The organism is Allopontixanthobacter sp. (genome assembly GCF_034376665.1).
Classification (GTDB): Bacteria; Pseudomonadota; Alphaproteobacteria; order Sphingomonadales; family Sphingomonadaceae; genus Allopontixanthobacter.
The window spans coordinates 1-57,671 of the sequence record NZ_JAXMJI010000001.1 but is presented as its reverse complement, the minus strand read 5'-3'; the positions used below and the strand labels follow the sequence as shown (position 1 = coordinate 57,671).

General features: G+C 61.4%; 46 protein-coding genes and 1 tRNA gene (1 of these 47 running past the window's edge). 21 read left to right on the top strand and 26 right to left on the bottom strand.

Annotation, left to right across the window (positions count from 1 at the left end; genetic code table 11):
- Nucleotides 1-332 carry the 3' portion of a DUF2165 family protein gene (locus U0988_RS00235; protein ID WP_322290646.1) on the top strand. It extends 163 nt beyond the left edge of the window, so 332 of the gene's 495 nt are visible here — the last part of the coding sequence; its start codon lies beyond the left edge, outside the window; its stop codon occupies nt 330-332.
- Between the two features lie 84 nt (nt 333-416).
- Here U0988_RS00235 and U0988_RS00230 read toward each other — a convergent pair whose 3' ends face one another.
- Nucleotides 417-2,606, bottom strand: coding sequence for a M3 family metallopeptidase (locus U0988_RS00230; protein ID WP_322290645.1), 2,190 nt, complete (start codon nt 2,604-2,606; stop codon nt 417-419).
- 198 nt (nt 2,607-2,804) lie between these two features.
- Entirely contained in the window at nt 2,805-3,419 is a 615-nt protein-coding gene (locus tag U0988_RS00225; RefSeq protein ID WP_322290644.1) for an Hsp20/alpha crystallin family protein, read from the bottom strand.
- Between the two features lie 321 nt (nt 3,420-3,740).
- On the opposite strand from U0988_RS00225, the gene uvrA reads away from it, so the two are divergent.
- Nucleotides 3,741-6,797: an excinuclease ABC subunit UvrA gene (uvrA, locus tag U0988_RS00220; RefSeq protein WP_322290643.1), complete on the top strand. Its 3,057-nt coding sequence runs from the start codon at nt 3,741-3,743 to the stop codon at nt 6,795-6,797.
- Nucleotides 6,798-6,855: 58 nt separating this feature from the next.
- Complete coding sequence (locus U0988_RS00215; RefSeq protein WP_322290642.1) at nt 6,856-7,683, top strand: hypothetical protein; 828 nt, start codon at nt 6,856-6,858, stop codon at nt 7,681-7,683.
- 427 nt (nt 7,684-8,110) lie between these two features.
- Here the strand turns inward: U0988_RS00215 and U0988_RS00210 are convergent, their stop codons facing one another.
- A complete protein-coding gene (locus U0988_RS00210) occupies nt 8,111-9,523 on the bottom strand; it encodes a hypothetical protein (protein ID WP_322290641.1) in 1,413 nt (470 codons plus the stop codon).
- Between the two features lie 355 nt (nt 9,524-9,878).
- On the opposite strand from U0988_RS00210, the gene U0988_RS00205 reads away from it, so the two are divergent.
- A complete protein-coding gene (locus U0988_RS00205) occupies nt 9,879-10,676 on the top strand; it encodes a hypothetical protein (RefSeq protein WP_322290640.1) in 798 nt (265 codons plus the stop codon).
- 259 nt (nt 10,677-10,935) lie between these two features.
- On the top strand, nt 10,936-11,424 hold the full coding sequence (locus U0988_RS00200) for a CHRD domain-containing protein (RefSeq protein WP_322290639.1): 489 nt from the start codon (nt 10,936-10,938) through the stop codon (nt 11,422-11,424).
- Between the two features lie 43 nt (nt 11,425-11,467).
- Here U0988_RS00200 and U0988_RS00195 read toward each other — a convergent pair whose 3' ends face one another.
- From U0988_RS00195 to rlmN, 8 genes are all read right to left on the bottom strand, one after another.
- On the bottom strand, nt 11,468-12,016 hold the full coding sequence (locus U0988_RS00195) for a septal ring lytic transglycosylase RlpA family protein (protein WP_322290638.1): 549 nt from the start codon (nt 12,014-12,016) through the stop codon (nt 11,468-11,470).
- 865 nt (nt 12,017-12,881) lie between these two features.
- Nucleotides 12,882-14,096, bottom strand: coding sequence for an argininosuccinate synthase (locus U0988_RS00190; RefSeq protein ID WP_322290637.1), 1,215 nt, complete (start codon nt 14,094-14,096; stop codon nt 12,882-12,884).
- A 72-nt stretch (nt 14,097-14,168) separates the two neighbouring features.
- On the bottom strand, nt 14,169-15,434 hold the full coding sequence (locus U0988_RS00185) for a class I SAM-dependent methyltransferase (RefSeq protein WP_322290636.1): 1,266 nt from the start codon (nt 15,432-15,434) through the stop codon (nt 14,169-14,171).
- Nucleotides 15,435-15,618: 184 nt separating this feature from the next.
- Nucleotides 15,619-16,359: a molybdopterin-dependent oxidoreductase gene (locus U0988_RS00180; protein ID WP_322290635.1), complete on the bottom strand. Its 741-nt coding sequence runs from the start codon at nt 16,357-16,359 to the stop codon at nt 15,619-15,621.
- Nucleotides 16,356-17,018 (bottom strand): cytochrome b/b6 domain-containing protein, encoded by a 663-nt coding sequence (locus tag U0988_RS00175; protein ID WP_322290634.1) that lies wholly within the window; start codon nt 17,016-17,018, stop codon nt 16,356-16,358. The genes U0988_RS00180 and U0988_RS00175 overlap by 4 nt, the downstream gene beginning before the upstream one ends.
- Nucleotides 17,015-17,779 carry an SDR family oxidoreductase gene (locus U0988_RS00170; RefSeq protein WP_322290633.1) on the bottom strand — a complete coding sequence of 255 codons (765 nt, stop codon included), beginning with the start codon at nt 17,777-17,779 and terminating at the stop codon, nt 17,015-17,017. The genes U0988_RS00175 and U0988_RS00170 overlap by 4 nt, the downstream gene beginning before the upstream one ends.
- A 151-nt stretch (nt 17,780-17,930) precedes the next feature.
- Entirely contained in the window at nt 17,931-18,308 is a 378-nt protein-coding gene (locus tag U0988_RS00165; RefSeq protein WP_322290632.1) for a glycine zipper 2TM domain-containing protein, read from the bottom strand.
- 139 nt (nt 18,309-18,447) lie between these two features.
- Nucleotides 18,448-19,683, bottom strand: coding sequence for a 23S rRNA (adenine(2503)-C(2))-methyltransferase RlmN (gene rlmN / locus U0988_RS00160; RefSeq protein WP_322290631.1), 1,236 nt, complete (start codon nt 19,681-19,683; stop codon nt 18,448-18,450).
- Between the two features lie 257 nt (nt 19,684-19,940).
- Here rlmN and U0988_RS00155 point away from each other — a divergent pair, with 257 nt between their 5' ends.
- A complete protein-coding gene (locus U0988_RS00155; RefSeq protein ID WP_322290630.1) occupies nt 19,941-20,606 on the top strand; it encodes an outer membrane protein in 666 nt (221 codons plus the stop codon).
- Nucleotides 20,607-20,677: 71 nt separating this feature from the next.
- On the opposite strand, the gene U0988_RS00150 is transcribed toward U0988_RS00155, so the two are convergent.
- Together U0988_RS00150 and U0988_RS00145 are read right to left on the bottom strand one after the other, a co-directional pair.
- The gene (locus tag U0988_RS00150) at nt 20,678-21,169 is read right to left on the bottom strand and encodes a hypothetical protein (RefSeq protein WP_322290629.1); all 492 of its coding nucleotides are present in this window, start codon (nt 21,167-21,169) and stop codon (nt 20,678-20,680) included.
- Between the two features lie 110 nt (nt 21,170-21,279).
- A complete protein-coding gene (locus tag U0988_RS00145; protein ID WP_322290628.1) occupies nt 21,280-23,241 on the bottom strand; it encodes a lytic transglycosylase domain-containing protein in 1,962 nt (653 codons plus the stop codon).
- 92 nt (nt 23,242-23,333) lie between these two features.
- Between U0988_RS00145 and dapA the strand changes: the two genes are divergently transcribed.
- From dapA to alaS, 9 genes are all read left to right on the top strand, one after another.
- The gene (gene dapA, locus U0988_RS00140) at nt 23,334-24,215 is read left to right on the top strand and encodes a 4-hydroxy-tetrahydrodipicolinate synthase (RefSeq protein WP_322290627.1); all 882 of its coding nucleotides are present in this window, start codon (nt 23,334-23,336) and stop codon (nt 24,213-24,215) included.
- 54 nt (nt 24,216-24,269) lie between these two features.
- Nucleotides 24,270-24,752: an SsrA-binding protein SmpB gene (gene smpB, locus U0988_RS00135; protein ID WP_322290626.1), complete on the top strand. Its 483-nt coding sequence runs from the start codon at nt 24,270-24,272 to the stop codon at nt 24,750-24,752.
- Between the two features lie 209 nt (nt 24,753-24,961).
- The gene (locus tag U0988_RS00130) at nt 24,962-25,672 is read left to right on the top strand and encodes a DUF2062 domain-containing protein (RefSeq protein WP_322290625.1); all 711 of its coding nucleotides are present in this window, start codon (nt 24,962-24,964) and stop codon (nt 25,670-25,672) included.
- Nucleotides 25,669-28,185: a response regulator gene (locus U0988_RS00125; protein ID WP_322290624.1), complete on the top strand. Its 2,517-nt coding sequence runs from the start codon at nt 25,669-25,671 to the stop codon at nt 28,183-28,185. Before U0988_RS00130 ends, U0988_RS00125 begins: the two co-directional genes overlap by 4 nt.
- 94 nt (nt 28,186-28,279) lie before the next feature.
- A complete protein-coding gene (locus U0988_RS00120) occupies nt 28,280-29,794 on the top strand; it encodes a DUF4139 domain-containing protein (protein WP_322290623.1) in 1,515 nt (504 codons plus the stop codon).
- Between the two features lie 8 nt (nt 29,795-29,802).
- Nucleotides 29,803-31,410, top strand: a complete 1,608-nt coding sequence (locus U0988_RS00115) for a hypothetical protein (RefSeq protein WP_322290622.1) — start codon at nt 29,803-29,805, stop codon at nt 31,408-31,410.
- 157 nt (nt 31,411-31,567) lie between these two features.
- A complete protein-coding gene (gene recA, locus U0988_RS00110; protein ID WP_322290621.1) occupies nt 31,568-32,641 on the top strand; it encodes a recombinase RecA in 1,074 nt (357 codons plus the stop codon).
- 271 nt (nt 32,642-32,912) lie between these two features.
- Nucleotides 32,913-33,743, top strand: a complete 831-nt coding sequence (locus U0988_RS00105) for a class I SAM-dependent methyltransferase (protein ID WP_322290620.1) — start codon at nt 32,913-32,915, stop codon at nt 33,741-33,743.
- A gap of 109 nt (nt 33,744-33,852) precedes the next feature.
- Nucleotides 33,853-36,507 carry an alanine--tRNA ligase gene (alaS, locus tag U0988_RS00100; RefSeq protein ID WP_322290619.1) on the top strand — a complete coding sequence of 885 codons (2,655 nt, stop codon included), beginning with the start codon at nt 33,853-33,855 and terminating at the stop codon, nt 36,505-36,507.
- 5 nt (nt 36,508-36,512) lie between these two features.
- Here alaS and U0988_RS00095 read toward each other — a convergent pair whose 3' ends face one another.
- The 3 genes from U0988_RS00095 to U0988_RS00085 all read right to left on the bottom strand — a co-directional run bounded on the left by U0988_RS00095 (nt 36,513) and on the right by U0988_RS00085 (nt 41,325).
- Entirely contained in the window at nt 36,513-38,276 is a 1,764-nt protein-coding gene (locus tag U0988_RS00095; protein ID WP_322290618.1) for a cation:proton antiporter, read from the bottom strand.
- Nucleotides 38,277-38,341: 65 nt separating this feature from the next.
- Nucleotides 38,342-40,027 carry a GNAT family N-acetyltransferase gene (locus U0988_RS00090; protein ID WP_322290617.1) on the bottom strand — a complete coding sequence of 562 codons (1,686 nt, stop codon included), beginning with the start codon at nt 40,025-40,027 and terminating at the stop codon, nt 38,342-38,344.
- A 77-nt stretch (nt 40,028-40,104) separates the two neighbouring features.
- Nucleotides 40,105-41,325, bottom strand: a complete 1,221-nt coding sequence (locus U0988_RS00085; protein WP_322290616.1) for an NADP-dependent isocitrate dehydrogenase — start codon at nt 41,323-41,325, stop codon at nt 40,105-40,107.
- A gap of 254 nt (nt 41,326-41,579) precedes the next feature.
- Here U0988_RS00085 and U0988_RS00080 point away from each other — a divergent pair, with 254 nt between their 5' ends.
- Complete coding sequence (locus U0988_RS00080; RefSeq protein WP_322290615.1) at nt 41,580-41,912, top strand: DUF2282 domain-containing protein; 333 nt, start codon at nt 41,580-41,582, stop codon at nt 41,910-41,912.
- 249 nt (nt 41,913-42,161) lie between these two features.
- Here the strand turns inward: U0988_RS00080 and U0988_RS00075 are convergent.
- Both U0988_RS00075 and cpdR read right to left on the bottom strand, forming a co-directional pair.
- A tRNA-Val gene (locus tag U0988_RS00075) sits at nt 42,162-42,236 on the bottom strand.
- A 117-nt stretch (nt 42,237-42,353) separates the two neighbouring features.
- Nucleotides 42,354-42,743: a cell cycle two-component system response regulator CpdR gene (gene cpdR, locus U0988_RS00070; protein WP_322290614.1), complete on the bottom strand. Its 390-nt coding sequence runs from the start codon at nt 42,741-42,743 to the stop codon at nt 42,354-42,356.
- Nucleotides 42,744-42,837: 94 nt separating this feature from the next.
- Between cpdR and U0988_RS00065 the strand changes: the two genes are divergently transcribed.
- Nucleotides 42,838-43,794: an N-formylglutamate amidohydrolase gene (locus tag U0988_RS00065; RefSeq protein WP_322290613.1), complete on the top strand. Its 957-nt coding sequence runs from the start codon at nt 42,838-42,840 to the stop codon at nt 43,792-43,794.
- 217 nt (nt 43,795-44,011) lie between these two features.
- Here the strand turns inward: U0988_RS00065 and U0988_RS00060 are convergent, their stop codons facing one another.
- Together U0988_RS00060 and U0988_RS00055 are read right to left on the bottom strand one after the other, a co-directional pair.
- Nucleotides 44,012-44,788: a SapC family protein gene (locus U0988_RS00060; protein ID WP_322290612.1), complete on the bottom strand. Its 777-nt coding sequence runs from the start codon at nt 44,786-44,788 to the stop codon at nt 44,012-44,014.
- A 150-nt stretch (nt 44,789-44,938) separates the two neighbouring features.
- Nucleotides 44,939-46,387 carry an FAD-binding oxidoreductase gene (locus U0988_RS00055; RefSeq protein ID WP_322290611.1) on the bottom strand — a complete coding sequence of 483 codons (1,449 nt, stop codon included), beginning with the start codon at nt 46,385-46,387 and terminating at the stop codon, nt 44,939-44,941.
- 196 nt (nt 46,388-46,583) lie between these two features.
- Between U0988_RS00055 and U0988_RS00050 the strand changes: the two genes are divergently transcribed.
- Together U0988_RS00050 and U0988_RS00045 are read left to right on the top strand one after the other, a co-directional pair.
- Complete coding sequence (locus U0988_RS00050) at nt 46,584-47,141, top strand: hypothetical protein (protein ID WP_322290610.1); 558 nt, start codon at nt 46,584-46,586, stop codon at nt 47,139-47,141.
- Nucleotides 47,142-47,271: 130 nt separating this feature from the next.
- Nucleotides 47,272-48,702 carry a DEAD/DEAH box helicase gene (locus tag U0988_RS00045; protein WP_322290609.1) on the top strand — a complete coding sequence of 477 codons (1,431 nt, stop codon included), beginning with the start codon at nt 47,272-47,274 and terminating at the stop codon, nt 48,700-48,702.
- On the opposite strand, the gene U0988_RS00040 is transcribed toward U0988_RS00045, so the two are convergent.
- Nucleotides 48,699-51,017, bottom strand: coding sequence for an ATP-dependent helicase (locus U0988_RS00040; protein WP_322290608.1), 2,319 nt, complete (start codon nt 51,015-51,017; stop codon nt 48,699-48,701). The genes U0988_RS00045 and U0988_RS00040 overlap by 4 nt on opposite strands.
- 224 nt (nt 51,018-51,241) lie before the next feature.
- Between U0988_RS00040 and U0988_RS00035 the strand changes: the two genes are divergently transcribed.
- Nucleotides 51,242-51,673, top strand: coding sequence for a hypothetical protein (locus U0988_RS00035; RefSeq protein ID WP_322290607.1), 432 nt, complete (start codon nt 51,242-51,244; stop codon nt 51,671-51,673).
- A 24-nt stretch (nt 51,674-51,697) separates the two neighbouring features.
- Here U0988_RS00035 and rsmD read toward each other — a convergent pair whose 3' ends face one another.
- From rsmD to U0988_RS00020, 3 genes are all read right to left on the bottom strand, one after another.
- Complete coding sequence (gene rsmD, locus U0988_RS00030; RefSeq protein ID WP_322290606.1) at nt 51,698-52,255, bottom strand: 16S rRNA (guanine(966)-N(2))-methyltransferase RsmD; 558 nt, start codon at nt 52,253-52,255, stop codon at nt 51,698-51,700.
- Nucleotides 52,252-53,109, bottom strand: coding sequence for a pseudouridine synthase (locus U0988_RS00025; RefSeq protein WP_322290605.1), 858 nt, complete (start codon nt 53,107-53,109; stop codon nt 52,252-52,254). Before U0988_RS00025 ends, rsmD begins: the two co-directional genes overlap by 4 nt.
- Before the next feature lie 62 nt (nt 53,110-53,171).
- Entirely contained in the window at nt 53,172-54,332 is a 1,161-nt protein-coding gene (locus U0988_RS00020) for an aromatic ring-hydroxylating dioxygenase subunit alpha (protein WP_322290604.1), read from the bottom strand.
- A gap of 102 nt (nt 54,333-54,434) precedes the next feature.
- Here U0988_RS00020 and U0988_RS00015 point away from each other — a divergent pair, with 102 nt between their 5' ends.
- Entirely contained in the window at nt 54,435-55,847 is a 1,413-nt protein-coding gene (locus U0988_RS00015; protein ID WP_322290603.1) for an AmpG family muropeptide MFS transporter, read from the top strand.
- Here the strand turns inward: U0988_RS00015 and U0988_RS00010 are convergent, their stop codons facing one another.
- Both U0988_RS00010 and U0988_RS00005 read right to left on the bottom strand, forming a co-directional pair.
- Complete coding sequence (locus U0988_RS00010; RefSeq protein ID WP_322290602.1) at nt 55,848-57,140, bottom strand: folylpolyglutamate synthase/dihydrofolate synthase family protein; 1,293 nt, start codon at nt 57,138-57,140, stop codon at nt 55,848-55,850.
- A gap of 145 nt (nt 57,141-57,285) precedes the next feature.
- On the bottom strand, nt 57,286-57,671 hold a 386-nt coding region (locus tag U0988_RS00005; protein WP_322290601.1), incomplete at its 5' end, for a carboxyl transferase domain-containing protein.

Below are 57,671 nucleotides of genomic sequence, written 5' to 3'. Positions count from 1 at the left end.
ACAACTCCGCGATAATTACCGCAGGCGCGCTGTATATTGTGGTTCTGAAAGGGCTTTTTGCGCTTCTTTGTTTTGCCGGCACCTGGAAGATGTGGGGCGCGTACGACAACGATTCCGCGTCTTTCGCGAAAGCGAAGGCCTACGCGCTGGCTGGCTGCGGTGTTGCGATGTTCATGCTTTTTACAGGCTGGATCGTGATTGCCGAAACATGGTTCGAATTATGGAGATCGGAAGCATTGCGTGAAGCAGCACTTGGTGCAGCGTTCAGATATTTCGCAATGATCGGGCTAATCGCATTATTCGTGACTATGCCAGACGGAGACGTCGCCTGACGAAAACCAAGCCTGACGAATAAGCCCAACGACCGGCTCAAGTGCAATTGCGCCTTGAGCCGGTCATTGATTTGCGGGTCTGCCTTATTTGACTGGTTCGACCAGTCCGCGGGCTTCCAGCATCGGGGTGACATCCGGTTCGCGCCCGGCGAAATTGCGGAACATTTCGAAGTAATCCATCGTCCCGCCGCGGCTGAGCACGGTGGCGCGGTAATGGTCGCCATTCGCGCGGGTCAGACCGCCATTTTCGCGGAACCATTTGCGGCTGTCGCGGTCCAGCATCTCGGTCCACAGATAGGAATAATACCCGGCCGAATAGCCGGTCGGGTCGGAGAAGATGTGGCTGAAATAGCTGCTGCGGTAACGCGGCGGCACCAATTCGACTTCGAGGCCGAGTTCGGTAAGCGACTTGCGTTCGAAGGCGTCGACCTTCTCCGGCGTATCGATTGCCGCAGCTTCCTGCGGGCTCAGCGAATGCCACTTCATGTCGAGCAGCGCGGCTTCCATCGTTTCGCCCAGCGCATAGCCCTGGTTGAATTTCGACGCCGCTTCGATCTTGGCGATAAGCTCGCCCGGAATCACCTCGCCGGTTTCGTGATGCCTGGCGTAATTGGCCAGCACTGCAGGATCGGAGGCCCACATTTCATGGACCTGGCTGGGATATTCGACGAAATCGCGCGCCGTGGCGGTGCCCGAGAGGCTGGCGTATTTCTGGTCCGCGAAGAACCCGTGCAGCGCATGGCCGAATTCGTGGAACATCGTTTCGACATTGTCGAAGCTGACCAGTTGCGGCTCGCCCTCAGGTGCTTTGGGGATGTTGAGCACATTGTAGATCACCGGCTTGGTGCCATACAGATGCGACTGTTCGACGAAGTTCGACATCCACGCTCCGCCGCGCTTGTTATCGCGCTGGAACGGATCGAAATAGAATATGCCGAGCAGGCTCTTGTCCTTGTCGAACACGGTATAGGTCGTCACGTCGGGATGATAGACCGGCAGATCGGTGCGCTTTTCGAAGGTCACGCCGTACAGCTTTTCCGCCATGAAGAACACGCCGTCTTCCAGCGTGCGGGTAACCTCGAAATACGGTTTCACCGCGCTTTCATCGAGGTCGTATTTCGCCATGCGAACTTTCTCCGCATAACGATCCCAATCCCACGGCTTGACGGTGAAATCGCCGCCCGATGCCTTGATTTCGGCGTTGAGCGCGGCCGCTTCGGCGCGCTGCGTGGCGGCGAGGGCGGGGACCATTGCATTCATGAAATCGATCGCGGTTTTCGGGTTCTGCGCCATCCGGTCGTACATCGCGTAGGTTGCCCAGTCAGGCTGGCCGAACAGCGCGGCTTTCTCGGCCCGGAGTTTCGCCACTTCGGCAATCAGCGCGCGGGTATCGTTCGCACCGCCCTGGTCCGCCCGGTGGATACTCTGCTTGAACAGTTTTTCCCGCAGGGCGCGGTTTTCCATGCTCGGCAGGATCGGCTGCTGCGTCGTGTTCTGCAAGGCGATGACATATTTGCCCGGCATTCCGCGGTCGGCGGCCGTCTTGGCGGCGGCGGCAATTTCGGCTTCCGACAGGCCGGCCAGCATCGCCTTGTCATCGACCACCAGCGCGTTTTCCTTGTTCGCTTCGATCAGGCGCTGCGAGAATTCGGTGGTCAGCGTGGACAGGCGGCTGTTGATTGCCTTGACGCGTTCCTTCTGGTCCGGCGTCAGCATCGCGCCAGCGTGGACCATTTCCTTGTAGGTTTCTTCCAGCAGCTTGGCGTCTTCGGGCGTCATGCTCATGGCAGCGCGGTTGTCATAGACCGCCTTGACCCGGGCAAACAGTTCCGGGTTGAGGGTGATCGCATCGCTATGCGCCGACAGCTTCGGGCTGACCTCGGTATCGATCGCCTGCAGCGTATCGTTGGTGTTGGCGCCGGTGAGCGCGTAGAATACGGTGGCGACGCGGTTCAGCATCTTGCCCGATGTTTCCAGCGCGACAATCGTGTTGTCGAAAGTCGGCGCTTCGGGATTGTTCACGATCGCGGCGATTTCGGCGTTGTGAATTTCCATCGCCTGATCGAACGCCGGGGCGTAATCGGTGTCGGAAATCTTCGAAAAATCGGGTGCGTGCAGCGGCAGGTCGCTGGCCTTCGCAAAATAGCCTGTGCCGGAGGGGATCGCGGTTTCAGCGACATTATCGGTCATCGGCATATCAGCGACCTGGTTGGTGGTGGCGCAGCCTGCAAGCAGCGCGCTCGCCGCGACGGCGGCCAGAAGGTGGGATTTCATGGTCTCTCCAAAACTTGCGAGTCCGGCAGGCAAGTGTACGCATACCGGTGAATGTTACATCTGTAACGAACCCCGCTTGAACCGCAGATTGATGGATAATGCAAGGGGCCCACGGGTATGCCAGCCCGCGGGCGGCGCTCTGCCGCACGAAAAAGAGGGACCGCGGCGGGTCCCTCTCCTGTCGGGCGCAAATGAAGGCTACCCGCTCTGGGCTTCGCGTTCGCTGCTCTTCTTGCCGGAACTTTGCCCGCCAGAACTTTGTGCTCCGGAGGTCTGCTTTTCCGAGCGTTGCGAATTCCCTTCGATCAGCTCACTTTCCGCATTGTTCCGGTTCTGCGATTTGCCGGAACCAAGTTGGATCTTGCGGCCACGGCTGCGTTCCTCGGTCAGCGGAAGCGTGATGGTCAGCAGGCCGTCCTCCATGTCCGCCTGGATGTTTTCTTCATCCACGTTGGCCGGAAGCGATACCCGCCGTTCGAAGCGGCCATAGGTCCGTTCGGAATAGCCGTTATCGTCTTCACGGCTGCTTTTCTTCTCGCCCGAGATCGTCAGCATGCCTTCGTCGACATCGATCGAAATGTCATCGCGATTGACGCCCGCAAGTTCGGCGCAGACTTCAATTTCGTTTTCGGTCTGGCAAATATCCAGCGATGGCCAGCCGGTAATGCTGCCGCTGCTGCCGTTTTCGGAACCCGTCAGCAGGTCGTCGAACATCCGGTTCATCTGACGGTGCAGATCGAAGATCGATCCGCCGCCGCGCATCCCGGTCGAAAGGCCACCACTGCGATAGGGAGTGAGATATGTATATGCCACGATTGGAACTCCTTTCTCCTTGGAGCCGCAGGCCCGGGGCGGAGCATGAAAGACTGCGCTCGCCCTGAAGGACGGCTCTGGTTTCAATATCGAATCTACGCAAGCCGGGGTCCGTGGTTCCGGGTTTTTCAAGCCGATCGCCAAAAAAGTTTGGGCGGTGTCAGACACCGGAATCTGTGCGGCAGCAGGTTGCGAAGAAGCGGTTTGCTCCCCATAGATGTCTGGCGAAACCCTTCCTGGCACATGCAGCCTCCGGCCATCCCGCCACGATCTACTCCGCTTGCTTGACAGGCTGGAACATTTACGGAACATATACGCCCCATGGCATTGACGAAAATCTCCGTCCGCGGCGCGCGGGAACATAATCTCAAGGGCATCGACATCGATCTGCCGCGGGACAGCCTGATCGTGATTACCGGCCTTTCCGGTTCGGGCAAATCCAGCCTGGCATTCGATACGATCTATGCCGAAGGCCAGCGGCGCTATGTCGAGAGCCTGTCCGCCTATGCGCGCCAGTTTCTGGAGATGATGCAGAAGCCCGATGTCGAACATATCGACGGGCTGTCGCCGGCGATCTCGATCGAACAGAAAACCACCAGCCGCAATCCGCGATCGACCGTGGCGACGGTGACCGAGATCTATGATTATATGCGGCTGCTGTGGGCGCGGGTGGGCATCCCCTATTCCCCCGCCACCGGCAAGCCGATCGAAGCGCAGATCGTGTCCACCATGGTTGACCGGGTGATGACCCTGCCCGAAGGGACGCGGCTGTATCTGCTCGCCCCCGTGGTGCGCGGCCGCAAGGGTGAATACCGGCGCGAGCTGGCCGAATGGCAGAAGGCGGGCTTCACCCGGGTCCGGATCGACGGCGAACTCTATCCGATCGAGGAAGCGCCCGCGCTCGACAAGAAACTGAAGCACGACATCGAAGTGGTGGTGGACCGGCTGGCGGTGAAGCCGGGCCTCGAAACACGGCTGGCCGACAGTTTCGAAACCGCGCTGAAACTGGCCGAGGGGCTGGCCTATGTCGATCTGGCGAATGGGACTGTTGCTGACCTGGTATCTCCCCTCCCCGTGGGGGAGGGGCCGGGGGTGGGGGGTGCCACGCCCGCGACCTCGAACACCCATCCCCAACCCCTTCCCTCAAGGGAAGGGGCTCAGAAGATGAAAGGCACCGGTATCCCCGCCAACCGCATCGTGTTCTCCGAAAAATTCGCCTGCCCTGTCAGCGGGTTCACCATCGAGGAAATCGAACCGCGCCTGTTCAGTTTCAACGCGCCCCAAGGTGCCTGCCCGACGTGCGACGGCTTGGGCGAGAAGCAATTGTTCGACCCGCAGCTGGTGGTGCCGAACGAGGCGCTGACCCTGAAACAGGGTGCAGTGGTGCCGTGGGCCAAGTCCAACCCGCCATCGCCCTATTACATGCAGGTGCTGGGATCGCTGGCGAAGGCCTATGATTTCGACCTGACCACCCCGTGGAACGCGCTGGAGGAAGACCAGCGCATGATTATTCTCCACGGTACGGGCGGGATGCCGGTGCCGCTGACGTTCAAGGACGGGCGCAAGACCTACACCGTCAACAAGGCGTTCGAAGGGGTGATCGGCAACCTCAATCGCCGGCTGCTGCAGACCGAGAGCAATTGGATGCGGGAGGAACTGAGCAAATACCAGACCAGCCAGCCGTGCGAGACGTGCCATGGCGCGCGGCTCAATCCCAAGGCGCTGGCGGTGAAGATCATCGGCTGCGATATCGCCGCGCCGACCCGGATGTCGGTTGCCGACGCGAAGCAGTGGTTCCTCGCGCTCGACGAGAAACTGACCCCGCAGCAGAGCCAGATTGCCGCCGCGATCCTGAAAGAGATCAACGAACGGCTGGGCTTCCTCGACAATGTCGGGCTGGATTACCTCAACCTCAACCGCACGTCCGGCACGCTGTCGGGCGGGGAAAGCCAGCGCATCCGCCTCGCCAGCCAGATTGGCAGCGGGCTGTCGGGCGTGCTCTATGTGCTGGACGAACCCAGCATCGGGCTGCACCAGAAAGATAACGACCGGTTGCTGGAAACGCTGAAGCGGCTGCGCGATCTGGGTAACACGGTGATCGTGGTGGAACATGACGAGGACGCGATCCGCCAGGCGGACCATGTCGTCGATCTTGGCCCCGGCGCGGGCATCCACGGCGGCGAAGTGGTGGCGGAAGGCACGCTGAAACAGGTGCTCAAGGTCAAGAGATCGCTCACCGCGCAATATCTCAACGGCACCCGCCGGATCGAAATCCCCGCGAAACGCCGCAAGGGCAACGGTCACAAGCTGACGGTCCACGGCGCGCGGGCGAACAATCTGCGCAATGTGACCGCCAGCATCCCGCTCGGCACCTTCACCTGCATCACCGGCGTTTCGGGCAGCGGCAAGTCCAGCTTCACCGTCGATACGCTGCACGCGGGCGCGGCGCGGGCGCTGAACGGGGCGCGGGTGATCGCCGGGCCGCATGACAAGATCACCGGCCTCGAATATTGCGACAAGGTGATCGAGATCGACCAGTCGCCCATCGGCCGCACCCCGCGCAGCAACCCGGCCACCTATACCGGCGCCTTCACCCAGATCCGCGACTGGTTCGCGGGCCTGCCGGAAAGCCAGGCGCGCGGCTACAAACCCGGGCGGTTCAGCTTCAACGTCAAGGGCGGCCGGTGCGAGGCGTGCCAGGGCGACGGGCTGATCAAGATCGAAATGCACTTCCTGCCCGATGTCTATGTCACTTGCGAACAATGCCACGGCAAACGCTACAACCGCGAAACGCTGGAGGTGAAATTCAAGGGCCTCAGCATCGCCGACGTGCTCGACATGACGATCGAGGAGGCGGAGGGGTTCTTCAAGGCAGTCCCCGGCATCCGTGACAAGATGCATATGCTGAACGAGGTCGGGCTCGGCTATATCAAGGTCGGCCAGCAGGCGACCACGCTGAGCGGGGGGGAGGCGCAGCGGGTCAAGCTGGCGAAGGAGCTCAGCAAGCGGTCCACCGGGCAGACGCTGTATATCCTGGATGAGCCGACCACCGGCCTCCATTTCGAAGACGTCCGCAAGCTGCTGGAGGTGCTTCAGCGGCTGGTCGATCAGGGCAATTCGGTGGTGGTGATCGAACATAATCTGGACGTGATCAAGGTGGCCGACTGGATCATCGATCTCGGCCCCGGCGGCGGGGTGCGCGGCGGCGAGGTGGTGGCGGCGGGCACGCCGGAACAGGTCGCAGCCGAACCGCGCAGCTTCACCGGCGGCTATCTGAAGGACATGCTGGCGAAACAGCCCGCGTCCCCAAGGCCTGCTCCCGCTGGAAAGGCCCCCGCTGCAAAAGCCCCCGCAAGGAAGGCAACCACAACCGCTTGATCGGACCCGCGAAATAGCATAAATCCCGCCCCGCGGTCGCGCTTGGGGAGGGAAACCCATGCCGTACAGACACGCCCATTACTTCGTCGGTTTCGTCCTGCTGGTCACCGTGACCGGTTTCTGGGCGAGTTATTTCACCCGCATCGGCGGGGTTCCGCTGGCGTTCCATGTCCACGCCTTTTCCGCGACGAGCTGGCTGCTGCTGCTGATCGCGCAGAGCCTGACGATCCAGAACCGCCGCCCTGCCGTCCACCGCCTGATGGGCCGCGCCAGCTTCGCGCTGTTCCCGCTGCTGATCGCGGGCTTCGTGATGATCATCAACGTATCTGCCCAGCGCTATGCCACGGCGGAAAGCCCGTTCATCATGCAGCTCGGCCCGGCGTTCGCGATCGGGATGGTGGTGGCCATCGCCGCCTATCTGGTGCTGTTCTACGGCGCGCTGCGGTATCGCGCGAATATCCGGCTGCACAGCGGCTATATGCTGGCGACCCCGCTGATCCTGTTCGAAAGTCCGTTCAGCCGGATGATGGACCAGTTCTTCCCATGGATGAATTTCATCGGCAGCGAAGGCCCGCGCGGACTGCTCGACACCATCGTGATCAGCGACGGGATGGTGGCGGTGTTCGCGCTGGCGATGTACTTCCGCGACCGCCGCCACGGCACCCCATGGCTGATTGCCGCGGGCTTCGTGACGTTCCAGGCCCTCGCGATGTTCACCGCGCAAAGCTGGCCGGGGCTGGAGCAAGCCTTCACCGCCTACGCCGCCGTCCCGCCCGCCGTGACGATCCTGGCCGGAGTGCTCCTCGCCGCCGCGACCGGCTGGGCCGGATGGCAGAGGGGGAAGAAGGTCCGGACACCGCAAAAGACACCCGCTGCGGCAGGGTGAGAGGGCAGGGCGGCAACCCCCCGATCCTCCCCGAACCGGGGAGGGGAACCATGCCCCGCATGGTGGAGGGGCAGGTGCCGCTTAAGGCGAGTTGGCTGTTTGCGCCCTCGGGGGTGGAATGGGGTGATCACGCGGAGGCGCGGAGGCGCGGAGATTTGTGCGGAGTGATGAGCGGAGCTGTGCGGGAATTAAGTATACTGTCCCCGGAATTCTACTCCTCGCCGCCGCGACCGGCTGGGCCGGATGGCAAAGGGGGAAGAAGGTCCGGACGCCGCAAAAGGCACCCGCTGCGGCGGGCTGAAGGGCGAGGCGGCAAGCCCCCGATCCTCCCCGAACCGGGGAGGGGAACCATGCCCCGCATGGTGGAGGGGAGAGGTTGGCGATTAACTGAGGTGTCGCTGCAACTTACGTAACTAAGCCAAGACCCCTAGACTGCACCATCCGTGTCGCGTTCCACGCGCTTTCGTAAATGATCTAGTAAAATTTGCATCACAGGGTTCGGCAAATTTTCCGAATTTTCTTTAGATTTTCCAAGCTTGTCAGCTGGATTGAAAGCTAATTGCTCGAAGACAAGAGCTGCTATTAAGTCTTCATGCCCGGGGGCTTGTTTTTTGAAACCATCCACAGCCATCGCCATGGAATATTTGTAGGCATAGTGCTCGCGCAGTTTGAAAAGGGAGTTGTAGCGTGCAGTTGTGAATGTCACGAACCAAATGGCAGGCAGGAGAATTATAAATCGAGCCAATACTTGGCCTACATACTGCCATCCACTTCGCTCGGTGCCCATCGCTGCAATAGTAGTCGTTACGTTGGCGTCATCGCTGAGTAGGGGAGCGATAAACGGTGCAAAAATGAAAACGATTAAAGGTATCGCGCTGGCAAACAAAAATGCTATCGAGAAACCGAAGGCTGTGTAGGCCTTATCAAGCTGTGTGGTTAGGTCTTCCTTGATCGTTTTAAATTCAGACGACAAACCTGCAACTGTTGCTCCAGACAGCATCTTGTCTGATTGTTCGATGATGGAGCGCACAAATTCTCGTTGCTCGGTAAATTCGGCTATGAGTTCGTCAAGGCTTCTAGTACCACTCTCAAATTTCTTTTCCCGAACGGTTAATTTATTTTCGAATTCTTCAAATATATCTCGATACTGTTCGACCGACACTTGTAACTCAGCGGCTTCAGTGGCGATATTTTTCGACTGCTCTTTGAACCCCTCAATTTGGGCAACCGCTTCGCTTGAACGCCCTACCTGTTCTGTGATCGAAGTCGCGTCAGAGTTCGCACGTGCCAAATGAGCAGCGAGTTCGCTATCCTTTTCATGAAATGACTTCAACCGGTCGTGCGCTTCGTTCAACGCTTCACCTAGTTCCATTCTCAACTTGCTAGCGCGGCTAATTGTCGAGCTCAATGCGGTGGTGGCAGCCGAAAAATTGAATGACGCCCTGCTCGGATTGATGGCTTGGAAAAGGCTGTGAAAGCCAATTAGGTAAGCTTCGCTGTTGTCGAACAGGGTTTTGAAAGGAGGAGAGAAATTGATTTGTTGTCCGTTAATAGTGGTCGCAATAAACGAAGCGAAATCGAATGTGTTCAGTCCCCCGTGATTTTTAACATTGTCGATTTCCGTTTCTATCTGATCCGCCGCATTAGATATCGAGCGCAACGCGTTCATTGCTGAGTTGAAGAAGGATATTGGCACATTCTCGGCTGTGGCTTTAGAATCCATCTTGCGAACGATTCCCGCTAATGCAGCATGTCGTGCTCGGAGATCACTTAGCGTGCTATCCGTCCCCGGTATTTCTGCCGAGAGGTCAAACGCGCGTCCTTCGGCACCTTCAAACATTCCTAACTTGCCTAGGAGGTCGTCAAACCGAGTTTCAATTCGGCGGACCTCTGACTTGAGTTCAGCAATCTTCTGCGAGCGCATTTGGAAAATTCCCCCTTACTCACATTGCTTTAACTGCCAATGTACATTTGACAAGGATTAGGAGATGCACAAGGTTTGAGAATTTGTGGGCAGAATCTAAGTCGTTACCTTCGGTAGCGGCGTACCGCAGTTCCCCAAATCCAGTGACGCAATATTGATTGGAATACTTCACCCTCTTCCAAACACCTTTCCTACAGCCCCCCACCTGACATAGTTCACCCGGTTCCCTGCACCGCGCTCGTCGCGGGTGCGCAACAGAGGTGAACCCCCTATGTCCAGCCCCTCCGCTCCGTCCCCAATCTCCGCTTACGATCTGCTGAAGGGCGGCGGGCGGGCTTCCTTGCTTCAACAGGCTCAGGACGAGCGGGAGTCGCAGGAAGTAGGAGGCACCACCCCCGGCCCCTCCTCTGAAGAGGAGGGGAGAAGGGGTTGTGCCGGTTTCGGCTTCTCGGCGGGCGGGGAGGGGGGCTTGTCTGCGCCGCTGCCGCCTGCTGCGCCGCCTCCCGCGACCGGTCATAATCACTGGACCCGCGCCAGGATGGTGGAATTCCTGCGCGAGCTGGCGGCGTGCCAGTCGGTGGCGCGGGCGGCGCGGGCGGTGGGGATGTCGCGGCAGTCCGCCTACCGGCTGCGCAACCGGCTGCAGGGCACGCCGTTCTCCCTCGGGTGGGAAGTCGCGCTGGAGGCGGGCTATCAGCAGCTCGCCCATGCGGTGATGGATCGCGCGGTCAACGGGGTGGAGGTGCCGGTGTTCTACCACGGCGAGCGCGTGGGCACGCGGCGGCATTTCGACGAGCGGCTCGCCATCTGGGTGCTCGAAAACCCGTGGAAGGTGGGCCGCCACCAGGTCGCGCGCGAATATTCGGGGGAAGCGTTCGACGCGCTGCTCGAGCGGATCGAGTGGGCCGGTTTCGACTGGGAGGAAGGCGAAGCCATACCGGGGCCGGGCGCGCCCGCCGGTACGCCCGACGAACAGGCGCAGGAATGCGAGGACCGGTTTACCCAGGGGCGCAGCTGGTATGTCGCGGAAGTGCAGCGGGACGAACGCCTGCGGGCGCGGCGGCGATAATCGGCGCGGACAACAAGGCTGCGCGGCGCCCTTGCGGGGATTTTAATTCTGCCGAAGGGCGAAACTGTCACCCTCGCCCCCGGACAGCGCGGAACTCTGCCGGTTTTGCGGGCGGACACTGTTTGTAGGATGTGTCACCTTTGTCACCCTGGCTCCCTTGCCCGCGCGGGGGGAAGTGCTTGCCAGCCAGCCTGCGGAGGCGTAATTTTTCGGAGCGGGGGCGGCATTTGGCCCGCCCTGCAGCACGATGGAGGATGCGATGAAGCTACGATCGATCGGAGTTTGCGCGCGGAGGACCGGGGCGTTTGCCGGACTGGTGGCCGCTGCGCTGGCCGGTATCGGGGCCGGTGCCGGTGTCGGTGTGGGGGCCGTGGCACAGGATATCCCGCCGCCCGAGGTGATCTATCTGTTCGCCGATCTCGGCGGCGCGGCGGAAACTGCGGGCGGGGACAAGGATGGCTACGGCGATCTCGCCGCCGCGCTCAAACTGACCGAGGGGCAGTTCTGCTATGAATTGTCGGTCGGCAATATCGCCGCGGCCACTGCGGCGCATATTCACGAGGGGAAGGCCGGGACGGACGGGCCGCCGGTGATCACCATTTCCGTCACCGGCACCAAGAACGAAACCTGCGTGGAGACGGACACGAAGCTGCTCGATCGCATTGCGGACCGGCCGGGCGATTACTACGTCAATGTGCACAATTCCGCGCATCCAAGCGGAGCGATCCGGGGGCAATTGCAGAAGTAAGGTTTTGGCTTAGGCGCGGGGCGAAGGCGCGGGGGAAGGCGGCTTAGCCTTCGATGACGGCCATTTCGACGGTGCCGTGGCCCCGGGCGACGATGCCGATCTGCTCTGCCGCGGCGCGCGACAGATCGATGCTGCGGCCGTGGGAATAGGGGCCGCGGTCGTTGATCCGCACGGTGACGGACTGGCCGGTGCGCGGGTTGGTCACCAGGACCTTGGTGCCGAAGGGCAACGTCTTGTGCGCGGCAGTGAGGTGCTGCGGGTTGAACGCCTCGCCGCTGGCGGTGCGGCGGCCGGCGAATTTCTTGCCGTAATAGCTCGCGACGCCGCTGCCGAGGGTGCGCAGCGTCGGGGCGGGCTCTGCCGGAGCGGGCATCGCGGTGATGTCCACCGCGCCGGCCGGGGTGTCGAACTTGCGCACCGGAGCGGGCAGCGCGGCAAAGGATGCGGCGAATTCGGCCTGCTGCGCGCGCACCAGCTCGGCGCTTTCGTCCGCCAGCGCAGGACCGCCCGAAGCCGCCGGCAGGATCAGCGCGGCGGCCAGCAGGAAGGACCGGACCGGCAGGCGGCGAGGGCGGAAATGTGGCGTAATCATGGTGGGAACCATTTACGCGGAGGTTTGTTGCGGCGACACCCCAGTGCGGGGTGCTCATCCCGAAAGCGGCTCAACTGGTCGCGGATGAACCGAAATTAACCATTGTTTGGGCCGCGAATTGCCCGAAGCGCCTGTCCTACACCGCCAAAAATGCGCATGAACATTGTGCCCGCTTTCCCGAGTCGCGCTACATTTTGTAGGCAGGGGGTGCGGCGCGGCGGCTATGTTGGGTTGGGGGTGTTGCGGGGAGATGAAAGCGCAAATGATCGGGCCGCAAAAAGCAAATGGGGCCGGCATTGCTGCCGACCCCACTCTTACCTGCGCGTGGCCTTCCGAAAAAGGACTTGGCGGCCGGTGTTCCGCTTCCCGTTCGCACCGCATCCGAAGATCCGGGCAATCGTTGGCTTCGTCACCGGTGCTCGCGCCGGCATCCGGTTCCTTCCGGTTCCAGCGTCGATCCGAAGATCGCTGCCTTTCCCTTCCGGTTCCGAGACCGTTCGATCCTTGGTGGCCAGTTCCTTCGAGAAACTGCATTTGCCGAAGCGCCTGCAACTCTTTCATTCCCTGGCCGGACCAACCGGCCCGTAGTGACGCTACTTTCGCGTTCCGATCATCGGTCTTCTCAGCTCCGGGCCGAAACCCTTTGCGAAAAGCCCTCCTGGACCGCGTGGACAGACGCCACTACGCCGGAAAAGTTTGAATTCTCTTCTGATTTCAAGTCGTTAAACCGTCTACCAGAGAAGCTTTCTTGCCTTTCCGATGACTTGAGACTGCTCCCGATCACCGAGTCGGGCAAGCGAGTTATCCACTGCAAGCGGATTCCGCAGTGGACAAGTGTGTATAAGTCAACGCTTCGTCGCAGAAACTAACGGTCCCTCCGGGCGAGGAGACGCAAACGCAGAGCGTTGAGCTTGATGAAGCCTTCGGCGTCCTGCTGGTCGTACGCCCCGGCGTCGTCCTCGAACGTCACGTGCCGCTCGGAATAGAGGCTGTCGGGCGATTTGCGGCCGACCACCGATGCGCAGCCCTTGTAAAGTTTGAGCCGCACCGTTCCGTTGACCTTGGCCTGGCTGAGATCGATCGCCGCCTGGAGCATCTCCCGCTCGGGCGAAAACCAGAAGCCGTTATAGATCAGCTCGGCATAGCGCGGCATCAACTCGTCCTTCAGATGCGCTGCGCCGCGATCGAGGGTGATCTGTTCGATCCCGCGATGTGCCCGCGCATAAATCTCGCCGCCCGGGGTTTCGTACATCCCCCGGCTTTTCATGCCGACAAACCGGTTTTCCACCAGGTCCAGCCGGCCAATTCCGTGTTTCCGCCCCAGTTCGTTGAGCGCTTCGATCAGACTGGCCGGGCTCATCGCTGTGCCGTTCAGCGCGGTTCCATCGCCGCGTTCGAAATCGATCGTGATGTATTCGGGGCTATCCGGCGCGTTCTCCGGATCGACTGTCCGGGAATAGACGTAATCGGGTGTTTCTTCCCACGGATCCTCGAGCACTTTGCCTTCGCTGGAGGTGTGCAGCATATTGGCATCGGTGGAGAACGGGCTTTCCCCGCGCTTGTCCCTGGGAACCTGGATCTGGTGCTTTTCCGCCCATTCGATCAAGGCGGTGCGGCTGGTCAGATCCCACTCGCGCCAGGGAGCGATAACCTTGATGTCGGGCGCCAGCGCATAGGCCGACAATTCGAAGCGGACCTGATCGTTGCCCTTGCCCGTGGCACCATGCGCGATGGCATCGGCGCCCGTTTCGCGGGCAATTTCGACCAGCCGCTTGGAAATGAGCGGACGGGCAATCGACGTGCCCAGCAGATAGTCGCCTTCGTAACGGGCATTGGCGCGCATCATCGGGAAGATGAAGTCGCGCGCAAACTCCTCGCGCACGTCTTCGATGAAGATATGCTTGTCGGGAATTCCCATGGCCCGGGCTTTGGCGCGGGCTGGCTCGATCTCTTCTCCCTGACCGAGATCAGCGGTGAAGGTCACCACTTCGCAGCCGCGTTCCACCTCCAGCCATTTGGCGATCACGCTGGTGTCGAGACCGCCCGAGTAAGCGAGAACAACTTTCTTGATATCGGACATGGTTCGGGAACGGCTCCTGCGGCGAATTCGCGGCGCGCCTATCAGGCGCGGACGGTCTTCACAATGGCGGAGTCAAACCGGAGGGGATGTCAAACCGGACAGCAATTCCCGCTCGGCCGTGCCGATATAGTCCCGGGTCAGCGGCAGTGCGTGCCGGCTACGTGTGAACTGGATCTGGTAATTGCACATTCCGCCGCTTTCGAAGGCCGCCGTCGCGCCGGCCAGATAGAAGGTCCACATGTTGAAGAAGCGCTGGTCGTACATCGCGATAATGGCCTCGCGGTGCTGCTGGCAGCGGGCATACCACTGGCGAAGGGTCCTGGCATAATGCAGCCGGAGCATCTCGGTATCGGCTGCGATAAGACGGGCCTTCTCGCTGGCGGCAAGAGTTTCGCTCAGCGCCGGTATATAGCCGCCGGGGAAAATGTACTTGCGGGTGAAGGCGTCGGTCGAACCCGGCCCACCCATCCGGCCGATGGTATGGAGCAGCATCACACCGTCATCGGTCAGCAGATTGGCGGCGCAGCGAAAGAATGTGGGGAATTGCGGCCTGCCGACATGCTCGAACATGCCGACCGAGACAATTCGGTCGTAATGGATGCCGCGGGCCGGAAGATCACGGTAATCCGCGAGTTCAAACTTCACATCATCGCTAACGCCCGCTTCGGCCGCCCTGATTTCCGCCAACGCCAGCTGTTCCTTGCTCAGGGTGATCCCCGTCACGCTGACGTCGAAATTCTGCGCAAGGTAGATTGCCATTCCGCCCCAGCCGCAACCGATGTCCAGCACGCGCAAGCCCGGCTGAAGGGCCAGCTTGGCGGCGATATGGGCCAGCTTGGCTTCCTGAGCCTCGTCCAGGGTCATGCCGCCCCGCGGCCAGTAGGCGCAGCTATACTGCATATGGTCGGCATCCAGCATCAGACGGTAGAGATCGTTCCCGATGTCGTAATGATGGGCAACATTTCGCCGCGCTCCGATCCTGCCGTTGACCGACTGGCGCGCGGAGCCGACGAAATTCGAGATTTTCCGGGTCAGGCTTGGTGGGCGCAATTCGCCGCCGCGGTCCCATGGCTGGTTGGCCCGAAGCAACTGGACCAGGGCCATCACGTCGCCCTGTTCTATCACCAGCCGCCCGTCCATGAACGCTTCGCCCGCACCGATCCGGGGATCGAGCAGGATGTCGCGTAATACCCGGTGGTCGGTGAACCGGATCGCGACGTCAGGAAATTCCGGTGCGGGTGTGCCGAAGGTCATTGTCTCGCCGCCGGCGAAGGAAACTGCCAATGTGCCCTGCTTGACCGTCCGGCCAAGAAACTTCGCGATCAGTGCCTTGCTCATCGTGCTCCGTTCTATCCAGTGTTGAATAACTTCGGAAATTCGTCTGGGATTAGACGATGGTTACTTAGGGGGCTTAGGGGCGGGACTTGTTGTCAGGATTAGCTCGCAGGGAATTTACCCGGAAAACCGTATGTTGCAACCGGGACATACGGAACTTTCCGAGCGCGACGATCAATTTTGTCAATCAGATGCCGGCGTACCATTGATAGCCGTGGTGATCTTCCCAATAGCCGCCCTGGCCGAGGCCAATCTCGTCGAGGCTGGCAACGGCCTCGATCGCTGTCAGATACTTTGGATGTTTGTAGCCGAGCTGCCTTTCGATCCGCATCCGCAGAGGAGCACCGTTCTTGATCGGCAGGCTCTCGCCGTTCAGAAGGTGTGCGATAATTGTCTGCGGGTGCATCGCGTCGACCATGTCGACACTCTCGTAATATTTGTGGCCGCCCAGAGTGTCGGCGCAGCGGAAAACGATGAAATTCGCATCTTCGCTGATACCGGCAGCTTCCAGAACGGCGGAGAGCTGCGGACCGGTCCACTCGCCGATCGCGCTCCACCCCTCAACGCAGTCGTGGCGGGTGATTTGCGTCCGCTGGGGCAATGCGCGCAAGTCTTCGAGCGAGAGCGACAACGGATTCGCGACCAATCCGCCGACTTCGAGCCGCCAGTTTTTGAAGCCCTCCACTACGTGCCGGCGATACGCGTCGGTATCGACGCTCAGCGATCCATTGCCGCGGAAATCGGGTGAGATGGCTGACTTGGCGTATTCCCGCACCAATGCCGTTCGGTTCGACAGCGCCCGATGGGCCTTGCGGTGCCAGTCCTCAGCGGCCGACAGCAGGGACGAACCGGCGGTCGAATTGGCAACCTTGGAGCAGGCGCCGACGAACATTGCGCCCAATCCGGCGAGCAGCGCGCGGCGCTTCATGCTTTGCCTCCGGTGATCATGTCGCGGATCTGGCGGACCGGATCCGACAGCAGGACCAGAGCGATGTGGACCACCAGAAACGCGAAGATAGCCCATGCCAGGATGAAGTGAACTGATCGGGCGCTTTGCCTTCCGCCGAATGCATCGACCAGCCACGGTGCGGCGGATTCGAAACCGGGGCTGATGGCCAGGCCTGAAAAGATCATCCCCGGCAGGAGGACTGCGTAAACCACGCCGTAGGCGGCTTTCTGCAGGAAGTTGTATTTGCCCGGACCGTGACGAAAATCGAGTTTCAGGTGTCTTGCGATATCCGATCTGATTGACTGAGGGCGCCATTCCCGAGGGCTGGTTCGAAGATCGCGCCAGAAATGTCGGTTGACCAGCATCGCGGCCCACATGAACAGCAGTCCGAAGGCAAACGGCCATGCCATCAGGATATGCCAATCGCGTGCCGCGGCGAGGCTGTAATAGTCTGGAATGGTCGCCCAGCCGGGAAACCGCGGCACGGCCAACCACGCCTGCTCGGGCGAGAAACCCCAATCGCCCCAGTAAAGATAGCGGTGCGCGTTGGAAATATTGAGGCCGGACATGAACAGGACAATCAGGCACACCAGGTTAAGCCAGTGCCACAGCCGCGTCGAAAGAAAGTGGCGTTTCATGCGCTTGGCCCTTGGCGGGCCAGATAAATCACGTCGCGGGGCTGGGCGAGGAGATGTTGTCCGCTGTCGATGAACAGCGTTTCTCCGCTCGCCAGCCACCCCTCGGCAAGAAACAAGGCGGCGTCCGCCATCTCGCTCGCCCGCGTCTTGCGAAGAAGCGGGTTGAGCCGGTGCGACACCTCGGTTTCGCTCTCGGTCTGGTCATGGCTGGCCAGGATCGCACCCGGCGCCAGTCCGTATATCCGGTCGTCCTCGTGCGCTGCAGCCATCGCGAGCATCGGTACCGTCGCGGCCAGAGCGTGCTTGCTCATGGTGTAGGAGAAGAAGTCGGGATTGGGGTTGGCGAGTTTCTGGTCCGTCACCTGGATCACGCGTCGTCCACCGTGGGACCGGGCAAGGCGCAGGTAGGCCTGAGCCATCATTACCGGTGTCCGGGCGTTGATCTGCATTGCCCGCCGGTTGGTTTCAGGGTCGAGGGAAGTCGCATCGTCGGGAACGAAGATCGACGCAGAGTTGATCAGCGCCCGCCAGTCGTCCAGGCGTTCAGCCATTCGCTTCACCATGTCCGCAGCGGCAACTTCGTCGCTGAGGTCGCACCTGACAGTTTCGGCGGAGGGCAGGGTGGCCGCCAACGCATCGGCCTGTGTTGCAGAGGTTCCGTAGTGGATGACCACGTGCCAGCCCGCGTGGCCGAATTTCCGCGCCATTGCGGCCCCGATCCGTTTGGCCGCGCCCGTAATAAGAACCGCTGGCAAGGGCATCAGGCCCGCGTTCGGTGAGGAGAATTATCGAGCGAGGACATGGGCTGCTTTGACCACAGCTGGCCGCCTTAGGGAAGTATCAATCAAGCTGACACAAATCGGGCGCGCCATCCGTATGGACGGCGCGCCCGCACTATGTCCGGCAGTCCTATTAGCGGCAGTTCAGATTGCCGCGATCAATCTCGCGGCCGATCAAACCCCCACCGACAGCGCCAATAATGGCGCCGATCGTGCGGTCACCGCGACCAGCGATTTCATGGCCAGCGAGCGCACCGACACCGGCTCCGATCACTAGACCTGTCGTACCGTTATCGCGCCGGCAGTAATACCGCCCATCGTCGCCGCGCCACATCCGGTCGCTGCGCGTGAGGCGTCGCGGCCGGTAATACCGACCGCGGTCGTCATAGCGGCGCTCATAATCTTTCGCCCGCTTGCCATAGGCTTTGGCATGGGGCGGCGGGTCTGCCAGAACCGGCGCGGCCGGAACGGCCAGCGAGGCGGCGGCAATTGCGAGGAAAAATACGCGCATTGTGAATCACCTTTCAAGCGATGTTGCGATTATCCGAATAACCGCCAGTTTTCGCGATCGGTCCACAACCTCCGATGAACGGGCACGATTCACGGCAAATCACGCATGAATTGTGCATTTTTGGAGACAGGCTGAGCTGTCAGGAAGCCGATGCCGTGGCTTCACGATCGCGTTCGGCGCGCGATTTCTTCTCGGCGCTGGTCCGCAACTGGCCGCAGGCCGCATCGATGTCGCGCCCACGGGGGGTGCGAACCGGGGCGCTGATCCCGGCTTCGAAGACTATGTTCGAAAAACTGCGGATCCGCTCGGGCGTGGAGCATTCATAAGGCGCGCCGGGCCAAGGATTGAACGGGATCAGGTTGACCTTTGCCGGCAAGTCGTAGCGCTTGAGCAGGCGGACCAGTTCATGCGCGTCCTGATCGCTGTCATTCTTGTCCTTCAGCATCACATATTCGAACGTGATCCGCCGGGCGTTCGATGCGCCGGGATAATCCGAGCAGGCGCGGAGCAATTCGTCGATCCCGTATTTGCGGTTGATCGGGACGATCTCGTCGCGCACTTCCTTGGTCACCGCATGGAGCGACACGGCCAAATTGACGCCGATTTCCTCGCCGCAGCGCGCCATCATCGGAACGACACCGCTGGTTGAAAGCGTGATCCGCCGCTTCGAAAGGGCCAGCCCATCACCGTCCATCACCAGTTGCAAGGCGTCGCGGACATGGTCGAAATTATACAGCGGTTCGCCCATTCCCATCATCACGATGTTCGTCAGCAGGCGGCCGTCGGCGCGGTATTCTGTCTCGTCCTCGACTTCGGAAATGTCCATCCGGCCTTTCGGCCATTCGCCGAGCGCGTCGCGTGCGAGCATCACCTGCCCGACAATTTCGCCGGGCGTCAGGTTCCGGACCAGGCGCATGGTTCCGGTATGGCAGAAAGTGCAGTTCAACGTGCAGCCGACCTGGCTCGACACGCATAACGTGCCGCGGTCCGCATCGGGGATGAAGACCATCTCGTAATCATGACCGTCGTCGGTCTGCAGCAGCCATTTGCGTGTCCCGTCCGAGGAATGCTGGGCTTCGACGATATTGGGCCGGCCGACAACGAACCGCTCCGCCAGCCATGGCTGCATGGTCTTGGCGATATCGGTCATCGCGCCGAAATCTGTGGCGCCGCGGTGATACAGCCAGTGGTACACCTGTTTTGAACGCAGCTTCGCCTGCTTGGCATCCAGCCCGGCTTGCGCAAACAGTTCCGCGATGCGCGCCTTGGGCAGTCCAAGCAAATCGATGCGTCCATCGGCGCGCGGGGTAATGCTGCGCGCAACGGGAACGGGATCGACTTGTCCGGGAATACTCATGAGTGCTGTGTCGGCCATGAGCGCGCATATAGGTTCCCGGCAGGCACATGGCAAAGAATTGCTTGAAACCACGAATGGGTAAAATCTCAGCCGGAGCAGTTCATGTTAGAGCAAGGTTAGGTCGTTGGTCTTTGCAAATGCACGGTCCGTCGGTAACAATGTTGCGTACATGTCACAGAGTTCTTGTTGTTTCAGGTTCATGAAACCAAGCCATGGTGCGCCCGTTTCCAGGGTCCGCGGCGATAGCGCCGTGAGGCTAAACCTTGGAGTTCAAAATGAAAAAGACAGTCGCATTTCTCGCAGGAATTTCGCTTTCCGCCATTGCCGCGCCGGCGATTGCCCAGGACGGCGATTCCACTTTCACTGGTCCACGTGTCGAAGGGATCGTCGGTTATGACATCGCCTCGGCCGGGAGCAGCGTCGACGATGACGCGAACCAGGATAATGACCAGTCGATTGACGGCCTGATGTACGGCGTCGCCGTGGGTTATGATGTCGATATGGGCGGTATCGTCGTCGGTGCCGAAGCCGAATTGACGGACTCGACCGCCAAGACCGAATTCGAAAACGGCGATTTCGAAGGCTTTGGCTTCGGTAATGTCCGCGCTGGCCGCGATCTCTATGTGGGCGCGCGGGCCGGCGTAAAGGCATCGCCGGATATGCTGCTTTATGCGAAGGGTGGTTACACCAACGCCAAATTCGATGTGCTGTCGAATGACGGGACCACCGAATTCAACCAGGACATCGATTCCGATGGATTCCGGATCGGTGCTGGCGCCGAATATGCGATGAGCACCAACAGCTTTATCAAGCTGGAATATCGCTATTCCAATTACAGCGAGGCCGAAGTCGATTTCGATGGCGATCTGCCGGACACCGAACGGTTCGATGTCGACCTCGATCGTCATCAGGTCGTGGCAAGCTATGGCTTCCGCTTTTAAACGCAGCGATAATTCATGACACGGCGGGCCGGGAAGCGATTCCCGGTCCGCTTGTTCTTGAAAGCTTAGGGCTAGCGCTTGGCGCAGCCTACCGTCGCAGCATCCATGGCGGTAGCGGCGCCGGACAGGTCGTAAGTGCTGGAAAACCGGCGGCCGCGCGTGTCCGTTGCGGTGACAGTCATAGACCCGGCTGACCGGATTGCCGCCACGATAGCGGCGTCCATTGCCCGGTCGCGGGCCCACGCATCGCCTCCACCCCCCGCGAGGGTGAAGTTCTTGCCACCGATCAGCAGATTTATGGCCTTGCCGGGCGCCATCTCGCGGGTCAGGCGTAGATGGATCTGACCGCGGACCCCGCGAGTGGGCCATGTGCCGATCGAAACATAGGGGTCATAATCGCGCTGCCGGGTGCTCGGACGCGGTTTGGTGATTGCGTAGCAGCGCGGCACGGAAGGATCGCGAAAAGCGCCCCAGCCGGAGAAAATGCCCAGACTGTCCCGCGCGGCCGACGGGGCAGCCGTAAGAGCCGCCAATGCGGCAATTGCAGCGAGGATTCGCTTCACAGGGCCGGACCCAAGCTGCTCTGGGGCTGCGTGGCGCCTTGCGGCACGACTATCGGGATACTGCGCGGCGTCATGGCTGCGACACCACTACCGCGTTTCCGAAGAAGAATTCAACGCCGCAGGAAGTCGCTGACCGTTCTGGGCCGTCCGGAACGGGCTTTGTCGGGGTGCATATGTTCGTACACCACGGCGTTCTCGATCACCCGGCTGACGTAATTCTTGGTTTCGTAGATCGGGATCTGTTCGATCCAGTCGAGATAGGTGATGCTGCCGGTCCGCGGATCGCCATTGGCGCGCAGCCATTTGTTCACATTGCCCGGGCCAGCGTTGTAGGCGGCGACGGCAAGCGGGAAAGCACCGCCATAATAGTCCAGCATCCGGGAAAAATAGCCGTCGCCCAGTTGGATATTGTAGCTGGGGGAATCAATCAGATTGGCAGACATGTAGCTCATGCCGAGTTTCCCGGCCTGTTCGCGCGCGGTGCCCGGCATCAGCTGCATCAATCCGCGTGCGCCCGCGTGACTGATCGCGTTCTGGGCGAACTGGCTTTCCTGTCTGCTGATAGCGTGGACATGGGTCCAGTTCACGCCTGGCGGGGTCTGCAGCGTCGGGAACCCGATCGCGGTAAAATTCTTGTGTCCATCGGCTGCAGCGGAATCGAACAAATTGACCGCCAGATCGCGGCGGCCAGTTTCCTGTGCCAGTTCCGCGACCAGGACATGCTCGGCTTCGGTTTCGGCCTTGTCTGCAATCGTTCGGTAGAACTGGATGCCGGTGCGCCACGGCGCATCGCGGGACACTTCCTTGACCGCTTTGGTCAGCGGCGCATTCTGGAACGCCGCGCGCTGCTCCTGCGTCGGCCTTGCGCTCGGCAGGCCCGAGAAATCGGGCAGGGCGCGGCCGAGTTTTTCGTACGCCAGCATCCCGTAAAAGCGGTCCGGATATTCGGCCGCCAGCTCCCAGTACCGGTTCGCTTCAGCCATGTTGCCGGCCCGCTGCGCCGCGTGCCCGGCCCAGTAGAATCCCTTCGACCGGGTCTGCGGGGTACGCGCCGCTGCGCCGTAGCGGTAGAACAGTGGAGCTGCGGCGTTGCCGTCGCCCAGGTTCCACAACGCCTTGGTCCCGCCGAGCCACATCAACGAGGTGTAGTCATCACGCAGGCGGTAGGACATTCCGCTAATGTCCGCGCCGGGCGCGAACAGATCGTCCACCGACGCGGCAATGCGCTGTGCGGAACGGGCATCGGCGATTTGCGCAAGGCGCAGCATTTCGCCCACGAAACCCTCTGCGTTGTAGGCGGGCCGCGCAAAGGCCGGTCGGGTGGCGAGCAGGCTTACCGCAGCGCTGCCCTGACCGCTCGCGCGCAGCTGGCGAACCTGATTATAGACGTAGCCAGGATCGCGGCTGGCATCCGGCGGTACAGCCACGCCAGCGGATTGCGGATCCGTGCCTTGTAGCAAGGCAAGCCGCGCCGCCGCAACATTGCGGTAGGCTGGCGAAACATTGATCATCTGCCGTCCGGCCGCTTCGGTCTTGCCCTGCCATAGCAAGGCATCCATCCGGGCGTCGTGATCCTCCGGCCCGAACTGAGCGCCGAACATTCCGATCAAATAAATTTCAGACGGACCGCTCATGTCGCCGCCGCGCCACGCTTCGCGCGCGACTGCCGACGCCTGCGGCCGGTTCAGCGCCGCCAGCGCCAGTGCATAGCGGGCGCGGGCCGGGTTGGTCAGTGGCGGCATCTGGTCGAAGTACGTCACCAGATGTTCGGAGCTGACCGATTCCCGTTCCAGCGCGGCCTCTGCATAGCGGCGAAGTTTGTCTTCCTGCGGGAAATCCGGATAGGCGAGCACGAATCCGGCATAATCGTCAAACGACATCCGGTCGTTGCTGCTGAGGAATTCCCAGCGGCTGATCGCCTGTGCCATCTGGGTCGGCGCGCGGGCCACCATCTCGGCCCTGGCGCGGTCCCAACTTGCGGCTTCCTGCGCTGTGACGGGCACAGAAGCCGTCAGTGCGGTGGTTACAAAAATGGTGGTTGCGAATAGAGAGATACGGTCCATGCTGGACATATTGGCGGTCGGCTCCTTATCAGGCGCTGAACGACATCCCCCCAGCGCAGCTATTGCGCGGTAACTATGGGGCCAACTTAGGACGCAGGTAAATGTTTTCCGGCTCGATTCCCGCTCTGGTGACTCCATTTCGCGACGGGACGTTTGACGAACGCGCATTTCGCCGTCTGGTCGACTGGCAGATCGACAATGGCAGCGCGGCGCTGGTGCCGTGCGGAACCACGGGGGAGGCATCGACCCTGTCCAACGCCGAACACCACAGAGTGATCGAAATCTGCATCGAACAGGCCGCTGGCAGGGTTCCGATAATTGCGGGCTGCGGAAGCAACGATACCCAGAACGCGCTGCTCCATATGAATTTCTCCAGGAAGGCGGGCGCGGCGGCGGGGCTGTGCGTAGCGCCCTATTACAACCGCCCGAGCCAGCGCGGGCTGGTCGCGCATTTCAGCCACCTGGCGGAAAATTGCGACCTGCCGATCGTGCTCTACAACGTTCCGGGCCGCACGGTTACCGACCTGCTGCCCGAAACGGTGATCGAGCTGGCGGAGAAATATCCCGGGCAGATTGTGGCGATCAAGGACGCCAGCGGCGATCTGTCGCGCGTCACCGACCACCGGATGGGGATTGGGCGCGAATTTTGCCAGTTGTCGGGCGACGACGAACTGGCGCTACCGGCCAACGCGGCGGGTGCGCGGGGCTGCATTTCGGTGACCGCCAATGTCGCACCGGCGCTATGTGCAGAATTCCAGCAGGCCTGCGCCGAGAACGATTTTGCCAAGGCGCGCAGGCTGAACGACAAACTTTACCCGCTGCATTACGCCATGTTCGAGGACGCTTCGCCCGCTCCGGTCAAATATGCCCTCAGCCGGGTGCACGACTGGATGACGGACGAGGTCCGCCTGCCGCTGTGCACCGCCAACGATGCCGCAAGGCGAGCGGTCGATGCGGCGCTGGTGCACGCGGGATTGGTGTGAGGCATCGAATGCCCCCTTTAGTTATCGATCCTTTCTGCCTACATGCGCCTGACCATGGCACGCCCCAAGACAGCTGAGTTCGACAAGCAGAAGATCGTCGCCGAAAACCGGCGGGCGCGGTTCGATTATGCGGTGGACGACAAATTCGAAGCCGGTATTGCCCTGACCGGTACCGAGGTGAAGAGCCTGCGCGCGGGCGCGGGTTCGATTGCGGAAAGCTATGCCGAGGTGCGCGATGGCGCGGTGTGGCTGGTGAATTCCAACATTCCCGAATTCAGCCACGGCAACCGCTTCAACCACGTGCCCACCCGGCCGCGCAAATTGCTGCTGCACGAACGCGAAATCGGCAAGCTGCGAGCTGCTGTCGAGCGCAAGGGCATGACGATGGTCCCGCTGTCGATCTATTTCAACGGTCGCGGACGGGCCAAGGTGGAACTTGCACTGGCGAAGGGCCGCCAGGCGCAGGACAAGCGGGAATATGTCAAGGACCGCGACTGGAAAAGGGACAAGGCCCGGCTGATGCGCGAAAAGGGATGAGCGGCAAAAGCGTCACATTGGACGGATAAATTCCAGTCGCGTCGAAGCCTGCACGATTTCGTCCCTGTTCATCAACTTTCGGTTACCCATATCCCCGTCATGATCACTCCCCGCGACCCCATGCTGCCCAGCCGTTCCGCATCTGCGCCTGGGCCCCGGTCGAAGGGCTTGCAACGCTCGCGCCACACGCGCATTGCGGGACGGCAATCATGACCGACAATCTCACAAAGCTGCAGACCGGAGCCGGAGGGAGTCCGGGGAACAGCGCCCGCGCCCGCCGCGATCAGAAGATCTCGTTCCGTTCCAAGACTTTCCTGGCGGACGTATATCGCAAATACGTCCCCACTCGCGAAGAGATGGCCGAGAACAAATATCTCAAACCGATCGCGCATCGTTTCCTCAGCCCGGAATTGTGGCGCTTTACCCGGCGGTCGGTTCCGCGCGGTGTGGCGCTGGGTTTGTTCGCCGGATTTATCATCCCGCTCGGCCAGGTGTTTGTGGCGGCGTTTCTTGCGCTGCCCGCGCGCGCCAATGTTCCCTTGGCCGCCTTGCTTACCTTTGTGACCAATCCCTTTACATTTCCATTCTGGGCGGTGGTCGCCAATCGGATCGGGGCATTCATCCTGAAAATTGATTCAGCCGCGACGGGAGGGGCCGCTCAGGCCGAGATGTCCAGCGGACGGTGGGCCTGGTTTGTGGAAATGTTCGAAGGTGTTGGAATAACGGTTCTTGTAACGGTTTTCGGCTTTGTCGTACTGTCGGTGGTGACCGCGGCTATCGGATATGTCCTCTCTGGCATGATCTGGCGGGTCATGGTGGGCCGGCGGCGCCACCGCAGGCTGAAGATATTCGCCGACCAAAAGGATGAAAGGCTCAAGGACGCCCAAAGTGCGGCAGAACCGGAAGCTTACGAAGCATGAAGCCTTCCGTGCAGAGGCCAGAAGCCGATGGAATATTCGCCGGTCAATCCACCAGACTGGCGGGGCTCGCAATTGCACTGTTCGTCAGCGCCTGGGCCGTATGGCTGATTACCGGGGAAGTGGTTCCTGCAATTGCGTTTCTTTGCGGGCTGATCGTTCTGGCCGCCGCCAGTTTTGCTGCGAGCCGGTTACCCCGAAACACCGAGGACGCCGGGTTTGCGGCGCCGGACTGGTCTGTAACAGTTGCTGCCATCGAGCAGCCCGGGGTGGCAATTGCAATTACCGACCGGGCGAACCGGCTCGCCTGCGCCAACGCTCTGTACGCCGAAAGGTTCGGCGCGAACCATGCCCCGCCCAGCCTGGCGGTGGAGCGCGACGGGCTGGAAGCGCTTGCTATCGCTGCACGGCAGGCATGGCGCGACGGTAGCGGCGTTGTAGAGCATCTCGAAAACGGCGATCGGGGCGACACGTGGCGCGCCACTGCGGATCGGGCCGGGCGCGGCGATGATTATCTCGTCTGGCGGTTCGAACTGATCCGCGGAGAGAATTTGGCTCTTACGCTGGCGACGCGGCTGGCAGGACAGTTTGGCAATATCCTGTCCGGAGCCGGTATCGAGGTTGCGCTGGTCGGCCCCGACGGGATTATTCGCGCCGCAAACCGCGGGTTTGCCGAACGCGCATCGGGCGATGGTACTGCGACCATGGCCGGGCAGGAATACGCTGCCCAGTTGCGGATTGACGAGCGCGACCAGCTATTTTTTGCAAGGGACACGAGGCGGGCGAGTCCGCAGACCTTGATTCAGGTCCCTCTGATCGACCCGGAAACCCGCAGCGGCTCCGGTACGCCCACCAGGAAATCCTCTGCCCTTGGCACAGCGGCACAGAACGAGGAGGAAGCCTCTTCGCTGATGCTGCTGATCGACAGCGGCGTGGGCCTCGGTGCCAATTGGGACGGCGGCGCGCAAGCGGCCACTCCGCAGTTGGAGGCGTTGCTCGGGGCCTTGCCGCTGGGTCTGGCGATGACCGACCGCGACGGCCGCTTCCTGTTCGCGAACAGTGCGTTCCTGCGCGCCATCGATCTGGAGGGGGCAGGCTTGCCGCAATTCCCGTCCGATCTGGTAGTGCGCGAAGACAAGGCGGCGCTTTCCGACGCGGTTCGGCGGTTCGGACGCGGGCCGGGCAGCAACGGGGATATGGCCGTGCGATTGCTCAGTCAGCCGGACGAGCCGGTATCGCTTGGCCTCGCCGGTGTTCGGGGTTTGGGGGAGGCGGCGGTGCTCCTGAGTCTGGCCGATTCAACCGAGGAAACACGCCTCAAACGCCAGATTGCCCAAGCCACCAAGATGCAGGCTGTGGGCCAGCTGGCGGGCGGCGTCGCGCATGATTTCAACAATGTCCTGACCGCGATTATCGGCTATTGCGATCTCATGTTGCTGCGGCACACGCCGGGCGACAGCGACTACGACGATATCCAGCAGATCCGCGCGAATTCCAACCGCGCGGCCTCGCTGACCCGCCAATTGCTCGCCTTCTCGCGCCAGCAGACGCTGCGCCCTGAAGTCGTTCAACTGCCCGACATTGTCAGCGAGGTGAGCCAGTTGCTCAAACGCCTGGTCGGGGAGAAGATCACCTTCACCATCCGGCATGACCGCGACCTCGGCCCGGTTCGCGCCGATCCGCAGCAATTGGAACAGGTCATCGTGAACCTGGCGGTAAACGCCCGCGACGCGATCAACGCCAATGGAGACGGTACCGGAAAGTTGACCCTGTCCACCCGAAGGGTTTCCGCCAGCGATGTGCGCAAGGCCGGGTCGGACATCATCCCGGTGGCGGATTATACCGTCATGGTGGTTCAGGACAGCGGCGGCGGAATTCCCCCTGAATTGCTGGGCAAAATCTTCGAACCCTTCTTCACCACCAAGGAACAGGGAAAGGGTACCGGCCTCGGCCTGTCGACTGTTTACGGGATCGTCAAACAATCGGGCGGGTTCATCTTCGCCGACAATATCAAGGGTGTGCACGGCCGCCCCGATGGCGCCAGATTCACGATTTATCTGCCGGTGCATCACGGCGAACCGGTTGACGCATCCAAGCCGGTGATCGACCGGAAGGCCAGCAAATGGTCTGGCGGTGGCCGCCTGCTGCTGGTGGAGGATGAGGCGATGGTCCGCGCAGTGGCCGAACGCGCGCTCACCCGCGCCGGCTATGTGGTGACGACCGCGAACGATGGTGAAGAAGGGTTGGCGGAAATTGTCCGGGGCGGTGAGTTCGATCTGATCGTTTCCGACGTCGTTATGCCCGGGATGGACGGCCCCACCATGGCGCGCGAGATTCGCGCCCTCAATCCGGCGCTGCCGGTGCTGTTCATGTCCGGCTATGCCGAGGAGCAATTGCGGCGGGACATTGACATCGACAATATGTACTTCATCCCCAAGCCGTTCAGTGTCCAGCAGATCAGCGACAAGGTCGGGAGCATACTCGGCGAGCAGGACCTGCACCACCCGGAGAAATGATACTTTGTAACATTCATCTCCGGTAAAGGTGCAGACGAGGACAAAAGGGGTCAAATCCAGGGCAGATGCGCCGCCGTCGGAGGGGGAAATTCAGATGATCGTCACACGCAAGCTGGCTGGAAAATGCCTGACTGGATTGGGGGCGGTCCTTTGCTTGGCCGCCACGGCATCCGCGCAGACCTCCAGCGACAACCTTGCCAATCCCGATGCCACGTCACAGGGCGAGGTCTCGGTTACGATTTACAACAACGGACAGGCACTGGTGCAGGATATTCGCCAACTGGCGATCGCGCAGGGCCGCAGCCGGATCGAATTCCCCGATGTTTCCGCGCAGATTCGCCCTGAAACTCTCAGCTTCAACGCTGAGGGAGCCGGCATCGTCGAACAGAATTTCGACTTCGACCTGCTGACACCCGGCAAGCTGATGGAAAAGGCAATTGGTCAGACGATTACCCTGATCAGGACCAACCCCGCGACCGGTACAGAATCGCGGGAACGGGCAACTGTGCTATCCACCGCGGGCGGCGTGGTGGTGAAGATCGGCGACCGCATCGAAGTGCTGCGCGACGACGGTCTGCCTGTCCGTGCGGTGTTCGACCGGGTTCCGCCAAACCTGCGCGCCCGCCCGACGCTGTCGGTGACTGTCGAAGCGGCGCGCGCCGGAACGCGCCCTGCGTCGATCCGCTACCTGACCCCCGGCCTCGGCTGGTCGGCGGATTATGTCGCCCTGTTCGACGAGCCAAAGGGTGCCATCGATATGCAAGGGTGGGTGACCCTGACAAACAACACCGGAACAACCTTCCATGATGCAAATACGCTGCTGATCGCCGGAAGCCCCGGGCAGGGTAGTGGCCGCCGGCCGGTATCGCCAGGCATGGTGCGCCCCGGCACCGAAAGCGCCGCCCGCGAACAGGTGGGTGATTTCTATCTTTATCCGATTGGCGCACGGACCACGATCGCCAATGCCCAGACCAAACAAGTCAGTTTTCTCGACGTCCAGGGTGTAGCAGCACGGCGAGTCTATGCCCGCACGGTAAACTGGCTGCAGAACGACGGCGCACCGCAACCCGTTTCCACTTCGCTGAGCTTCTCCACCTCGCGCGCGGCCGGGCTCGGCGATGCGCTGCCTGCCGGGACGGTCCGCTTCTATCAACGCGACAGCCAAGGCACACCGCAGTTCATCGGCGAAAGCGGGATTGGTCACACACCCGCAGGCAGCGAGTTGATGCTGACCACCGGTAGCGCCTTCGACGTCTATCTTCAGGCAGAGGTTGAAAAGCGCGAGAAGATAACTTCCTCCGAATGGGAAAGGTCTTCCCGCTACCGGGTCATCAAGGACGGTGAAGTGGTGACACAGGTCGAATCCGAACGACCGGTCGAATATTACCGCACCACCATGCGCTACACGATGACCAATGCGAAATCGGAACCGGTCGATATCGACCTTATCCAGTCCGGTCTCGACCGCGGGTGGTGGAGCCATGATTTCCGGATCGTGAGCGAAGATGTGCCTGGCGAACAGCTCAATCTCGGGAGCCGGAAGTGGGTGGTTCCGGTCCCGGCCAATGGCAGGCGCGAATTCCGCGTGACCTACGAAGCGCGCTACTGAGCGTGACGATGCGGCCTGCCGCTCTTGCCCTGATTGGTATCCTGATGGGCGGCACGACCGCGGTGCCCGCCGACGCGCGGGAGGTAGTCAGCGCTTCCGCTCCGGTCGGTCTCGCGGTCACGATCTACCGCGACCCCGGCCGCGGCGAAGGCGATGCGATGGACCGCGATTGGCCGCAAGGCTTCGCGATGATCAGCGAGACACGCGACGTTACCTTGCCGCCCGGCGAATCCACCATTCGCTTCGAAGGGGTTGCCGAAGGAATGGTGGCGGTCAGCGCGATTGTCACCGGACTGCCCGGCGGGACAATCGAGAAGAACCGCAATTCCGACCTGCTTTCCCCCGCCGCTGTGGTGGACGGAACCTTGGGCAACCGTGTCACCATTACCCGCACCAATCCGGCGACGGGCGTGACGGCGGCGGAATCCGCGATCATCAGCAGCCGCGCCGATGGCGGGCTGGTTCTGAAGACCTCCGGAGGGTACGAGGCGGTTCGCTGTTCGGGGCTACCGGAGGGCCTGACTTTCGATGCCATTCCTGCCGGCCTGTCTGCCAAGCCGATGTTTTCCATCGATACACGCGATGAAAATGGCGGCACTTACCGGGTCACGCTGACCTATCTCGCTTGGGGATTCGACTGGCAGGCGCATTATGTCGCGACGCTGGATGATCCTGCGGTTCCTGGCGAACAGCGGATCAAACTGCTGTCGTGGCTGACGATTCTGAACGACAACAACCAGTCGTTCGCCGATGCGGAACTGATGGCGGTGGCGGGCACCTTGAACATCATCAGCGATATCCAGAACCTGGCAGAGCCGCCCACCGGCCAGCCTTTGCGGCTGATGTGCTATCCCCTTGGCAGCACTGCAGCGGGTTCGCCCATTGCGGTTCCACCGCCACCGCCCATGCCACTTCCCTCTGCGCCCGCCATGGTCATAATGGACGATGCGATCATGGTAACGGGATCGAGAATGAAGGTGCAGGAGACACCCATCGCCGTTACGGCTGTGGAAGAGCAATTGGGCGATTTGAAACTTTACCGCGTGCCTGAACGCATGACAATTGCCGCGAAGGGGCTGAAACAGGTCGCTTTCCTGCAACGTAACGCTGTGAAGGCGGAATTGCTCTATACCGGCAGCTGCAGCGCCTGGGATAGCGCAATTGGACCGGTAGCTGCCGAAATCGAACTGACTACCAAAAATGACCGGGACCACGGCCTTGGGATCGCTCTGCCGATGGGCGGGATCACGATATTCGAACCGTCAATGGCGGGCGATCTGCTGGTTGGCGAGGAGGATTTACGTGATTACGCGGTCGGCCAGGATGTGGAGGTCTATCTCGGCGCAAGCAATCAGGTGTACGTCGCGTGCAAGCGGCTGACCGGGTCCCCGCCGGATGAGAACCCGCGCAAATGGGCACAGATGCAATCCACAGTCACCAATGCGAACCCATTCCCGGTCCGGATACGCCTGGATCTGGGCTGGACGGCAGATTGGGAACTGAGGAAGACACCGGGCCTGAAAACAAAGGATGGAGAACATGTTCTGGAAATGGCCATTCCGGCCAACGCATCGCGTACTTTGGACTGGAAGTTGCGGCCAACTGCGAGTTCTTAGTTCTTGAAAAACCGATAGTTCAGTGGTTTTGCGTAAGTCGCAGGAAAAAGTTTCGTTCCCCCCTTGTTCTACGAGAACAGATGCGGTACATCATTCAGCAGTGAAGCAAGCGGGGCGAAAATGCACGGCCCTCTAGGCAACTGATGGAGCACATGGCATGGCGACTAATCTGAAGCTGGTAGAAGGTAATGCAATGAATCCCGATCGTCAGAAGGCATTGGATGCCGCTCTAGCGCAGATTGACCGTGCCTATGGCAAGGGTTCGGCAATGCGGCTGGGCTCCAAGGAAGCGATGCAGATCGAGACGATCTCGACCGGCTCGCTCGGATTGGATATCGCCCTGGGCGTGGGCGGCTTGCCGCGGGGCCGGGTGATCGAGATTTACGGTCCGGAAAGCTCGGGCAAGACCACCCTCGCGCTGCATACCATTGCCGAAGCGCAGAAAGGCGGCGGCACCGCGGCATTTGTCGATGCCGAACACGCGCTCGACCCTGTCTATGCCAAGGCTCTGGGGGTCGATATCGACGAGCTGATTGTGTCGCAGCCCGATACCGGCGAACAGGCGCTGGAAATTGTCGATACGCTGGTGCGATCCAATGCGATCGACGTGCTGGTGATCGATTCGGTGGCCGCTCTGGTTCCGCGCGCGGAAATCGAAGGCGAAATGGGGGACAGCCATGTTGGCCTGCAGGCCCGCCTGATGTCGCAGAGCCTGCGCAAGTTGACCGGCTCGATTTCACGTTCGAAGACGATGGTCATCTTCATCAACCAGCTGCGCATGAAAATCGGGGTCATGTACGGTAACCCCGAAACCACCACAGGCGGCAATGCGCTCAAGTTTTATGCGTCGGTCCGGCTCGACATCCGCCGCACCGGCCAGATCAAGAATGGCGACGAGATTGTCGGCAATGCGACCCGCGTCAAAGTGGTCAAGAACAAGGTTGCGCCGCCATTCAAGCAGGTGGAATTCGACATCATGTACGGCGAAGGCGTGTCCAAGCTGGGCGAGATTCTCGATCTTGGGGTCAAGGCCGGAATTGTCGAGAAGTCGGGTTCATGGTTCAGCTACGACAGCATCCGGATCGGCCAGGGCCGGGAGAATTCCAAGCAATATCTGAAAGACAATCCCGAAGTTTGCGACAAGTTGGAAGCTGCCATCCGCAGCCGCACCGACAAGGTTGCCGAGGAAATGATGACCGGTCCCGTGTCTGGGCCAGACGCGGACGTCTGATCATTATTTTCTCAAGCGGGCGCGATGATGGTGCCCGGAAAAACGGAAAGCCGGCTCGTGTGTCCATTACGGACCCGGGCCGGTTTTTCTTTACACTGCCGGAGCGTCACTGTCCCGGATCAAGCCAACGCCCCGAGACGTATGACATTGGTACATCCGGCCGAAGCTACAGGCCAGATCGACGTGATACCTTTACGGAAATCAATAAGTCTTTTAGCAGCAGTCTCGAGCAAGCGAGCACTGGTCTCGACAGGGTTGCAAGGGGATCTGGATGGAACCGGGCGAATGGGAAGGGCCAGTTGGGGCCAAGTGGGCCCGGGAATGGCGCCGGACCGACCGTAGCTTTGCCGGACTGACCGACCGCTTGCTCGGCCATGCTCGCTCCGAACCTGTTTTCTCCGCCCTCGATATCGGTTGCGGCGCCGGCGAATTATCGCTGGCACTGGGGCGCAGCCATACCCACGCAGAGGTGCTGGGAATTGATATCAGCGAAGACCTGATTGCGGCGGCAAGATCCCGCGCGATCAATTCTCCCAATGTCCGGTTCGAAGTCGCCGACGCCGCGGTCTGGAACTCGGATGAGTTCACACCGGATTTGTTGCTGTCACGTCACGGGGTGATGTTTTTCCCCGAACCGACCGCCGCATTCGCCAATCTCAGGCAGAGCGCTGCGCCATCGGCGCGGCTGATCTTTTCCTGCTTCCGCTCGGTTGACGATAATCCCTGGGCCACCGGTCTTACTGAATTACTGCCCGCTGGTTTGTTCCAACCTCCACAATCGATGGTGCCGGGCCCCTTCGCCTTCGCTGACAAGGACGCTGTCACGGCGATGCTGGTCGAAGCAGGCTGGTCAGACATCGAATTTGAAAAGGTCGACTTCGCCTATATCGCCGGAACGGGCGAAGATGCCGTGGCTGATGCGAAATCCTATTTCCTGTCGATCGGCCCTGCCGCCCGGGCTGCTGCCGGAATGGCAGAGGGCGTCCGTGCCGCATTCTCGAAGCGCCTCGACGGCTTTATCGAAAGCCATTTGGACGGTGATCTCGTCGCTTTGCTGGCAGGAGCATGGATCGTCACCGCGCGCGCCTCGCCATCGACCTGACGCGTGAATCCGGCCAACAAAGGTGCCGCAGAGCCTGATTGGACTGCTCGCCAACATCAAAAGGCTTAATGCGCTTGTCGCCATGGCCGGTAATGCTTAATTGCGCCCGATGCAGTCGACCAACGAAATTCGCCGTTCCTTCCTCGATTACTTCGTATCGAAGGATCACGCATCGGTGCCGAGTGCACCGCTGGTACCGTATAACGACCCTACCCTGATGTTCGTCAACGCAGGGATGGTCCCATTCAAGAATGTCTTTACCGGGTTGGAGGCTGCGCCTGCGCCGCGTGCTACCAGTTCGCAGAAATGTGTTCGGGCAGGGGGCAAGCACAACGACCTCGACAATGTCGGTTATACGGCGCGCCATCACACGTTCTTCGAAATGCTCGGTAATTTCTCCTTCGGCGATTATTTCAAGGAAGAAGCGATCACGCTCGCCTGGACATTGCTGACGAAGGAATGGGGCCTCGCGCCGGACAAATTGACTGCCACCGTCTATCACACCGATGACGAGGCGTTCGATCTGTGGCGCAAGATTGCCGGCCTGCCGGAAGATCGCATCATCCGGATCGCGACGTCCGACAATTTCTGGTCGATGGGCGATACCGGCCCATGTGGCCCGTGCAGCGAGATTTTCTACGACCACGGCGACCACATTCCCGGTGGACCTCCAGGATCTCCGGACGAGGACGGCGACCGCTTCATTGAAATCTGGAATCTGGTGTTCATGCAGTTCCAGCAGGATTCCTCCGGCGAGCGAGCCGCCTTGCCCAAACCGTCGATCGATACCGGCATGGGGCTCGAACGGGTCGCCGCCGTCATGCAGGGCGTGCACGACAATTACGACACCGATACATTCAAGGCGCTGATTGCGGCGTCCGAAAGCCTGACCGGGATTGCCGCCGAAGGCGAGAACCGGGCCAGCCACCGCGTGATTGCCGACCATTTGCGATCGACCAGCTTTCTGCTGGCGGACGGGGTCCTCCCGTCCAACGAAGGGCGCGGATACGTGCTGCGCCGGATCATGCGCCGCGCCATGCGCCACGCGCATCTGCTCGGTTCAAGCGATCCGCTGATGCACCGGCTAGTCCCGGCGCTGGTCGGTGAAATGGGCCAGGCTTATCCCGAATTGCAGCGCGGCCAGGCCTTGATCCAGGAAGTGCTGGAACGGGAGGAAACCCGATTTCGGCAGACGCTCGACAAGGGCCTCCGCCTCCTCGACGAAGCCACCGGAACGATGTCCGCCGGGGACCGGCTCGACGGGGAAATCGCCTTCAGGCTCTACGACACCTTCGGCTTTCCCTACGATTTGACCGAGGACGCCTTGCGGGCGCGCAACATCGGAGTGGACCGCGCCGGTTTCGACGCCGCGATGGAGCGGCAGAAGGCCGCCGCCCGGGCTGCATGGAAAGGTTCCGGTGACGCTGCCTCGGGCGAGGTCTGGTTCGATATCGCCGAACGCGAAGGGGCCAGCGAATTTACCGGCTATACCTCCACCAGCGGGGAGGGCCGGGTGGTTGCGCTGCTCAAGGATTCCGCCGAAGTTCCATCCGCCGAGGCTGGCGACACGGTTGTCGTGCTGACCAATCAGACGCCTTTCTACGGTGAAAGCGGAGGGCAGGCGGGCGATGTCGGGACGATTTCCAATCCTGATGGTCTGAAAATGGAAGTATCCGACACTTCCAAACCGCTCGGGCGGCTCCATGCGCATCACGCGAAGGTCAGTTCCGGCACCATCAAGGTTGGCGATACGGTGCATCTTGATGTGGATGCCGACCGGCGGGACCGCATCCGGGCGAACCACTCCGCCACGCATCTGCTTCACGCGGCACTACGCAACCGCCTTGGCGAGCATGTCACGCAGAAGGGATCGCTGGTTGCAGAAGACCGCCTGCGGTTCGATTTCTCGCATCCAAAGCCGCTCACCGACGACGACATCGCCGCGATAGAGCGCGAAGTGAATGACGAGATCCGCAGCAACGAAGCCGTCTCGACCCGGCTGATGACTCCGGAAGATGCGATTGAAGCCGGGGCGATGGCCCTGTTCGGCGAGAAATACGGTGACGAAGTGCGCGTGCTGTCGATGGGCCGCACCGGCGGCGAAGGGCAGAGCTATTCCGTCGAATTGTGTGGCGGCATCCATGTCACCGCAACCGGGGATATCGGTGTGTTCCGGATCATTTCCGAAGGCGCTGTCTCTTCGGGTGTCCGCCGGATCGAAGCGCTGACGGGCGAAGCGGCCAGGCAGTGGCTCGTCGGCCGCGAAGAGGCTTTGAAGTCCGTTGCCAGCGCCATGAAGACCGCGCCGGAGGATGTCGCAGCCCGGGTCACCGCGCTCCTCGAGGAGCGCAAGGTGCTGGAGCGTGAACTGGCCGAAGCACGCAAGCAGCTGGCGCTTGGCGGGGGCGGCGCGGCGGCGGGTCCGAAGGACGAGAACATTGGCGGCGTCGCATTCTCCGGTCAGGTGATCGAGGGGCTGGATCCCAAGGAATTGCGTCCGCTGCTCGATCAAACCAGGACGCGCATGGGTTCCGGCATCGCTTCTGCCATCACGATCAACGATGGCCGCGCTGCCGTTGCAGTGGCGGTGACCGATGATTTGACGGACCGTTTCGATGCGGTTGCCCTCGTGCGGGTCGGCGTGGAATCGCTCGGCGGCAAGGGCGGCGGCGGACGGCCCGACATGGCGCAGGGCGGCGGGCCTGATGCCTCGCAAGCCGATGCCGCGTTAAATGCGGTTCGGGCAGCTATCGCAGCAGCGTAGCCGGATCAGTCTGCCGCGCCGACATTGCTGGTGCGCAATTTGGGTTTGGTGTCCAGCTTGGCATCCTGCTGAAGCTTGATTCGGAATTCGTCCCGCTTTTCATGGATGGAGGCGATGACGGGCCCCATCGCGACGCCCAGATCGACCAGCACCGCCTCCGATAATTGGAGCGAGCTTTCGAGCGTTTCCGGCACCGCATGGCTGGCTCCGCTGCGGTATAGTTCAGCCGCATGGCTGGTATCGCGGGCGCGTGCGATAATGGGCAGGTCGGGGTAGGCCTTGCGCAGCTTCGACGTCAGACGCTGGGCCAGCACGGGCTCGTCCATGGTCAGGATCACTGCCAGCGCGTTCTCTATCCCCAGATTTCGTAGCGCATGACCGCGCGCAGCGTCGCCGAAAGCTGCGCGATAACCCTGGCGTTTGGCAATTTCGACCAGGTCGGCGTCGGAGTCTATGGCTACATAAGGCTTACCGTGAACGGTCAGCATCTGTGCCACCAGGCGGCCAACGCGGCCTGCGCCCACAATAATGACGCGCGGAGTAGCCCGGTCTTCCGGCGGCAATTCGGGTGCCGGCTCGACCTTGCGCGCAACAACCCGGCCCAGGCGGGCGAGCAAGGGGGTGATCGTCAATCCGATCGCGGTCACGATCTGCCAGAATTGCGCGGTGCCGGGCTGGATCAGCAGCGCCGAGCTTGCGGCGGCAAGAACGATCAACGTTGTTTCGGACGGACTCGCCATCAGTATGCCGGTTTCCGTCGCAGTGCTCCGCCGCGCGCCCATCATTCGCAGCAGCAAGCCTGTCACCAGCGCCTTGAAGGTCAGCACCAGGACAACTGCAAGCGCTATGGGGCCCAAATTGTCCCAGATGGTGGTGACGTCGATGCTCATGCCCACAGTGATCAGGAAGATCCCCAGTGCAAGGCCCTTGAACGGCTCCATGATCGCTTCGACTTCGCCGTGATACTCGGTCTCGGCGATCAGCAGGCCGGCGATCAGCGCTCCGACGATGGGTGAAAGGCCAACTGCGGCTGTGGCCAGGCTTGATCCGATAACGACCAGCAGGCTGGCAGCGAGAAACAGCTCCGGACTTTTCGTGCGGGCTGCCTGGGCGAACAGGCGGGGCAGGGCAACCCGCCCGAGGACCAGCAACGCGAGGATGACCAGTCCGCCGAGCCACAAGGTGCCGAGCAGGCCGTCCCACCCTTCGTTCTGAGCATAGGGAGCCATGGCGCCGAGCATGAAAATGATCGGCACGATGGCTATGTCTTCGAACAGCAGCATCGACAGGGCGGCGCGTCCGACCGGGCTGGTTGTGCCGGCGATGGGGAGCACGATTGCCGTGGAGGAAAGCGCCAGAGCCAGCCCGAGGCCCAGCGCGCCGGTCCAGTACTGACCCAGCATCGACAGGAATATCGCCAGCATTCCGCCAATAATGATGAGTTCCAGCGCACCGAGCCCGAACACCAGCTTGCGCATCGTCCACAGACGCTTGAACGACAGTTCGAGGCCGATGGTGAACAACAGCAGGATGATCCCGAACTCCGCGAAGGGTTCCAGAGCCTCGGGATCGGTGATCGTAACGTGTTCCAGCAGTGGGTAATTATACACCAGCTTGCCGAGACCGAACGGTCCTACCAGCAGGCCGATCAGAATGAACCCGATGACCGGGGTGATCCGGAAACGGGTGAAAACCGGGATCACAATTCCCGCAGCGCCGAGAATTACCAGCGCATCGGACAACATCGGAGAGGAAAGTTCACCAGCCATAGGGGTCTTCTATGGCAGGCGGGTCGCGCTTGTCACCCGGCTTGGCCCCCCGCGCGGACATAAGTTCAGCCGCCGCCGGGGCTATGCGGTCCCTTGGGTGCTGACACTGAAGCCTCCTGATCGGCGCCGATGCGGTATTGTTCCGGGTTTGTCGCGGCCCGTTTGTCCCAGGCAATGCGATAGAGATCGAACCGCCGATCCGCGAGATTTTGAACCGTCCCCTCGGCGCGCGCCCAGCTGAGGTCTGCCAGATTGACGTCGCTGATCGTCAGGGTCTCGACGTTCTCGCTCGCTTCGGCCGCGATACCGTCCCGCGCGAAAGGGAAATCGCACGGGGTGAGGATGCAGCTTTGGGCATATTGGATGTCCATGTTGGCGACGTTGGGCAAATTGCCGACATTACCGCTCATAACCACGAAGCACTGGTTCTCGATCGCCCGGGCCTGCGCGCAGTAACGCACGCGCATATAGCCCTGCCGACTGTCGGTGCAGAACGGTACGAAGATGATCCGCGCACCTTCGTCGACCAGACGGCGAGCAAGTTCGGGAAATTCGCTGTCGTAGCAGATGAGCACTCCGATCGGGCCGCAATCGGTGGGGATCGCATCGATGGAATCCCCGCCCTTGATATTCCACCAATAGGCTTCGTTCGGGGTCGGGTGAATTTTTTCCTGCGAATAGATCGACCCGTCGCGCAGACAGACATAGGCGATGTTGTGGATATCGCCGTCTTCCAGGCGCGTAGGGTGGGAACCGCCGATGATGTTGATGTTGTATTTAAGCGCCATGTCCGACAGCGTCTGGCGGATCTTCGGGGTGTATCGGGACAGCGTTTCGATCGCTTCCAGCGGGGTCAGTTCCTCTTCCTCGAAGGACAGAAGCATCAGCGTGAACAGCTCGGGAAAGACGATAAAATCCGCCTCGTAATCCGCTGCAACATCGACGAAATATTCGATGTGGCGGATGAATTCGGCGAAGTCCTTGACCGAACGCGCCTGCAATTGGCACGTGGCAATGCGGACGCTTTCAACCCCGCGCGGCAGCCGATGCTTCTGCGGCTTGTCATGATCGACATAGGGGTTACGCCACATCATGTGGACCGCGAACGCTTTCGACTTCTTGTCTTCCGGCAGGTAGTTCGGCAGGATTCCGATCGGTTCGAACCCGTTGGCCAGCTGAAACCGCAGCACCGGATCGTGGATCTTGTTCTCGATCACCTGAGCCAGATAATCCTGCGGCCCGTCGACCTTCCGCCAGTAGCGTTTAAGATTTGGCATCCGGCCGCCAAAGACGATTCCGGTCAGTTCGAGCCGTTCGGCCAGCGCCCGCCGTTCTTCATACAGCCGCCGGCCGATGCGTGTTCCGCGGGACTTGGGATCGACGCACATTTCGTAGCCATACAGCCATTCACCCGTTGGCAGATGGCGCGATCCGAAGCCGTTGCCGGTAATTTCGTCCCAGCTATGCGGTTTCAGCGCGGTGTTCGCGCTTAGCCGCATGGACGCGCAATAGCCGACCAGCACGCCGTCCATCTTCGCGACGAAACAGCCGTCGGGGAAATTGTTGATCTGACCGCGAATTTCGCCGTGGGTGTAGGCGGGAAGATCGGCGTAGGCGCGCTTTACCAGGTCCGCAATCGCCCGCACATCGGATGGCCGTGCCTGGCGCACCTCGAGCCGGGCCTTGCCGCGGCGTTCCTGGTCCGTCGGGCTCTCAGTGTCAGAGACGGCTGGTTTGGACGAGTTGACCATTTGGTTGTGCTTTCAAGAAAGAAGGCCGCGCTGATCCGGCACGGGATCGGCGCGGCCCCCAATCTTCATGTGAGGATCTAAGCCCAGTTCTGCATTTCTGCTTCGAGGTTGTTTACGATTGCTTCGAAGAATTGTTCCGTCGTCAGCCAGCTCTGGCTGGGGCCGATCAGCAAGGCCAGATCCTTGGTCATTTGCCCCTTCTCAACCGTTTCGATGCAGATCCGCTCGATGGTTTCGGCAAAGCGGACCACGTCAGGCGTATTGTCGAACTTGCCGCGGTACATCAGGCCCCGCGTCCAGGCGAAGATCGAGGCGATCGGGTTGGTCGAAGTCGCCTTGCCCTGTTGATGCTGGCGGTAATGGCGGGTCACGGTGCCGTGTGCGGCCTCCGCTTCCACCGTCTTGCCGTCGGGCGACATCAGGACGGATGTCATCAGGCCAAGCGAGCCGAAGCCCTGCGCAACCGTGTCCGATTGGACGTCGCCGTCGTAATTCTTGCAGGCCCAGACGAATTTGCCGCTCCACTTGAGCGCCGATGCGACCATGTCATCGATCAGGCGGTGTTCGTAGGAGATGCCGGCCTCGGCGAATTTGTCCTTGAATTCGGCTTCGTAAATTTCCTCGAACAAATCCTTGAACCGGCCATCATAGGCTTTCAGAATCGTGTTCTTGGTCGACAGATAGACCGGCCATTTGCGGTCGAGGCCGTAATTCATCGACGCGCGGGCGAAATCGCGGATCGAATCGTCATGGTTGTACATTGCCATGGCGACGCCGGGCTGGTCGAAAGTATGCACCTCAAGGTCGATATTCTTGCCGTCTGCCCCTTCGAACACCAGGCGCAGCTTGCCCGCGCCCGGGATCAATGTGTCGGTGGCGCGGTACTGGTCACCGAAGGCATGGCGACCGACCACGATCGGGTCTGTCCAGCCGGGTACCAGCCGCGGAACATTGTCGATCACGATCGGTTCGCGGAAAATGGTGCCGCCTAGAATGTTGCGGATCGTGCCGTTGGGCGAACGCCACATTTTCTTGAGACCGAATTCTTCAACGCGGGCTTCATCGGGAGTGATGGTGGCGCATTTTACGCCGACGCCGTACTGCTTGATCGCGTTGGCGGAATCGACGGTGATCTGGTCGTCCGTCTCGTCGCGTCTTTCGATCGAGAGATCGTAATATTTCAGGTCGATGTCCAGATACGGCAGGATCAACCGTTCACGGATCCACTGCCAGATAATTCTGGTCATTTCGTCGCCGTCGAGTTCGACGACCGGGTTAGCTACCTTGATCTTCGCCATGGTTTTCCTGTGCTCGTTGTTTTGGAAGTTGGGGGGGCTTTAGCAGAGGGGGCCCGAGGCGCAAGGCAGGGGAATTGATTCGCCTTGAGGTTGGACTTTCAGAGGAAGCCTGAAATTTCCTTCCCGATGTAACGATCTGCGACCCTTCACCGAAAATGTGGCTGTGAGGACAGCTGGCCTCGACCGCTTTTCGCGCCTGACCCCGGACTTCTTCGGGTGTGCAGAGCGCGGTTTCGCACAAGGAGAATAGTCGCATGAGCAAGAATTACACCCGGATCGCCGCTTCGGTGTCGGCGCTCGCCGCCGCCGCTTTGCTCGCGTCCTGCGGGTCCAACGCGGGTCAGAACCAGAACGCGGCGGATCCTGCCGCGGACACCGAAGTTGCCGCGATGGAGAAATGCTACGGCGTGGCACTGGCCGGCAAGAACGATTGCGCGGCGGGGCCGGGCACCAGCTGTGCCGGTACTTCGACCGTAGATTACCAGGGCAACGCCTGGAAGAATGTCCCGGCCGGCGAATGCGAACCGATGGGCGGCACGCTCACCGCGCATTCCGGAAACCCGGCACCTGTCCCCCAGGGGGCTTAAGCCCTCGGGTCGCGGCGGCTACTGGCTGGCATGAACATCCTTTCCGAATTACCCCCCTCGGTGGGAATAGGGCTCAAGCCGCAACATTATGCGGAACACCTTGACCCAGTGTCAGCCAGTACTCGCACTTTGCCTGACAAGCGCTTCTACCCGCGGGTCGACCGGCCAATGGGCTAGCTCCGGCCAGCACGGCAAAGCAAACGCGGGAATCAAAAACCCCTCAAGTCCGGTGACTTGAGGGGTTTTGAATGGTGGGCGTAGAGAGAGTTGAACTCCCGGCCCCTGCGATGTCAACACAGTGCTCTACCACTGAGCTATACGCCCACATAATTCACCCGCTGAGCAAACAGCAGGCGCGCCCTCTAGCCTCTGGCTCGGGCCTGCGCAAGTAGGTGTTTGGCATTGCGTGACCGACCGGACAGTCCAGACCGAAGGCTGCGCCTAGAGGCTCGCGTGCACCCGGTCTTCGAACACCCGTTCGACTTCGAGCACAAGGTCTCGCAGATGGAACGGCTTCGACAGAACCTTGGCCTGCGGCTGCTCGCGGCTGGCCTTCAAGGTGACCGCCGCGAAGCCGGTAATGAACATCACCTTGGTCTGCGGACTGATTTCGTTGCATCGCTGCGCCAGTTCGATCCCATCCATTTCGGGCATGACGATGTCCGACAGCAGCAGATCGAAATGTTCCTGTTCGAGGAAGGGCAGGGCAGCAGTCCCGCGATCGACGGCAACGACATCATATCCGGCGTTTTCGAGCGCGCGTGCAAGATAGGCCCGCATCGCTTCCTCGTCTTCCGCCAGCAGGATTCGCAGGGTATCGGATTTTTCCATGTCCTGACTATAGCCGACTTCGCTTAAGAAATCTTTGTCGCTGTTTCACCTGACCCGCTTTGACACAGCGCAGCGAGGCGCTAATCCTTTCTTCATGAAACGAGCGGCCGGAGAACTGGGGAAAGACAAAGACCATTTGGTCGAGCATGGCGGCATGATCCCGGGCACGAGCGAACCCGCGTTTACGCTAAGCCTGCGCGCCGACTGTCCGATCCCCGTCATCATCGCTGCGCCTCATGCCGGGCGGGCTTATCCCGGCGCTCTGCTTGGGGCGATGCGCGACCCTGAATATTCGGCAATTCGGCTGGAAGACCGGCATGTAGACCGCATTGCGCTGGAGATAGCGCGGCAAACCGGTGCCGGCTTGCTGGTAGCGCACGCACCGCGCGCAATGCTCGATCTGAACCGGAATAGCGACGATGTCGATTGGGAGATGATCCGCGGCGGCAGACCGTCAGACGTGCGGCGAAACCTGACCAACCGCCGTTCGCGTACCGGGCTCGGCCTGATTCCGCGTCGCCTGGCGCGGCATGGCGAAATCTGGAAAGCGCAGATCAGCCATGATCAACTGACTGCGCGAATCGACGGGATTCACCGGCCCTACCATCAAGCGCTCGCGAAAGCGCTGGAGGCTGTCCGCGACCGCTGGGGGGCGGCTCTGCTGATCGATCTTCATTCCATGCCGCCGTTAAAGCCAAGACACGAAGGCGACCGGCCCGCGGAAATTGTGATTGGCGACCGCTTCGGTGCGTCGAGCGACGGATTGCTCGTAGCAGCTGCTTTGGCCTATCTTGCGCGGCAGGAGAAAACGGTGGCCCACAACCGGCCCTATGCTGGTGGCTACGTGCTGGACCGTCATGCGGCCCCGGCGCGCGGGATCCACGCTCTCCAACTCGAGCTGTGCCGGTCAACTTATCTCGACCGGAGACTGGAAGAACCCTCTGCACGCATGGCGGGTATGGTGCGGCTGGTTTGCGGGTTGGTACGCGAACTCGGCGGCACGGCAGCGGCTCTGGGCCGCTCGGGCAATTTCTCCATCGCCGCGGAGTAGCGCTGGAGCACCAAAAAAACCACCCCGTGCTTATCGCACGAGGTGGCCAAGGTTCAGGGAGGTGTGCACCTGGTGCACCGGTTCTGGCGGGCCATGAGGGTAGCGCCGCCGAACATCATCAAGATAGGACGGGATCAGCGCCAGTTCAAGACTGAACTGTCGCTTAGGTAACCCCGCCTACCGCAGTTCTCTATCGCCCCGTTTGACAGGGACGATATCAGCCCGCGTCAGCGAGCTTCGGACCCTTGCCCTGCTGCAACTGGCGGGAGAACACCACCCGCATCAGGTCGAGCGAAAAGATCTGGGCGTGGATCAGCGCCATCATTCCGTTCTGGTTCCATGTGCGCAGCAGATCGCCGCGCAAATCCTGCAGCTTTTCCTGGTTGATCATCTGGAAACCGCGGTAGATGAACGGCTTGTCCGGATTTTCGTTCTGCGAAATCGAAATTTCCCCATCCATCAGCAATTCGTGCTTCTTCAATTCCTCGATGAATGACTTTGTGCGCGCACCGGCCTGTTCGAACCTTTCGCAGAATTGCAGGATTTCCGTGGTCCACGGTGATGGCTTGCCGTCTTCATCGAACAGGGCGTTGCCTTCTTCGAATTCGCCGATCGAATCGGCAGTCGGATCGAAGCACAGGGAAAGATCTTCCGTATCCGGGGTCAGCTTCGCCAACATGTAGGGATAGCGCCGGATATAGGCAGGAATGTAAATCGGATCGTCGATCTTGCCAGCATCGTTCACGAATGTGTTGACGCCTTCATTGAGGCCCATGAGCGCCAGCGGCAGGGGATTTTCGCCCGAGGAGAATACGATCGGGAAATCGCGCTGTGCCTGGACGAATTCGTCCACTGTCAGGGGAATTGCGTGCTGGCCAACCAACCATGGTGCCGTATCGGCCGGCTTGCCCTTCCAGCTCGCATGGTCGCGGCTGTTGAGCGGCATCAAGTCTTTGTAAAACAGGGGCAGGGTGGGTTGCGGCGCGCTGGCCATGAAGTTTCTCCAATATTTGAAAAGCGGAATAGTTGCCAAGGCGGTGACACCGTGATGCCAGCCGCTGAAATCGCGTGAAGCGCGCGCTTTAAGGGCTGGCGGCGCGGTAGGCAAGGCCAGACCGGTCGCCTGCATTTTGCGCCGCTGTAGCTAGTTGATCGAGGTCACGTCCGGGTCCGGTATGAGCTTGCCGGGATTGAGCAGGTTTGCCGGATCCAGCGCTTGTTTGACACTGCGCATCAGCGCCAGCGCGACCGGATCGCCCAGGCGCGCAAGTTCGTCGCGCTTCATTTGCCCGATACCGTGCTCCGCGCTGATCGATCCGCCTGCCTGGGTCACCCGGTCATGGACGAACCGGCTGATTGCCTTGCCGTCCGACTCCTCCCACTCGCCGGGGACAGCGCGCGGGGGCGCGAGTACATGGAAGTGCACATTGCCGTCGCCCAGATGCCCGAACGCCAGCGCTCTTGTGCCTGCGAACTCTGCCTCGACGGCAGGAACCGTTTGCTCGACAAATTCGGCCATTTTGGCGACCGGCACGGAAATATCGTGCTGCATGGCGGGGCCAAGCGCGCGTTCGGCGGCGGAAATCGAATCGCGCAGCAGCCACAAGGCTTCGGCCTGTGCCTCGTTGGCCGCGAGTGCGGCGTCCTGGATCAGGGCATCATCCAGCGCGCTTGCAAGAACCCCCTCGGCGTGGTCGCGCACTGCCTCCTGTGCCCCGGGTGCCGCAACCCATTCGATCAGGACATTCCATTCGTGGTCTGATTCCAGCGGGGATCGGGCGTCCGGCAGGTAATCGAGCACCGCCGCGAGGCAGTGACGGGGCAGGACTTCGAACCCTTCGAGCGAGTCGGAGGATTGCGACTGGCAGCGCAGCAGCAAGTCTCGCGCTGCCGATATGGACTCGAGACCGGCCCATGCCACCACCCTGCCGGCAATGGCGGGCAGCAGGCGCAGGGTCGCGCCGGTCACGACCCCCAGAGTACCTTCCGACCCGATCAGCATCTGTTTGAGATCGAAACCGCGATTATCCTTCTTGAGCGGAACCAGCGTATTGAAGATCGCGCCATCGGCCATCACGGCTTCGATACCGAGAACCTGTTCCCGCATGGTTCCGTGCTGCAACACCTGGGTGCCGCCTGCATTGGTGGAAATAAGGCCTCCGATCGTGGCAGAACCCTTGCCGCCCAGTGTCAGGGGAAACCGTAGGTCTTCCGCCGCCGCCGCAAGGTGGAGCGACTGCAGGACTACGCCGGCTTCGCAGGTGACCTTGCGCCCAGCCGGATCGAGATCGACGATCCGGTTCATGCGGCGGAGGGACAGGATTACCGCGTTACCGCTGGCATCCGGCGTAGCGCCGCCCGACATCCCGCTGTTCCCGCCCTGCGGCACAATTGTGATCCTGTGTTCGGCGCATAGCCTGACCAGCTCGGAAACCTGAAGCGTGTCGGCAGGTGACGCCATGGCCAGTGCCGCGCCGTGATAGCGGCCGCGCCAGTCGGTCAGCCACGGGTTCATCAGGTCGGGATCGGTGCTGAAACCACGCGGACCAAGCAGCTTTTCGGCAGCGCTGCAAAAAAGTTCGTGATCGGTCATGACAGGCCTATGCCACAAAGCTGGCGAGCGCCGCCAGAATTAGCGTCGCGGAATAGGATAAAGAGCGCTTGCAGATTATCGTCCGCAGATTAAGCCGTCATTCAACCGTTATGGGTACACAGGGCAGGCACCACTGTGCGGTACGCGGCAAACCGCGCAGTCATTCAGGTGCTTGAGGAGCTTTACATAAGCCTTGATGACCAGCCTGTCTGCCTTTCTTGCCCCGATCGCGTTGCTGCTGCCCGGTTCGGGCCCTGTGGCGAATGTCGAGTCAACTGCGGGGCTGGCACCGCAAGAGACGAGCGCTGGTGAGGCACGGCAGATGTCGCGGAAGGGCTGGATGATGCGCGAGGCCATGGAGCAGATCGCCGTTAACCGGCAAATTCGAATCGAGCGCCGCATTACCATCCGGATATCTCCCGCAGCACCAGCCGCCGCGCGGGGTCTCATGGCTGATTTGCCGCGTGAGACGATTCCGACCAACCTTGTGGAGCGCAAGTTCGGCAAATGCGTTCCCGTTGGTGCCATTGCCGGGGTCCAGCCGGGTCAGGATAACCGCTTGATGCTGTATCTCCGCGACCAGCGAATTATCAGCGCCAGCCTGGAAAAGGCGTGCAGCGCGCGCGATTTCTACTCCGGTTTCTATGTCGAAAAGAACGCGGACGGCATGCTTTGCACCGGCCGCGACAAGCTGCATTCGCGAACCGGGGCCAATTGCGAAGTGGACCGGATGCGGCAGCTCGTTGCCAGATAGCCGGTACACACGCCCATTTCCTTGACTTTTGCAGTCTTCCGGCGCAAAGGCGCGGCGTTGTTATTGGCGGGCGCAGAAAGTCCGCACCCACGGGGGATTCCCTCCCCACATACCGGACAATCTGACCTACATGACTTTTGCCGATCTCGGCCTATCCGACAAGTTGCTGCAAGCGGTGGAAACCGCTGGCTATAGCGTGCCTACGCCCATCCAGGCGGAGGCCATTCCCGCCATCCTGATGATGAAGGACCTGATCGGCATTGCCCAGACAGGTACGGGCAAGACTGCCAGCTTCGTCCTGCCGATGATCGACGTGCTCGACAATGGCCGCCGCCGTGCGCTGATGCCGCGTTCGCTGATCTTGGAACCGACCCGCGAACTGGCCGCACAGGTGGCGGAGAATTTCGAAAAATACGGGGCCAATCACGATCTCAAGATGGCGCTGCTGATCGGCGGCGTCCAGATGGGCGACCAGCTGAAGGCGCTGAATGAAGGCGTCGACGTGCTGATTGCTACGCCGGGCCGGTTGATGGACCTGTTCGAACGCGGCAAGATCATGCTCAACGGCTGTGAGCTGCTGGTGATCGATGAAGCGGACCGGATGCTCGACATGGGGTTCATTCCCGATATCGAATTCATCTGCTCGAAATTGCCGGCTACCCGCCAGACGATGCTGTTTTCGGCCACCATGCCGCCGGTGATCAAGAAGCTCGCGGATAAATTCCTCACCAATCCCAAGCAGATCGAAGTCAGCCGTGCGGCCAGCACCAGCGAAAACATTGCCCAGTTCAAGGTGATGATGACGCCGCGAAAGAAGAAAGAAGCGCTTCGCTGGTTCCTGCAGAACGACAACGTCAACACCGCGATCGTCTTTTCGAACAAGAAGACGACCGTGCGGGACCTTGCCAAATCGCTCAAGAAAGACGGTTTCAAGGTTGGCGAAATCCATGGCGACATGGACCAGTCATCGCGCATTGCCGAACTCGATCTGTTCAAGTCGGGCCAGATCAATATTCTAGCGGCATCCGATGTTGCCGCCCGCGGGCTGGACATCAAGGGCGTCAGCCATGTGTTCAATTTCGACACGCCGTGGCACCCCGATGACTATGTCCACCGGATCGGCCGCACCGGGCGCGCCGGGGCCAAGGGAAGGGCGTTCACCTTCGTGACGGCCGAAGACGCCGAAGCAATCGCCAATGTCGAGAAGCTTACCGGCATGGTGATCCCGCTGTACGCACCGGCTAAGCCTGCCGTGAATTCCGATCCCGAACAGGAACGTGGAACAGCGCCGGAACAGGTCCGTGAAGACCGCGCTCCTCGCGAGGAACGCACACCCCGGAAGCCGCGTTCGGATCGTTCGGAAGCGAAAGCCCGTCCGGCCCGGGACGATGGAACCGCTCGGGAACAAGTTGGCGAAGTCAAACCGGCGCGCGCGCCGCGCAAAGTGTCCGACAAGGCGGCCGAGCCGCGCCGCAATTACCGCGAAGACCGTGATCCGCCGAGCAAGCCCGGAGAATGGAACGGACCGGTGCCCGGTTTCCTGGATGTGTCGGCGACCTAAACTACGGTTACAAAACTATCGATGACCCGCTTGGGCCCGCTGGTGTCGAACGCAATTTCCAGCTTGTTGCCTTCCTGCCCCGTCACCTCGCCGTAACCGAACTTGTCGTGGAACACCCGCGCACCGACGGCAATGTCGCTGCGGGGCCGGGCAGCGAAGCTCGCGGCACTGCGGGTCGATTCCTTCAGCCGCAATTGTTTGGTCTCATAACCGCTGGTCAGCGCCCGCTGCCAGCCGGGTCCGCGCTGGCTTGATCGTTCGGGTCGGCTGGTGCTGACATGGGCGAAGGGATCGTCGCTTTCGCTCCAATTGGCCTGCCACAGGGAAGCGCCGCCGGTCATCGTGGTTTCGCGGGTGACGTGATCGTCCGGCAACTCTGCGACAAAGCGTGACGGGATCGAGCTGGTCCATTGGCCGTAAATCCGCCGGTTCGCAGCATACAGTATCGTGCAGCGTTTACGCGCCCTGGTGATGGCGACATAGGCCAGCCGCCGTTCCTCCTCGAGGCTGGCGAGGCCGCCTTCGTCCAGCGAGCGCTGCGACGGGAATACCCCTTCTTCCCAGCCGGGCAGGAAGACGGTGTCGAATTCCAGCCCCTTCGCGCCGTGCATGGTCATGATGGTCAGCTTTTCCTCGCCTTCGGCGCGGTCGTTGTCCATCACCAGGCTGACATGTTCGAGGAAATCACCGAGCGTTTCGTAATCCTCCATCGCGCGGGCAAGTTCGGACAGGTTTTCGAGGCGTCCCGCGCTTTCCGCCGATTTCTCGGCCTGCAGCATGGACGTGTAGCCACATTCATCCAGCACTGTGCGCAGCAATTCGGCAGGCGATATCTGGTCCGCCAGTTCTTTCCAGCGCAGGAAATCGCGCATCAAGGCGGCAATGGTGCCTGCTGCCCGCTTCGGCAATTCGTCACTGTCGGCCAGATGGAGGGAAGCAGCGGCCAGCGGCATGTTGGTAGCGCGGGCGTGCTGGAACATTTTTTCCAGTGTTTTCGCGCCGAGACCCCGCTTGGGCTGATTGTAGATCCGTTCGAACGCCAGATCGTCACGCGGCTGGGCGATCACCCGCAGATAGGCCAGTGCGTCGCGTATCTCGGACCGTTCGTAGAAGCGGAACCCGCCGATGATCCGGTAATTCAGCCCGATCTGGATGAACCGGTCCTCGAACTCGCGGGTCTGGTATTGCGCCCGTACCAGAATTGCCACCTGGTCGAGCGAAGCACCTTCGCGTTCCAGCCGCTCCACTTCCTCGCCCACTCGCCGCGCTTCTTCGGGAGCATCCCATACGCCGATCACCCGCACCCGGTCGCCGCCATCGGATTCGGTCCAAAGCGTCTTGCCGATGCGCTCGCTATTGGCACCGATCAAACCCGACGCAGCCGCCAGTATATGCGGGGTCGAGCGGTAATTCTGTTCCAGCTTGACCACCTTGGTGCCGGGAAAATCCTTTTCGAAGCGCAGGATATTAGCCACTTCCGCGCCGCGCCAGCTATAGATCGACTGGTCATCATCGCCGACCACGCAGATATTCTTTCGCTCCTGCGCAAGCAGGCGGAGCCACAGATACTGCACCTGGTTGGTGTCCTGATATTCGTCCACCAGGATGTATTTGAAGCGCTGCTGGTACATTTTCAGCACTTCCGGCTCACGCCGCAGGATGTTGAGCATATGCAGCAGCAGATCGCCGAAATCGCAGGCATTCAGCGCCTTCAGCCGGTCCTGGTACAGGGTGTAGAATTCCTGCCCCCGGCCATTGGCGTAGGCTTCGTTTTCCACGGCATCCAGATCACCGGGGTTGAGGCCGCGGTTCTTCCACCGGTCGATCAGTCCGGCAAGCTGGCGGGGCGGCCAGCGCTTTTCATCAAGGTCCTGATCGCGGATCAGCTGCTTGAGCAGGCGCAGCTGGTCGTCGGTATCGACGATCGTGAAATTGCTTTGCAGGCCGACCAGTTCGGCGTGGCGGCGCAGCATCTTTGCGCCGATCGAATGGAATGTGCCCAGCCACGGCATCCCTTCCACAGCATCGCCGATATGCCGCCCGACGCGTTCGCGCATTTCGCGCGCGGCCTTGTTGGTAAAGGTGACGCAGAGGATCTCGCTCGGCCATGCCTTCCGCATTGCGACAAGGTGGGCGAGGCGGGCTGTCAGGGCAGCCGTCTTGCCGGTTCCCGCGCCCGCCAGCATCAGCACCGGCCCTTCCGTGGTCAGCACTGCTTCACGCTGCGGCGGGTTGAGATTGGCCGCGTAGCGGGGCAATCCAGCGCTCGGCGCGCCGCTTGGCGCGGTTGTAGAAGGGGCAGGTTTATCGCTCATGGGTGAGTGAACAGGTAGAGAACGAGGAAGTCTGTTGCAAGGCGAATAGGGGTTGCGGGCGGAGAGTTGGATCGCATTTCGGTCTGTCCGATGATTTACACCGAACTCGCCGGAGCGGCCCGGATTCGCGACAGGCGGCGATCCCCTCATATTGCCCCGCGAAGTCGATGCGCCCACGCCGGTCACAGAGTTCGTCACGTAAGGTAACGCTCAAGGAGTTCACCATGCGTAAGTCTATAATTTTAGTATTCGCGGCCGGTTCGGCGGCGCTGGCAATCCCGGTCGCCGCGCAGGAAGGCCAGCCACCCAGCAACCAAGCCACGCCGCAAACAGAACCGGCGGCGCCGAAGACGGAACTGAGCCCGGCACACAAGGCACAATATGATAGCTGGTCAGCGCAGGAAAAGACCACCTATGATGGCTGGGCCGAAGACCATCAGGCTTATTTCTGGACGCTGCCACCGCAGCGACAGACGATCTACTGGCGCCTGTCGGAAGCCGACCGGGCGACCATCGCGGCCATGGCGGATCCCGACCGGGATACGGCGTGGGCCCGGGTCGAGAGCCAGGTAGCCCAGCAGGCCGAGACAGCGCCGCCACCTACCGAACACGATCCCACACAAGGCGATCCAACAGAAGATCCGCCAATGATGTAAGTCCGGGTCGCAATAAAGTCGGACTTACAACTCGTCGGGCGCGCCGCTGTGCAGCAATGTCAGCTTGGCGCGTCCGACTTTACGTTCCGCGGCTATCGTCAAGCCGTCCACGATGACGTCCTCATTGAAAGCGGTTTCCGCCGCAATCCACGTACCCTCCGCAATCCAGCCGAGCCGCTTGAGCCGTTCCAGTGCCACCGTGGCAGCATCGGAATAATAGGGCGGGTCGAGCAGAATCAGGTCGTAGCTCTCTCTTGCAGGGCCCAGCGCCATGACCGATCCCGCCCGTATGTCCGTACGGGAACGGGCGCCCAGGGCAGCAATGTTGTCCCGGATCGTCTTCAATGCCGCATCGTCCTGTTCCACGAACAGGCAATGCGCCGCGCCGCGCGACAGCGCTTCTATTCCCAGCGCACCCGACCCGGCGAACAAATCCGCAATTCGCAGATCGTTGAAACTGCCAAGCCGGCTGGCGAGCATATTGAACAGTGTTTCGCGGGTTCGGTCGGCGGTCGGTCGGGTTCCTTCGCCCTTGGGTGCCACCAATTTACGCCCGCGCCACTCGCCGGCGACAATCCTCATTTCTTGATGTCCCGAAGCAGATCCTTGCGGAATTTCTCCACCTGGGCCTGAGGAATTTCAACGGCGGTACCGCGCGGCAGATTGCCCATTTCGAAGGGACCATAGGTGGTCCGCATCAGCCGCGAAACTTCCAGCCCGAGATGTTCGAGCACATTACGCACTTCGCGGTTCTTGCCTTCGCTGATGGTCATTTCGATCCACTGGTTGCGACCGGTGCGCCGTTCCAGATTGGCGTCGATCCGCCCGTAATGCATTCCGTCGATGGTCACGCCCATCATCAGTTCTTCGAGCTGTGCCTGGCTGATATCGCCAAAAGCGCGCGCGCGGTAGGTGCGCGGAATGCCGGACGAAGGCAGCTCCATTGCCCGCTTCAATTCGCCGTCGTTGGTCAGCAGCAGCAATCCTTCGGTGTTCATGTCGAGCCTGCCCACCGGCATCAGGCGCGGAGCGTCCTTGGGCAAGGCGTTGGTAAGCGCAGCGTAGATCGTCGGCCGGCCGGCCATATCGCGCTCCGCCGTGAGCAGTCCGGTCGGCTTGTTGAACATGAACAGGCGTGCGGGTTCGATCCTGCCGACAGGCTTGCCGTCGACGGTGATGCCGGTGAGCGTGGTCAGGAACGTGGCGGGTGTATCCAGCACCTTGCCGTCAAGCGCAATCCGGCCGTCCTCGATCATGCGCTCGATCTCGCGCCGGCTGGCGATGCCGGCGCGGGCCAGCAATTTGGCGATCCGGTCGCCTTCCGGGCGGTCGGCGGACCTGCCGGTCGAAGGGCCGGCGGCGGGGGCGTGGGCGGATGCACCGGACGCGGAGGACTTTTCCGGTCTGCCGGTGCGGGGTCTGTGGGGTTGGGCCATGCGCGGCCTCTAGACGTTTCCCGCGCATCGCGCAAAGTGATCTGTTGGGCGAACCGTCACGCTCAGTTCGCGGCGCGGATCGCCTGCTGCACCGTTTCGTGAAAGCGCAGGATCCCGGTCTCCAGCGTGCCGAGAGTGACGTGATCCACCGCGCCGCTGGACAGCCCCTGCTGCCCCAGTTCGGCGGCGCGGAAATCCTCCGACGCGAACACCCCGCCATCGAGCAGTTTCCAGCTGCGTTCCCAATGGTCGCGCGCTTTATCGGTCTGCGGCGCTTCGGGGATCAGCATGAAATCTTCCACCAGCGTCCGGTCATGCGCTTGCGGCATCAGGACCATGACATTGATATAATCGGGGCTGGGAATGATGATCGTTGCGGGCAGCAACTGGTAGGCGAAGGTCACCGCCCGGCGCAGCGCGGCCATGTCATTGAGATCGACATTCGCCATATCTTCTACCCGGCCCACGGCAGAGCGGGCGTGGGGGCCGACCATGTCGCCCGAGGTGACACCGTCCTTGAAGAACGGCCCGATGGTCTGCGCGTGGAGGCGGGTAACGTGATAGCTTTCGAGGAAAGCGTCCATGATCAGCTTCCAGTTTCCGGCGACGTCATGGGTCTTGCGGCGGAAGAGATGGTGATCCGCCGTCCCGAAGGCGTCGAAATCCTCGCCCAGCCGCTCCGCATCGGTAAAATCCGCGCCCTCGACCGGCGCGAACCAGATGAGTCCGCCCGATTCGATGCTGGGTAGTTCGACCAGGCCGTGTGCGCCCTTGTCGAAGCCGGGAAAGGTTTCCGGGCGCGGCAGGGCAAGCAGCTTTCCGTCGAGTCTGTAGGTCCAGGCGTGATAGGGGCAAACCAGCCGCTTGGCGCAAACCGTCTCGCTGCCTTCCACCAGCCTTGTGCCGCGGTGCCGGCAGACATTCAGGAAGACGTGCACCGTCCCCTCCGCATCGCGGGTCAGCAGCAGCGGCCGCCCGGTCGAATCGTGCGGAATGGCCATGCCGGGATCGGGCAGCAAGGCAGAGGGCGCGATAACCTGCGGCAAGCGGCCGAACAGCGCCCGCTTCTCGCGTTCCCAATGGTCGGGGTCAGTATAGACGCTGGCCGGGACATGGGTAACGCCCTGCGATTCGCGCGGCGCTTCGTCCAGGATCGCCTTCGCCAGTGCCAGTTGGCCGGGGGTCGGGCTCAAAGCGGGCATATCTGTTGTCGGCGCGTTCATTGCGACTTTCCTATCTGGTCTTTCAACGCTTAAGAGTGCAGCAGTTTTCCAGCCACGACAAGCGCGGCGAGGCAGCGATGAGACAAGAGGACAGGCACCGCGATGGGAATTGACACGTTGATCCTGTTCGGAGTGATCGGGGCAGTAATAGGGCTCGCATTCATTGTGCCCGCCTTCGCGCCTTACCGGCGCAAGATGCCATTCGTGGCGTTCCTGCTCGGCATTTCATCGGGATTTCCGCTGACCTTGTTGCTCGGCACGATGACATTCTGGCTGTCGAAGGTGGGGATCGACAAATCGACGATCGGTTTCGCGATTGGTCTGACCACGCCTTACACGCTCAAATTCCTGTGGGCTCCGCTGGTGGACAAGGTGCGTATCCCCTTGCTGTCGGACTGGCTCGGGCAACGGCGGGCATGGTTGTTCCTGGTGCAAGCGGCGCTGGTCGCGGCCTTGTGGCAGCTTGGCTCCAGCAGTCCCACCAACGACACGATCGGTGTTTTTGCGCTGTGGGCGATCGTGGTGGCGTTTCTGTCTGCAACGCAGGACATCGTGATCGACGCCTACCGGATCGAGATCCTTTCGGATGCAGAGATGGCCCACGGCACGGCGATGAACCAGTTCGGCTATCGCACCGGCAACCTGCTGGCCGGGGCGGGTACAATCTACCTCGCGTCCACCGAAGGCTACGATATCGGCTGGGCAATGGCTTATGGCATCACCAGCTTTCTTGTCTTGCCGGCCGCCCTGGGCGCACTGTGGGCCGGGGCCGGGCGGTTCGATCCGACCGCTGCCCGGGCCGCCGGGCAGAGCTTCCTCGACTGGCTGAGCGGTACGGTGATCAACCCGTTCCGCGAATTCCTCGGCCGCAGGGGTGCCGCGCTGATCCTGCTGTTCGTTCTGATCTACAAGGTCGGCGATGCGATGGGGCAGGGGATGCTCAATCCGATGATTGTCGAGCTCGGCTTCAGCGACACCGAATTCATTGCGATCAACAAATTCGTCGGCTTTGGCGCGCTGATTGTGGGATCGGCGCTGGGCGGCCCGTTCATTGCCTGGCTCGGCATGGGGCGGGCGCTGATCATCTCCGGCTTGCTGATGATGTTTTCGAACTTCCTGTTCGTTCTGCTCGCCATTGCCGGTCATTCGCCGCTGATGCTGGCAATCGCGGTGGGAACCGAAAACCTCACCAGCGGGATCGGGCTGACGGTGTTCGTGACCTATCTCTCGGGGCTGTCGAACCTTGCCTATACCGCGACGCAATTCGCGTTGCTGTCGAGTTTCGCCGCGGTCGGCCGGACATGGTTGGCGGCACCGTCGGGCTATCTGGCGGAGAATCTCGGCTGGGTCGGGTTCTGGACCTTCACCGTCGCAATTGCCGCGCCGGGGATGATTCTGCTGTGGCTGCTGTGGCGCAAGGGCTTCGTAGTCGAAACAGTCCGCCAGACCGGGGATGGGGAAGGCGGTGACCCTCCGGAAGCGGTGAACGCCACGCCCCGCGCCGCGCCCGGCTGATCAGTCCGGCAGTTCCCGGTTCAGCCTGAGTACTTCCCCCGCGAGGTACAGCGAGCCGGCAATCAGTACGGGCAGACCATCCTCCGGCAGGGCAGCCAGAGCGGCTGGGACATCGTCGGCAGCCTCCGCGCGCTCACCGAAAGCCAAAGGGCCGTGGCAGTCGTGCCGCGGCACCGGCACCGTAGTCAGGCTGGCGGTTTCGTCTGCCAGCGGTGCGATGATCGACGCAGGGTCCTTGTTCGCCAGCATTCCGATAATCAGGTGCACCCGCTGCCCCGCGAAATGCCGTTTGAGCGCTTCCCCGGCGCTGCGGTTATGGCCGCCATCCAGCCATACCGTGCGCCCGCCGGTTAGCGGACCAGGCAACAGGCGCTGCAACCGTGCGGGCCAAGTCGCGACGCGTATACCCTTCGCCATCGCTTTGGGTGACACTTGCACAAGATCCTGATGCCGCAGCATAGCCACCGCGAGCGCCGCGTTGCGGGCCTGGTGCGCGCCCGGCAGCGTAGGTTGCGGCAAAGTAAGGTCGCCGTGCCGGTCGCGATATTCCAGCCCCGCAATTGCGCTGTAATCCCATTCGCGCCCGCGCATGGCCAATATCGCACCATTTCGTGCAGCCGCACGGATGATCTCGTCCCGTGCTTCGGTAGTGTAGTTGAAAGTCACCAGCGGCACACCCGGCTTGGCAATGCCCGCCTTTTCAAACGCGATGCGGGCGAGAGGGACTTCCGGCACGCCGTCCTCGGGCGCAAGCAGGAAGCGTTCGTGGTCGATCCCCAAAGCCGCAATCCCGCAGGCGGCGAGCACCCCGGGTTCCAGCACATTGGTAGCGTCGAACCGCCCGCCGAGCCCGACCTCCACCACGCAGGCGTCTGCGGACGTACGGGCGAAAGCGAGGAAGGTGGCGGCGATGGTCACTTCGAAAAAACTCGGCGCGAGATCGTCCGACTGGTCCAGCACCTCGGCCAGCAATGCGGCCAGCTGCGCATCCTCGATCAGCTTACCGGCAATGCGAATACGTTCGTTGTAGCGCACCAGATGCGGACTGGTGGCCATGTGGACGCTCAGCCCCTGCGCCTCCAGCATCGCGCGCAGGAATGCGCAGGTGGAACCCTTGCCGTTGGTCCCGGCGACATGGAACACCGGCGCCAATTGCCGGTGGGGATTGCCGAGCCGATCCATCAGGGTTCGGATAGTCTCCAGTCCGAAACGGCCCTGCGGCAGAGAAAGTGCCGCCAGCCGGTCAAGCTGGCGCTGGACCGCGGGATCGGAGGAGGTGCCGAAATCGCTCATCAATCCGCCCCCGCCGGGGGAAGGGGATCAACCGCAGGATGGTGGAGGGGCAGGCGCGAATGATCCGAGAGGCTGACATTCGCATAAGCCGAAGGTGCCCCTCCACCGTCTTCGACGGTTCCCCTCCCCGCTGCGGGGAGGATCATTACGCTGCTTTCGCGGGCTGCAGGTAATCCAGCACCGTCGCCAGCGTTTCGCGCAATTTGTTCCGGTGAACCACCATGTCGACCATGCCGTGCTTGTGCAGATATTCCGCCCGCTGGAACCCTTCGGGCAGGCTTTCGCGGATCGTATCCTGGATCACCCGCTGTCCGGCAAAGCCGATCAGCGCGCCCGGTTCGGCGATATGGACATCGCCCAGCATGGCATAGCTGGCGGTGACGCCGCCGGTGGTGGGATCGGTCAGCACCACGATATAGGGCAGTCCGGCAGCCTTCAGGCGGCGGGTCATCACCGTCGCCTTGGGCATCTGCATCAGGCTGAGAATGCCTTCCTGCATCCGCGCACCGCCCGCTGCGGTGACGACGATAT

What these genes read in the sequence shown, in the direction of transcription:
- U0988_RS00130 (WP_322290625.1), top strand. Translation starts at nt 24,962, where the DNA reads ATGACCGACAATCTCACAAAGCTGCAGACCGGAGCCGGAGGGAGTCCG.
- U0988_RS00065 (WP_322290613.1), top strand. Translation starts at nt 42,838, where the DNA reads ATGAAACGAGCGGCCGGAGAACTGGGGAAAGACAAAGACCATTTGGTC.
- rlmN (WP_322290631.1), bottom strand. Translation starts at nt 19,683, where the DNA reads ATGGCCGACACAGCACTCATGAGTATTCCCGGACAAGTCGATCCCGTT.
- U0988_RS00115 (WP_322290622.1), top strand. Translation starts at nt 29,803, where the DNA reads ATGCGGCCTGCCGCTCTTGCCCTGATTGGTATCCTGATGGGCGGCACG.
- U0988_RS00040 (WP_322290608.1), bottom strand. Translation starts at nt 51,017, where the DNA reads ATGAGCGATAAACCTGCCCCTTCTACAACCGCGCCAAGCGGCGCGCCG.
- U0988_RS00080 (WP_322290615.1), top strand. Translation starts at nt 41,580, where the DNA reads ATGAGCAAGAATTACACCCGGATCGCCGCTTCGGTGTCGGCGCTCGCC.
- rsmD (WP_322290606.1), bottom strand. Translation starts at nt 52,255, where the DNA reads ATGAGGATTGTCGCCGGCGAGTGGCGCGGGCGTAAATTGGTGGCACCC.
- U0988_RS00230 (WP_322290645.1), bottom strand. Translation starts at nt 2,606, where the DNA reads ATGAAATCCCACCTTCTGGCCGCCGTCGCGGCGAGCGCGCTGCTTGCA.
- U0988_RS00185 (WP_322290636.1), bottom strand. Translation starts at nt 15,434, where the DNA reads ATGAGCAAGGCACTGATCGCGAAGTTTCTTGGCCGGACGGTCAAGCAG.
- U0988_RS00120 (WP_322290623.1), top strand. Translation starts at nt 28,280, where the DNA reads ATGATCGTCACACGCAAGCTGGCTGGAAAATGCCTGACTGGATTGGGG.
- U0988_RS00165 (WP_322290632.1), bottom strand. Translation starts at nt 18,308, where the DNA reads ATGCGCGTATTTTTCCTCGCAATTGCCGCCGCCTCGCTGGCCGTTCCG.
- U0988_RS00215 (WP_322290642.1), top strand. Translation starts at nt 6,856, where the DNA reads ATGCCGTACAGACACGCCCATTACTTCGTCGGTTTCGTCCTGCTGGTC.
- U0988_RS00020 (WP_322290604.1), bottom strand. Translation starts at nt 54,332, where the DNA reads ATGAACGCGCCGACAACAGATATGCCCGCTTTGAGCCCGACCCCCGGC.
- U0988_RS00095 (WP_322290618.1), bottom strand. Translation starts at nt 38,276, where the DNA reads ATGGCTGGTGAACTTTCCTCTCCGATGTTGTCCGATGCGCTGGTAATT.
- uvrA (WP_322290643.1), top strand. Translation starts at nt 3,741, where the DNA reads ATGGCATTGACGAAAATCTCCGTCCGCGGCGCGCGGGAACATAATCTC.
- U0988_RS00050 (WP_322290610.1), top strand. Translation starts at nt 46,584, where the DNA reads ATGACCAGCCTGTCTGCCTTTCTTGCCCCGATCGCGTTGCTGCTGCCC.
- dapA (WP_322290627.1), top strand. Translation starts at nt 23,334, where the DNA reads ATGTTTTCCGGCTCGATTCCCGCTCTGGTGACTCCATTTCGCGACGGG.
- U0988_RS00125 (WP_322290624.1), top strand. Translation starts at nt 25,669, where the DNA reads ATGAAGCCTTCCGTGCAGAGGCCAGAAGCCGATGGAATATTCGCCGGT.
- recA (WP_322290621.1), top strand. Translation starts at nt 31,568, where the DNA reads ATGGCGACTAATCTGAAGCTGGTAGAAGGTAATGCAATGAATCCCGAT.
- U0988_RS00015 (WP_322290603.1), top strand. Translation starts at nt 54,435, where the DNA reads ATGGGAATTGACACGTTGATCCTGTTCGGAGTGATCGGGGCAGTAATA.
- alaS (WP_322290619.1), top strand. Translation starts at nt 33,853, where the DNA reads ATGCAGTCGACCAACGAAATTCGCCGTTCCTTCCTCGATTACTTCGTA.
- U0988_RS00060 (WP_322290612.1), bottom strand. Translation starts at nt 44,788, where the DNA reads ATGGCCAGCGCGCCGCAACCCACCCTGCCCCTGTTTTACAAAGACTTG.
- U0988_RS00200 (WP_322290639.1), top strand. Translation starts at nt 10,936, where the DNA reads ATGAAGCTACGATCGATCGGAGTTTGCGCGCGGAGGACCGGGGCGTTT.
- smpB (WP_322290626.1), top strand. Translation starts at nt 24,270, where the DNA reads ATGGCACGCCCCAAGACAGCTGAGTTCGACAAGCAGAAGATCGTCGCC.
- U0988_RS00170 (WP_322290633.1), bottom strand. Translation starts at nt 17,779, where the DNA reads ATGCCCTTGCCAGCGGTTCTTATTACGGGCGCGGCCAAACGGATCGGG.
- U0988_RS00180 (WP_322290635.1), bottom strand. Translation starts at nt 16,359, where the DNA reads ATGAAGCGCCGCGCGCTGCTCGCCGGATTGGGCGCAATGTTCGTCGGC.
- U0988_RS00190 (WP_322290637.1), bottom strand. Translation starts at nt 14,096, where the DNA reads ATGTCCGATATCAAGAAAGTTGTTCTCGCTTACTCGGGCGGTCTCGAC.
- U0988_RS00085 (WP_322290616.1), bottom strand. Translation starts at nt 41,325, where the DNA reads ATGGCGAAGATCAAGGTAGCTAACCCGGTCGTCGAACTCGACGGCGAC.
- U0988_RS00145 (WP_322290628.1), bottom strand. Translation starts at nt 23,241, where the DNA reads ATGTCCAGCATGGACCGTATCTCTCTATTCGCAACCACCATTTTTGTA.
- U0988_RS00175 (WP_322290634.1), bottom strand. Translation starts at nt 17,018, where the DNA reads ATGAAACGCCACTTTCTTTCGACGCGGCTGTGGCACTGGCTTAACCTG.
- U0988_RS00045 (WP_322290609.1), top strand. Translation starts at nt 47,272, where the DNA reads ATGACTTTTGCCGATCTCGGCCTATCCGACAAGTTGCTGCAAGCGGTG.
- U0988_RS00090 (WP_322290617.1), bottom strand. Translation starts at nt 40,027, where the DNA reads ATGGTCAACTCGTCCAAACCAGCCGTCTCTGACACTGAGAGCCCGACG.
- U0988_RS00210 (WP_322290641.1), bottom strand. Translation starts at nt 9,523, where the DNA reads ATGTTTGAAGGTGCCGAAGGACGCGCGTTTGACCTCTCGGCAGAAATA.
- U0988_RS00010 (WP_322290602.1), bottom strand. Translation starts at nt 57,140, where the DNA reads ATGAGCGATTTCGGCACCTCCTCCGATCCCGCGGTCCAGCGCCAGCTT.
- U0988_RS00155 (WP_322290630.1), top strand. Translation starts at nt 19,941, where the DNA reads ATGAAAAAGACAGTCGCATTTCTCGCAGGAATTTCGCTTTCCGCCATT.
- U0988_RS00025 (WP_322290605.1), bottom strand. Translation starts at nt 53,109, where the DNA reads ATGGCCCAACCCCACAGACCCCGCACCGGCAGACCGGAAAAGTCCTCC.
- U0988_RS00035 (WP_322290607.1), top strand. Translation starts at nt 51,242, where the DNA reads ATGCGTAAGTCTATAATTTTAGTATTCGCGGCCGGTTCGGCGGCGCTG.
- cpdR (WP_322290614.1), bottom strand. Translation starts at nt 42,743, where the DNA reads ATGGAAAAATCCGATACCCTGCGAATCCTGCTGGCGGAAGACGAGGAA.
- U0988_RS00205 (WP_322290640.1), top strand. Translation starts at nt 9,879, where the DNA reads ATGTCCAGCCCCTCCGCTCCGTCCCCAATCTCCGCTTACGATCTGCTG.
- U0988_RS00055 (WP_322290611.1), bottom strand. Translation starts at nt 46,387, where the DNA reads ATGACCGATCACGAACTTTTTTGCAGCGCTGCCGAAAAGCTGCTTGGT.
- U0988_RS00195 (WP_322290638.1), bottom strand. Translation starts at nt 12,016, where the DNA reads ATGATTACGCCACATTTCCGCCCTCGCCGCCTGCCGGTCCGGTCCTTC.
- U0988_RS00105 (WP_322290620.1), top strand. Translation starts at nt 32,913, where the DNA reads ATGGAACCGGGCGAATGGGAAGGGCCAGTTGGGGCCAAGTGGGCCCGG.